The sequence below is a fragment of the Kitasatospora sp. NPDC004531 genome (genome assembly GCF_053602195.1).
The window spans coordinates 1-57,058 of the sequence record NZ_JBSGDD010000033.1; the positions used below are offsets into that span (position 1 = coordinate 1).

47 protein-coding genes (1 of these 47 cut by a window edge) are annotated in these 57,058 nt (G+C 74.2%); 25 read left to right on the forward strand and 22 right to left on the reverse strand.

What is annotated here, in order from left to right; translation table 11 throughout:
* Window positions 1-29: 29 nt before the first annotated feature.
* Complete coding sequence (locus ACWEMJ_RS15945; protein WP_452137636.1) at window positions 30-812, forward strand: VOC family protein; 783 nt, start codon at window positions 30-32, stop codon at window positions 810-812.
* Window positions 813-840: 28 nt separating this feature from the next.
* Here ACWEMJ_RS15945 and hisF read toward each other — a convergent pair whose 3' ends face one another.
* The 8 genes from hisF to hisD are packed head-to-tail and all read right to left on the reverse strand — an operon-like array spanning window position 841 to window position 6,643.
* Complete coding sequence (gene hisF, locus ACWEMJ_RS15950; protein WP_452137637.1) at window positions 841-1,611, reverse strand: imidazole glycerol phosphate synthase subunit HisF; 771 nt, start codon at window positions 1,609-1,611, stop codon at window positions 841-843.
* Window positions 1,608-2,042 carry a Rid family hydrolase gene (locus tag ACWEMJ_RS15955; protein WP_452137638.1) on the reverse strand — a complete coding sequence of 145 codons (435 nt, stop codon included), beginning with the start codon at window positions 2,040-2,042 and terminating at the stop codon, window positions 1,608-1,610. The genes hisF and ACWEMJ_RS15955 overlap by 4 nt, the downstream gene beginning before the upstream one ends.
* Window positions 2,039-2,767 (reverse strand): bifunctional 1-(5-phosphoribosyl)-5-((5-phosphoribosylamino)methylideneamino)imidazole-4-carboxamide isomerase/phosphoribosylanthranilate isomerase PriA, encoded by a 729-nt coding sequence (priA, locus tag ACWEMJ_RS15960; protein ID WP_035861549.1) that lies wholly within the window; start codon window positions 2,765-2,767, stop codon window positions 2,039-2,041. Before priA ends, ACWEMJ_RS15955 begins: the two co-directional genes overlap by 4 nt.
* Window positions 2,768-2,796: 29 nt before the next feature.
* Window positions 2,797-3,432 carry an imidazole glycerol phosphate synthase subunit HisH gene (gene hisH / locus ACWEMJ_RS15965; RefSeq protein ID WP_452137639.1) on the reverse strand — a complete coding sequence of 212 codons (636 nt, stop codon included), beginning with the start codon at window positions 3,430-3,432 and terminating at the stop codon, window positions 2,797-2,799.
* A 12-nt stretch (window positions 3,433-3,444) separates the two neighbouring features.
* Window positions 3,445-3,588: a hypothetical protein gene (locus ACWEMJ_RS15970; RefSeq protein ID WP_035861557.1), complete on the reverse strand. Its 144-nt coding sequence runs from the start codon at window positions 3,586-3,588 to the stop codon at window positions 3,445-3,447.
* Window positions 3,588-4,181, reverse strand: a complete 594-nt coding sequence (gene hisB / locus ACWEMJ_RS15975; protein WP_073813681.1) for an imidazoleglycerol-phosphate dehydratase HisB — start codon at window positions 4,179-4,181, stop codon at window positions 3,588-3,590. Before hisB ends, ACWEMJ_RS15970 begins: the two co-directional genes overlap by 1 nt.
* A gap of 6 nt (window positions 4,182-4,187) precedes the next feature.
* The gene (locus tag ACWEMJ_RS15980; RefSeq protein WP_452137640.1) at window positions 4,188-5,339 is read right to left on the reverse strand and encodes a histidinol-phosphate transaminase; all 1,152 of its coding nucleotides are present in this window, start codon (window positions 5,337-5,339) and stop codon (window positions 4,188-4,190) included.
* The gene (gene hisD / locus ACWEMJ_RS15985; protein WP_452137641.1) at window positions 5,336-6,643 is read right to left on the reverse strand and encodes a histidinol dehydrogenase; all 1,308 of its coding nucleotides are present in this window, start codon (window positions 6,641-6,643) and stop codon (window positions 5,336-5,338) included. Before hisD ends, ACWEMJ_RS15980 begins: the two co-directional genes overlap by 4 nt.
* A 94-nt stretch (window positions 6,644-6,737) precedes the next feature.
* Between hisD and ACWEMJ_RS15990 the strand changes: the two genes are divergently transcribed.
* The 3 genes from ACWEMJ_RS15990 to ybaK all read left to right on the forward strand — a co-directional run bounded on the left by ACWEMJ_RS15990 (window position 6,738) and on the right by ybaK (window position 9,719).
* Window positions 6,738-8,381, forward strand: a complete 1,644-nt coding sequence (locus tag ACWEMJ_RS15990; RefSeq protein WP_452137642.1) for an oxidoreductase — start codon at window positions 6,738-6,740, stop codon at window positions 8,379-8,381.
* 61 nt (window positions 8,382-8,442) lie between these two features.
* Window positions 8,443-9,171, forward strand: a complete 729-nt coding sequence (locus ACWEMJ_RS15995; RefSeq protein WP_452137643.1) for an LON peptidase substrate-binding domain-containing protein — start codon at window positions 8,443-8,445, stop codon at window positions 9,169-9,171.
* A gap of 14 nt (window positions 9,172-9,185) precedes the next feature.
* On the forward strand, window positions 9,186-9,719 hold the full coding sequence (ybaK, locus tag ACWEMJ_RS16000) for a Cys-tRNA(Pro) deacylase (protein ID WP_452137644.1): 534 nt from the start codon (window positions 9,186-9,188) through the stop codon (window positions 9,717-9,719).
* Between the two features lie 134 nt (window positions 9,720-9,853).
* Here the strand turns inward: ybaK and ACWEMJ_RS16005 are convergent, their stop codons facing one another.
* From ACWEMJ_RS16005 to ACWEMJ_RS16020, 4 genes are all read right to left on the reverse strand, one after another.
* A complete protein-coding gene (locus ACWEMJ_RS16005) occupies window positions 9,854-10,474 on the reverse strand; it encodes a hypothetical protein (protein WP_452137645.1) in 621 nt (206 codons plus the stop codon).
* Between the two features lie 73 nt (window positions 10,475-10,547).
* The gene (locus ACWEMJ_RS16010) at window positions 10,548-11,348 is read right to left on the reverse strand and encodes an ABC transporter permease (protein ID WP_452137646.1); all 801 of its coding nucleotides are present in this window, start codon (window positions 11,346-11,348) and stop codon (window positions 10,548-10,550) included.
* Entirely contained in the window at window positions 11,345-12,310 is a 966-nt protein-coding gene (locus ACWEMJ_RS16015) for an ABC transporter ATP-binding protein (RefSeq protein ID WP_452137647.1), read from the reverse strand. The genes ACWEMJ_RS16010 and ACWEMJ_RS16015 overlap by 4 nt, the downstream gene beginning before the upstream one ends.
* 53 nt (window positions 12,311-12,363) lie before the next feature.
* Window positions 12,364-13,518 carry an NYN domain-containing protein gene (locus ACWEMJ_RS16020; RefSeq protein ID WP_452137648.1) on the reverse strand — a complete coding sequence of 385 codons (1,155 nt, stop codon included), beginning with the start codon at window positions 13,516-13,518 and terminating at the stop codon, window positions 12,364-12,366.
* Between the two features lie 144 nt (window positions 13,519-13,662).
* Here ACWEMJ_RS16020 and ACWEMJ_RS16025 point away from each other — a divergent pair, with 144 nt between their 5' ends.
* Window positions 13,663-14,439, forward strand: coding sequence for a hypothetical protein (locus tag ACWEMJ_RS16025; RefSeq protein WP_452137649.1), 777 nt, complete (start codon window positions 13,663-13,665; stop codon window positions 14,437-14,439).
* 93 nt (window positions 14,440-14,532) lie between these two features.
* Here the strand turns inward: ACWEMJ_RS16025 and ACWEMJ_RS16030 are convergent, their stop codons facing one another.
* Together ACWEMJ_RS16030 and ACWEMJ_RS16035 are read right to left on the reverse strand one after the other, a co-directional pair.
* The gene (locus ACWEMJ_RS16030; RefSeq protein ID WP_452137650.1) at window positions 14,533-15,561 is read right to left on the reverse strand and encodes an aspartate-semialdehyde dehydrogenase; all 1,029 of its coding nucleotides are present in this window, start codon (window positions 15,559-15,561) and stop codon (window positions 14,533-14,535) included.
* Window positions 15,562-15,711: 150 nt separating this feature from the next.
* Complete coding sequence (locus ACWEMJ_RS16035; RefSeq protein ID WP_452137651.1) at window positions 15,712-16,539, reverse strand: dihydrodipicolinate synthase family protein; 828 nt, start codon at window positions 16,537-16,539, stop codon at window positions 15,712-15,714.
* 71 nt (window positions 16,540-16,610) lie between these two features.
* On the opposite strand from ACWEMJ_RS16035, the gene ACWEMJ_RS16040 reads away from it, so the two are divergent.
* Window positions 16,611-17,495 (forward strand): LysR family transcriptional regulator, encoded by an 885-nt coding sequence (locus tag ACWEMJ_RS16040; RefSeq protein WP_452137652.1) that lies wholly within the window; start codon window positions 16,611-16,613, stop codon window positions 17,493-17,495.
* A gap of 7 nt (window positions 17,496-17,502) precedes the next feature.
* On the opposite strand, the gene ACWEMJ_RS16045 is transcribed toward ACWEMJ_RS16040, so the two are convergent.
* Window positions 17,503-18,357, reverse strand: coding sequence for an alpha/beta fold hydrolase (locus tag ACWEMJ_RS16045; protein WP_452137653.1), 855 nt, complete (start codon window positions 18,355-18,357; stop codon window positions 17,503-17,505).
* A 59-nt stretch (window positions 18,358-18,416) separates the two neighbouring features.
* Between ACWEMJ_RS16045 and ACWEMJ_RS16050 the strand changes: the two genes are divergently transcribed.
* The 3 genes from ACWEMJ_RS16050 to ACWEMJ_RS16060 all read left to right on the forward strand — a co-directional run bounded on the left by ACWEMJ_RS16050 (window position 18,417) and on the right by ACWEMJ_RS16060 (window position 20,093).
* A complete protein-coding gene (locus ACWEMJ_RS16050; RefSeq protein ID WP_452137654.1) occupies window positions 18,417-18,872 on the forward strand; it encodes a MarR family winged helix-turn-helix transcriptional regulator in 456 nt (151 codons plus the stop codon).
* 9 nt (window positions 18,873-18,881) lie between these two features.
* The gene (locus ACWEMJ_RS16055; protein ID WP_452137655.1) at window positions 18,882-19,331 is read left to right on the forward strand and encodes a type II toxin-antitoxin system PemK/MazF family toxin; all 450 of its coding nucleotides are present in this window, start codon (window positions 18,882-18,884) and stop codon (window positions 19,329-19,331) included.
* Window positions 19,332-19,421: 90 nt separating this feature from the next.
* Window positions 19,422-20,093 (forward strand): RDD family protein, encoded by a 672-nt coding sequence (locus tag ACWEMJ_RS16060; RefSeq protein ID WP_452137656.1) that lies wholly within the window; start codon window positions 19,422-19,424, stop codon window positions 20,091-20,093.
* A gap of 47 nt (window positions 20,094-20,140) precedes the next feature.
* Here the strand turns inward: ACWEMJ_RS16060 and dnaE are convergent, their stop codons facing one another.
* From dnaE to ACWEMJ_RS16075, 3 genes are all read right to left on the reverse strand, one after another.
* The gene (gene dnaE, locus ACWEMJ_RS16065) at window positions 20,141-23,674 is read right to left on the reverse strand and encodes a DNA polymerase III subunit alpha (protein ID WP_452137657.1); all 3,534 of its coding nucleotides are present in this window, start codon (window positions 23,672-23,674) and stop codon (window positions 20,141-20,143) included.
* Between the two features lie 300 nt (window positions 23,675-23,974).
* Window positions 23,975-25,033: a polyprenyl synthetase family protein gene (locus ACWEMJ_RS16070; RefSeq protein ID WP_452137658.1), complete on the reverse strand. Its 1,059-nt coding sequence runs from the start codon at window positions 25,031-25,033 to the stop codon at window positions 23,975-23,977.
* Window positions 25,034-25,091: 58 nt separating this feature from the next.
* Entirely contained in the window at window positions 25,092-26,597 is a 1,506-nt protein-coding gene (locus ACWEMJ_RS16075; RefSeq protein ID WP_452137659.1) for an MFS transporter, read from the reverse strand.
* A gap of 141 nt (window positions 26,598-26,738) precedes the next feature.
* Here ACWEMJ_RS16075 and ACWEMJ_RS16080 point away from each other — a divergent pair, with 141 nt between their 5' ends.
* From ACWEMJ_RS16080 to ACWEMJ_RS16090, 3 genes are all read left to right on the forward strand, one after another.
* Complete coding sequence (locus ACWEMJ_RS16080) at window positions 26,739-27,692, forward strand: LysR family transcriptional regulator (RefSeq protein WP_452137660.1); 954 nt, start codon at window positions 26,739-26,741, stop codon at window positions 27,690-27,692.
* 133 nt (window positions 27,693-27,825) lie between these two features.
* Window positions 27,826-31,737 carry a non-ribosomal peptide synthetase gene (locus ACWEMJ_RS16085; protein WP_452137661.1) on the forward strand — a complete coding sequence of 1,304 codons (3,912 nt, stop codon included), beginning with the start codon at window positions 27,826-27,828 and terminating at the stop codon, window positions 31,735-31,737.
* 104 nt (window positions 31,738-31,841) lie between these two features.
* The gene (locus ACWEMJ_RS16090; RefSeq protein ID WP_452137662.1) at window positions 31,842-32,936 is read left to right on the forward strand and encodes a winged helix DNA-binding domain-containing protein; all 1,095 of its coding nucleotides are present in this window, start codon (window positions 31,842-31,844) and stop codon (window positions 32,934-32,936) included.
* Between the two features lie 61 nt (window positions 32,937-32,997).
* On the opposite strand, the gene ACWEMJ_RS16095 is transcribed toward ACWEMJ_RS16090, so the two are convergent.
* Window positions 32,998-34,527 (reverse strand): condensation domain-containing protein, encoded by a 1,530-nt coding sequence (locus ACWEMJ_RS16095; RefSeq protein WP_452137663.1) that lies wholly within the window; start codon window positions 34,525-34,527, stop codon window positions 32,998-33,000.
* Between the two features lie 213 nt (window positions 34,528-34,740).
* On the opposite strand from ACWEMJ_RS16095, the gene ACWEMJ_RS16100 reads away from it, so the two are divergent.
* From ACWEMJ_RS16100 to aroF, 5 genes are read left to right on the forward strand one after another with little or no spacing between them, the layout of a single operon-like run.
* Window positions 34,741-36,183, forward strand: coding sequence for a phenylacetate--CoA ligase family protein (locus tag ACWEMJ_RS16100; RefSeq protein ID WP_452137664.1), 1,443 nt, complete (start codon window positions 34,741-34,743; stop codon window positions 36,181-36,183).
* Window positions 36,184-36,211: 28 nt separating this feature from the next.
* Window positions 36,212-37,696 carry an anthranilate synthase component I family protein gene (locus ACWEMJ_RS16105; protein WP_452137665.1) on the forward strand — a complete coding sequence of 495 codons (1,485 nt, stop codon included), beginning with the start codon at window positions 36,212-36,214 and terminating at the stop codon, window positions 37,694-37,696.
* The gene (locus ACWEMJ_RS16110; protein WP_452137666.1) at window positions 37,693-38,268 is read left to right on the forward strand and encodes an anthranilate synthase component II; all 576 of its coding nucleotides are present in this window, start codon (window positions 37,693-37,695) and stop codon (window positions 38,266-38,268) included. Before ACWEMJ_RS16105 ends, ACWEMJ_RS16110 begins: the two co-directional genes overlap by 4 nt.
* Window positions 38,265-41,150: an amino acid adenylation domain-containing protein gene (locus ACWEMJ_RS16115; protein ID WP_452137667.1), complete on the forward strand. Its 2,886-nt coding sequence runs from the start codon at window positions 38,265-38,267 to the stop codon at window positions 41,148-41,150. The genes ACWEMJ_RS16110 and ACWEMJ_RS16115 overlap by 4 nt, the downstream gene beginning before the upstream one ends.
* Before the next feature lie 9 nt (window positions 41,151-41,159).
* Window positions 41,160-42,203, forward strand: a complete 1,044-nt coding sequence (aroF, locus tag ACWEMJ_RS16120) for a 3-deoxy-7-phosphoheptulonate synthase (protein ID WP_452137668.1) — start codon at window positions 41,160-41,162, stop codon at window positions 42,201-42,203.
* 35 nt (window positions 42,204-42,238) lie between these two features.
* Here the strand turns inward: aroF and ACWEMJ_RS16125 are convergent, their stop codons facing one another.
* Together ACWEMJ_RS16125 and ACWEMJ_RS16130 are read right to left on the reverse strand one after the other, a co-directional pair.
* Entirely contained in the window at window positions 42,239-42,937 is a 699-nt protein-coding gene (locus ACWEMJ_RS16125; protein WP_452137669.1) for a response regulator, read from the reverse strand.
* The gene (locus ACWEMJ_RS16130) at window positions 42,934-43,947 is read right to left on the reverse strand and encodes a sensor histidine kinase (RefSeq protein WP_452137670.1); all 1,014 of its coding nucleotides are present in this window, start codon (window positions 43,945-43,947) and stop codon (window positions 42,934-42,936) included. Before ACWEMJ_RS16130 ends, ACWEMJ_RS16125 begins: the two co-directional genes overlap by 4 nt.
* Window positions 43,948-44,293: 346 nt before the next feature.
* Here ACWEMJ_RS16130 and ACWEMJ_RS16135 point away from each other — a divergent pair, with 346 nt between their 5' ends.
* From ACWEMJ_RS16135 to ACWEMJ_RS16170, 8 genes are all read left to right on the forward strand, one after another.
* Entirely contained in the window at window positions 44,294-45,181 is an 888-nt protein-coding gene (locus tag ACWEMJ_RS16135) for an AfsR/SARP family transcriptional regulator (protein ID WP_452137671.1), read from the forward strand.
* Entirely contained in the window at window positions 45,178-45,837 is a 660-nt protein-coding gene (locus tag ACWEMJ_RS16140) for a flavodoxin family protein (RefSeq protein ID WP_452137672.1), read from the forward strand. The genes ACWEMJ_RS16135 and ACWEMJ_RS16140 overlap by 4 nt, the downstream gene beginning before the upstream one ends.
* Window positions 45,838-45,915: 78 nt before the next feature.
* A complete protein-coding gene (locus ACWEMJ_RS16145; RefSeq protein WP_452137673.1) occupies window positions 45,916-46,353 on the forward strand; it encodes a cobalamin B12-binding domain-containing protein in 438 nt (145 codons plus the stop codon).
* Entirely contained in the window at window positions 46,350-49,613 is a 3,264-nt protein-coding gene (locus ACWEMJ_RS16150; protein WP_452137674.1) for an FAD/NAD(P)-binding protein, read from the forward strand. Before ACWEMJ_RS16145 ends, ACWEMJ_RS16150 begins: the two co-directional genes overlap by 4 nt.
* A 100-nt stretch (window positions 49,614-49,713) precedes the next feature.
* Window positions 49,714-49,890, forward strand: a complete 177-nt coding sequence (locus tag ACWEMJ_RS16155; RefSeq protein WP_452137675.1) for a hypothetical protein — start codon at window positions 49,714-49,716, stop codon at window positions 49,888-49,890.
* Window positions 49,887-51,530: an AMP-binding protein gene (locus ACWEMJ_RS16160; protein WP_452137676.1), complete on the forward strand. Its 1,644-nt coding sequence runs from the start codon at window positions 49,887-49,889 to the stop codon at window positions 51,528-51,530. Before ACWEMJ_RS16155 ends, ACWEMJ_RS16160 begins: the two co-directional genes overlap by 4 nt.
* Window positions 51,527-51,913, forward strand: a complete 387-nt coding sequence (locus ACWEMJ_RS16165; protein WP_452137677.1) for a cupin domain-containing protein — start codon at window positions 51,527-51,529, stop codon at window positions 51,911-51,913. The genes ACWEMJ_RS16160 and ACWEMJ_RS16165 overlap by 4 nt, the downstream gene beginning before the upstream one ends.
* A gap of 25 nt (window positions 51,914-51,938) precedes the next feature.
* Window positions 51,939-52,322, forward strand: a complete 384-nt coding sequence (locus ACWEMJ_RS16170; RefSeq protein ID WP_452137678.1) for a tautomerase family protein — start codon at window positions 51,939-51,941, stop codon at window positions 52,320-52,322.
* A gap of 254 nt (window positions 52,323-52,576) precedes the next feature.
* On the opposite strand, the gene ACWEMJ_RS16175 is transcribed toward ACWEMJ_RS16170, so the two are convergent.
* A protein-coding gene (locus ACWEMJ_RS16175) for an amino acid adenylation domain-containing protein (protein WP_452137679.1) crosses the window boundary here: on the reverse strand, window positions 52,577-57,058 show its 3' portion. Its footprint extends 909 nt past the window's final position; 4,482 of the gene's 5,391 nt are visible here — the last part of the coding sequence; its start codon lies off the right edge, out of view; it ends in the stop codon at window positions 52,577-52,579.

Sequence of the window (57,058 nt, forward strand, 5' to 3'; positions counted from 1 at the left end):
CCGCCCACCCGCCCTCACCTGGAGCGCCCATGCCCGTCAGCACCGACTTCCGCACCGGTTCGCCGACCTGGATCGACCTCGGCAGCCCGGACCTCGCCGAGTCCGAGCTGTTCTACGGCGCGGTGTTCGGCTGGACCTTCGAGTCGGGCGGCCCCGACGCGGGCGGCTACGGCTTCTTCCGCAGCGAGGGCCGCACGGTCGCCGCCGCCGGGCCGCTGACCGAGGCGGAGGCGCTGCCCGCCTGGACGGTGTACTTCCGCACCGAGGACGCCGACGCCACGGCGCGGGCCGTCACCGACGCGGGCGGCACGGTGCGGGTGCCGCCGTCGGACGTGATGGCGGAGGGCCGCTTCGCGCAGTTCACCGACCCGACCGGCGGCGCCTTCGCGGTCTGGCAGCCCGGCCGGACTGTCGGCCTGGAGGCGGCCGGGCAACCGAACGCGCTGTGCTGGGCCGAGCTGCACACCTCCGACCTCCCGAAGGCGCTGCGCTTCTACCGGGCCGTGTTCGGCTGGCGGACCCGCACCAGCGAGGTGCCGGGCGTCGACTACACGGTGCTGTCCACCGCCGAGGGCGACGACCCGTTCAAGGCCTCCTTCGGGGGCGCGGCGGGCGTCCACCCGCGGGTGAACGTCGGCTGGCTGCCGCACTTCGCCGTCGCGGACGCGCTGTTGACCACCGATCAGGTGCGCAAGGCGGGCGGCGGCATCGTGATCCCGCCGGAGCAGGTGCCGACGGTGGGCCGGATCGCGGTGCTGGCGGACCCGTTCGGCGCGCAGTTCGCGCTGCTGGAGCCGGAGCCCCGCCGGTAGGACGCACCGGCGGGGGCGTGGCGGAGCGTCAGCGGACGGGGTGCCCGGCGGTCCGGAGTTCGTCCTTGACCTGGCCGATCGTCAGGTCGCCAAAGTGGAAGACGCTGGCGGCGAGCACCGCGTCGGCGCCGGCGTCGACGGCGGGCGCGAAGTCGGCGAGCCGGCCGGCGCCGCCGGAGGCGATGACGGGCAGCGAGACGGCCTTGCGGGCGGCCCGGATCATCTCCAGGTCGTAGCCGTCCTTGGTGCCGTCGGCGTCCATCGAGTTCAGCAGGATCTCGCCGGCGCCGAGTTCGGCGGCCCGCACGGCCCATTCGACGGCGTCCAGGCCGGTGCCCTGCCGCCCGCCGTGGGTGGTGACCTCGAAGCCGGAGGCGGTCTCGGTGCCCTCGGGGCAGCGCCGGGCGTCCACCGACAGCACCAGCACCTGGCGGCCGAAGCGCCGGGCGATCTCGCGGATCAGCTCGGGGCGGGCGATGGCGGCGGTGTTCACGCCGACCTTGTCCGCGCCGGCCCGCAGCAGCTTGTCGACGTCCTCGACGGTGCGGACGCCGCCGCCGACGGTGAGCGGGATGAACACCTGCTCGGCGGTGCGGCGGACCACGTCGTAGGTGGTCTCCCGGGAGCCGGACGAGGCGGTGATGTCGAGGAAGGTCAACTCGTCGGCGCCCTGGGCGTCGTAGAGCTTGGCGAGTTCGACCGGGTCGCCGGCGTCGCGCAGGTTCTGGAAGTTGACGCCCTTGACGACCCGCCCGGCGTCCACGTCGAGACAGGGGATCACGCGTACTGCGAGGGTCACTGCTGTGTGCCTTCCAAAGTGCGGGCCAGGCCGGGGCGGTGGGCCTCCAGCTCGACCTCGACCATCATCCGGGAGTCGCTCAGGCCCTGCACGACCACCATGGTGGTGACCGGCCGGACCTGGTCGAAGAGTTCCTTGTGCGCGCGGCCGACCTCGTCGCAGTCCCGCACGTGGGTGAGGTACATCCGGGTGCGGACCACGTCGGCGGCGGTCAGTCCGTAGCGGCCGAGCGCGCCGAGGGCCGCCCGGAAGGCGGCGATCGTCTGCTCGTACGGGTCGCCCTCGACCGCGGCTTCCCCGTCGTCGAACGCCGTGCAGCCCCCGACCAGGACGAAGTCCCCGGCCGGCACCGCCCGGGCGTGCCCGTACGCGTCCTCCCGGGAGGGCGCTTCGGACGGTCGGGCGGCGGCGGCCGGGGTCTCGTCGGTCATCGGGAAACCGCCTCCAGGGCCTCTTCGAGGGTGAACTTCTGCTCGTAGAGGGCCTTGCCGACGATCGAGCCCTCGACGCCCTCCGGGACCAGGGTGGCGATCGCGCGCAGGTCGTCGAGCGACGACACGCCGCCGGAGGCGACCACGGGGCGGTCGGTGGCGGCGCAGACGTCGCGCAGCAGCTGGAGGTTGGGGCCGGTCAGGGTGCCGTCGCGGTTGACGTCGGTGACCACGTAGCGGGCGCAGCCCTCGGAGTCGAGGCGGGCCAGCACGTCGAACAGCTGGCCGCCGTCGCGGGTCCAGCCGCGGCCGCGCAGGGTGGTGCCGACCACGTCCAGGCCGACGGCGATCTTGTCGCCGTGCTCGGCGATCACCTTGGCGACCCACTCGGGGCTCTCCAGCGCGGCGGTGCCGAGGTTGACCCGGGTGCAGCCGGTGGCGAGCGCGGCGGCCAGCGACTCGTCGTCGCGGATGCCGCCGGACAGCTCGACCTTGATGTCGAGGCGGCCGGTGACCTCGCGCAGCAGGTCGCGGTTGCTGCCGGTGCCGAACGCGGCGTCCAGGTCGACCAGGTGCAGCCACTCGGCGCCGGCGTTCTGCCAGGCCAGGGCGGCGGCGAGCGGCTCGCCGAAGGAGGTCTCGGTGCCGGAGGCGCCCTTGACCAGGCGGACGGCCTGCCCGTCGCGGACGTCGACGGCGGGCAGCAGTTCGAGGCGGTTGGTCATGATCCGTTGGTCTCCCAAGTCGGAGGGCGTCAGAGGGTGTCGACCCAGTTGGTCAGCAGGGCGGCGCCGGCGTCGCCGGACTTCTCGGGGTGGAACTGGGTGGCCCACAGCGGGCCGTTCTCCACCGCGGCGACGAACGGCTGCCCGTGGGTGGTCCAGGCCACCTTGGGGGCGCGGATCTTCTCCGAGTGGGTCTCCAGCACCCAGTGCCGCACGCCGTAGGAGTGCACGAAGTAGAACCGGGTGTCGGCGTCCATCCCGGCGAACATCCGGGTGCCCTCGGGGGCGTCCACGGTGTTCCAGCCCATGTGCGGGACGACCGGCGCGTCCAGCGGCTCGACCACGCCGGGCCACTCGTCGCAGCCGTCGGTCTCGACGCCGTGCTCGACGCCCTTCTCGAACAGGATCTGCATGCCGACGCAGATCCCCAGCACCGGGCGGCCGCCGGCCAGCCGGCGGCCGATGATCTGCTCGCCGCGCACCGCCTTCAGGCCGCGCATGCACGCCTCGAAGGCGCCGACGCCGGGCACCAGCAGGCCGTCGGCGTCCATCGCCTGCTGGAAGTTCGAGGTGACGGTGACGTTCGCGCCGGTCCGCTCCACCGCGCGCTGCGCGGAGCGCAGGTTGCCGGAGCCGTAGTCCAGCACCACCACGTTCTTGGTCATGTCGGGGAGCTCCTAGAAGCGCAGGATGCCCGCGGCCAGGCACATGGCCGAGGCGAAGGCGAGGACGAGGATCACGCTCTTCGGCTTGTCCTGCTTCCAGAACGACCAGACGCCGGTGGCGAAGAAGATGCCGAGGAAGATCAGTACCGTCGCCATCAGAGGGCGCCCTTCGTGGACGGGAGGATGCCCTCGGCGCGCGGGTCGCGCTCCGAGGCGTAGCGCAGGGCCCGGGCCAGCGCCTTGAACTGGCACTCCACGATGTGGTGCGCGTTGCGGCCGTACGGCACGTGCACGTGCAGGGCGATCTGGGCCTGCGCGACGAAGGACTCCAGGATGTGCCGGGTCATCGTGGTGTCGTACGAGCCGATCATCGGGGCGATGCCCTCGGGCTCGCTGTGCACCAGGTACGGGCGGCCCGACAGGTCGACGGTGACCTGCGCCAACGACTCGTCCAGCGGGACGGTGCAGTTGCCGAAGCGGTAGATGCCGACCTTGTCGCCGAGCGCCTGCTTGAAGGCGGCGCCGAGGGCGAGCGCGGTGTCCTCGATGGTGTGGTGGGTGTCGATGTGCAGGTCGCCGTCGGTCTTCACGGTGAGGTCGAAGAGGCCGTGGCGGCCGAGCTGGTCGAGCATGTGGTCGTAGAACCCGACGCCCGTGGAGACGTCCGTCCTGCCGGTGCCGTCGAGGTCGATCTCGACCAGGACGGAGGTCTCCTTGGTGGTGCGTTCGACGCGGCCGATACGGGACATGCGGGGTTACAGCTCCTGACTGGCAGCGCGCGCGGAGCGCGCACGATCAAGGGTGGGGGTGGGCGACGGGAGGGCGTTGGCGACGGCGCCGAGGAAGGCGTCGTTCTCGGCGGGGGTGCCGGCGGTGACGCGCAGCCACCCGGGCACGCCGTTGTCGCGGACCAGCACGCCCTGGTCGAGGATCGCCTGCCACACCGCGTGGGTGTCGGCGAAGCGGCCGAACTGGATGAAGTTGGCGTCCGAGTCGGTCACGTCCAGGCCCAGCTCGCGCAGGGCGGTCACCACCCGGTCGCGCTCGGACTTCAGCTGCTCGACGTAGCCGAGCAGCGTGTCGGTGTGCTCCAGGCAGGCCAGCGCGGTGGCCTGGGTGACGGCCGACAGGTGGTAGGGCAGCCGGACCAGCTGCACCGCGTCCACCACGGCCGGGTCGGCGGCCAGGTAGCCGAGCCGCAGCCCGGCCGCGCCGAACGCCTTGGACATGGTGCGCGAGACCACCAGGTTGGGGCGGCCCGCCAGCAGCGGCAGCAGCGAGGCGCGGTGCGAGAACTCGACGTACGCCTCGTCCACCACCACCAGGCTGGGCCGGGCGGCCTGCGCGGCCTCGTACAGCGCGAGGACGGTGTCGGCCTCGACGGCGGTGCCGGTCGGGTTGTTCGGCGAGCAGACGAACACCACGTGCGGGCGCAGCTCGGCGATCGCCGAGCGGGCGGCGTCCAGGTCGATGGTGAAGTCGGCGTTGCGCGGGCCGGAGACCCAGCCGGTGCCGGTGCCGCGGGCGATCAGCGCGTGCATCGAGTACGAGGGCTCGAAGCCGATCGCGGTGCGGCCGGGCCCGCCGAAGGTCTGCAGCAGCTGCTGGAGCACCTCGTTGGAGCCGTTGGCGGCCCACACCTGGTCCTTGGTCACGGCGTGGCCGGTGGTGTCGGTCAGGTAGCCGGCCAGCGCGGTGCGCAGCTCCACCGCGTCCCGGTCGGGGTAGCGGTTGAGCTGCCGGGCGGCGTCCGCGACCCGCTCGGCGATCCGGGCCACCAGCGGCTCGGGCAGCGGGTACGGGTTCTCGTTGGTGTTCAGCTGGACGGGGACGTCCAACTGCGGTGCGCCGTAAGGGGACTGGCCGCGCAGCTCGTCCCGGACGGGGAGGTCGTCGATCTTCGTCACGAGCCGGGAACCGTCCAGTCGAATCGGGCCTTCACGGCGTCTCCGTGACCGGGCAGGTCCTCGGCCTCGGAGAGGTTGACCACGTGCGCGGCGATGTCGGCCAGCGCCTGCCGGTCGTACTCGACGACCTGGACGCCGCGCAGGAAGGTCTGCACGGACAGGCCCGAGGAGTGGCAGGCGCAGCCGCCGGTGGGCAGCACGTGGTTGGAGCCGGCCGCGTAGTCGCCCAGCGAGACCGGGGTGTAGCGGCCGAGGAAGATCGCGCCGGCGTTGCGCACCCGCTCGGAGACGGCGTGCGGGTCGGCGGTCTGGATCTCCAGGTGCTCGGCGGCGTACGCGTTGACCACGGCCAGGCCTTGGTCGAGGCCGTCGACCAGGATGATGCCGGACTGCGGGCCGCCGAGCGCCTCGGCCACCCGCGCGGAGTGCCGGGTGCGGGCGACCTGGGTCTTCAGCTCGGCCTCCACCGCGTCGGCCAGCTCCACCGAGGCGGTGACCAGCACCGAACCGGAGGTCGGGCCGTGCTCGGCCTGGCTGATCAGGTCGGCGGCGACCTCGGCGGCGTCCGCCGTGTCGTCCGCGAGCACCATGATCTCGGTCGGGCCGGCCTCCGAGTCGATGCCGATCCGGCCGGCGAACAGCCGCTTGGCGGCCGCGACGTAGATGTTGCCGGGGCCGGTGACCAGGTTGACGGGCGCGCACTCCTCGGTGCCGAGCGCGAACATCGCCACCGCCTGGGCGCCGCCCACCGCGTACACCTCGTCCACGCCGAGCAGCGCGCAGGCCGCCAGGATGGTCGGGTGCACCCGGCCGCCGAACGCCTTCTGCGGCGGCGAGGTGACGGCGATGCCGCGCACCCCGGCCTCCTGCGCGGGCACCACGTTCATCACCACGGAGGACGGGTACACCGCCAGCCCGCCCGGCACGTACAGGCCGACCCGGTCCACCGGCACCCACCGCTGGGTGACGGTGCCGCCGGGCACCACCTGCGTGGTGTGCCCGGTGCGCCGCTGGTCGCCGTGGACGGCGCGGGCCCGGCGGATCGACTCCTCCAGCGCGGCGCGCACCTTCGGGTCGAGCTGCTCCAGGGCCTCGGCGATCTGCTCGGCCGGGACGCGGGTGGACGTCAGCCGCACCCCGTCGAAACGCTCGGTGATCTCTATCAACGCCGCCACGCCGCGATGGCGTACGTCCTCCGCGATCGGCCGCACCTTCTCAAGGGCGGCCTCCACGTCGAACTCGGCACGGGGCAGCACGTCGCGCGGGTCCTGGTCGGAGCCGCGGAGGTCGATTCGAGAGATCACAGAGCCAAGTGTAAGGAGTGACGAAAAACGACATCCGGGCATTTCAGTCCGTGATACGAAGGGTGAGACGTCGACAAGATCATCGGGGGACGCGGTGGAGCAGGCACCGGACGACTGGACCGACATCGAACGCGGCCTGTGGGAGGCGTTCCGCCACGGCGAGGTGTACGACCTGCGCACCGGCCCCGCCGACCTGGTGCTGCCCGCCCCCGCCGGCGAGAGCGTCCGCCCGGACGGCGAGGGCTTCGGCCCGGACGACCCGTTCACCGCCGAGGAGTGGGGCCCCGGGCGCACCGTCCGCGCCGAGGTGATCGCCCGGCTGCTGCTGCACGGACCCGAGCCCGTCCCCGGCCGGGTCACCTCGCTCAAACTCACCGGCGCCCGGATCACCGGCGAGCTCCGGCTGGCCGGCGGCACGATCACCGCCTACGTCGAGTTCCAGCAGTGCCGCTTCGACCGCAAACTGCTGATCTCCGAGGCCGCCGCCGGCACCCTGCGGCTGGTCTCCTGCCTGCTCCCCCGGCTGGAGGCCTCCCGGCTCGCCACCGAGGGCGACGTGCACCTCGCCCGCTGCGGCATACCCGGCGGCATCCGCCTCACCGACGCCCGGATCGGCACCGACCTGCTGCTCAACCAGGCCGCCGTCGGCCCCGACAGCTTCGGGCGCGCGGTGTCCGCCGACGGCCTCGCGGTCAACCAGGACTGCGAGGCCGAACGCCTCGCCCTGCTCGGCGAACTCAGCCTCCGCTCGGCCCGGATCGGCGGCCGCCTCTCGCTGCGCGGCGCCGCCCTGCGGGCCGCCCCCGACAACCCGAACGCGTTCAACGCCCCGCGGATCACCATCGGCCACACCCTGTACCTGTCCGGCTCCGACGACAGCACCTGGACCGGCTCGCGCACCGTCTACGGCTCCGGCTACGGCGAGTCCGGCGACGCCCTCGACTACCGCGCCACCCGCAGCACCCCGTTCCGCGCCTGGGGGCGGGTCCGGCTCTCCGACGCCCGCTTCGACAACGCCTGCCTGATCACCGCCGCCGAGTTCCACCTCGGCCCCCGCCAGGAACTCTCCCTCAACCGGATCCAGACCCCCGAACTGCGCTTCACCTGCGAGACCCCGCCCACCGGCACCGTCAGCCTCAACCGCGCCCGGATCGGCAACCTGGTCGACTCCCCCGGCGCCTGGCCCACCGACCAGCACGTCTCGCTCACCGGCTTCAGCTACGAATCGCTGCGCCCCGCCGAACCGTTCCCGCTGGAGCGCCGCATCGCCTGGGTCGAGTCCGGCGCCGAGTTCCGCCCCGAGGCCTACGAGCAGCTGGCCGCCGCGCTGCGCCGCGACGGCGCCGACGAGGACGCCCGCACCGTCCTGCTCGCCAAACAGCGCCGCCGCCGCGCCACCCTGCCGCTGCCCGGCCGGCTCTGGGGCCACCTGCAGGACGCCGCCGTCGGCTACGGCTACCGCCCCGGCCGGGCCGCCGCCTGGCTGGTCCTCGCCTGGGCGCTCGGCACCGCCTACTTCCAGGGCCACCCGCCCGCACCCGTCAAGGCCGACGAGCACGTGGAGTGGAACCCCGCCCTGTACGCGGCCGGCAAGGTCCTCCCGCTGATCGACCTCGGCCAGGCCGGCTGGAACCCCGACCGCCCCGGCCAGTGGGTCGCCACCGCCCTGATCATCACCGGCTGGGTCCTCGCCACCACCGCCGTGGCCGGCGCCACCCGGCTCCTCCAGCGCGGCTGACGGACCGGCGCGGCGGTAAGTCCGGAGCGGCGGCGGCCCCACGGGAACTACGCTGTCCGCCGTGACTGATCGGCTCCCGCTCTTCCCGTTGAACACGGTCCTGTACCCAGGTCTGGTGCTGCCCCTGCACGTCTTCGAGGAGCGCTACCGCCGCCTGGTCGCCGACCTGCAGAAGCTGCCCGAGGACGAACCGCGCCGCTTCGGCGTGATCGCCCTGCGGGACGGCCTGGAAGTCGCGCCGGTCCGCGAGAGCGACGAGCCCGCAGGCCCGCTGGACGGCATCGGCGCACCCGGCGGCGACCCGCTGGACGCCCTCCACCCGGTGGGCTGCGTCGCCGACGTCGCCTCCGTCCGCGACCAGCCCGAGGGCCGCTACGAACTCCTCGTCACCGGCACCACCCGCTTCCGGCTGCGCGCGATCGACGCCACCGGCCCCTACCTGGTCGGCGAGGTCTCCGTCCTGCCCGAACAGCCCGGCGAAGGCTCCGGCGCGCTCGCCTCCGGCGTCGAACGGGCCTTCCGCACCTACCAGAAGCGCCTGGCCGGCGCCCGCGAGGCCACCCTCAACGGCGAACCCGACCTGCCCGACGACCCGCAGGTGCTGTCCTACCTGGTCGCCGCCGCGACCACCCTGCCGGTGGCCGTCAAGCAGGAGCTGCTCGCCTGCCCCGACACCGCGCAGCGCCTCACCCGCGAACTCGAACTGCTCCGCCACGAGAGCGCGGTCATCGCCAAGCTTCCGTCCCTGCCCGCCGCCGACCTCACCCGCAAGGCGTTCAGCCCGAACTGAGGACCTCCCCGCCCATGCCGAAGAAGAAGACCGCCGGCGGCACCCCCGCCACCGTCGCCCTCGACACCGCCGCCGTCCCGTTCACCGTCCATGAGTACGCGCACGACCCGGCCGCGAGCTCCTACGGCGCGGAGGCCGCCGAAGTCCTCGGCGTTCCGCCGGGGCGCGTCTTCAAGACCCTCCTCGCCGAGACCGACGGCGCCCTCGCCGTCGCCGTCGTCCCCGTCTCCGGCCAGCTCGACCTCAAGGCGCTCGCCGCGGCGCTCGGCACCAAACGCGCCGCCATGGCCGACCCCACCGCCGCCGAACGCTCCACCGGCTACGTCCTCGGCGGCATCTCCCCCCTCGGCCAACGCAAGAAGCTCCGCACCGTCATCGACACCACGGCCCTGAGCCACCCCACGATCTACGTCTCCGCCGGCAAACGCGGCATGGAAATCGAACTCGCCCCGTCGGACCTCGTGCGGCTCACGAACGCGGTCACCTGGGCGATCGGGCGAAACCAGGGGCGCGGGGAACTGCGCGAAGGGGAACGCACCACGTCCTGAGGATCGCGACGCAGGGCAATAACTTGCACTTGATCGCGACCTTACGGACGTGGTTGGCGCTTGTCGCGCAGTTCCCCGCGCCCCCGGTTTCGCACCCTCCCGCTCTCGTGCCCTCCCGGTTTCGCACCCGCCCCCTATTGCTGGGCCCAGTACGGCGGGCGGTCGGGCTCACGCTTGCCGAACGTCGCCGAGAGGGCGAGGAGGACGACCGTCGCCGTCATCGGCCAGACCAGGAGCGCGCCGTGGGCGGTGAGTTCCAGCGGGCCGTCGAAGGTGCCCCCGTTGCCGACCGCGAGGGCGTGCGCGCGCAGGTCGGTGGTGGGGCCGAGGCGGGTGCCGAGCTGCCAGCCGATGACGGAGCCGAGGAGGCCGCCGGTGGTGAGGCCGACGGCGACGGCGATGCCGCCGCCGCGGGCGCGGGTCCAGAGGAAGGCGGCGAGGGCGGTGGCGATGCCGAGGGCAAGGCCGAGGAGGGAGAAGACGCCGACGGCGGCGATCTGGGCCTCGCCTTCGGGGTCGCGGTAGAGGATCCGGTTGTCCTGCACCTCGAAGCCGATCCGCGGCGAGAGCCAGAGCCACAGCAGGCCGAGGACGATGCCGAGGACCGCTCCGGCGACCGTGATGATCGCGCCGATCCGCAGCTCGGGGCCGACCGGCGGCCGCTCGGCGGGGGCGGGCGACGGGTGCGGGTGGGGCGGGGCGAACGGGTCCGCCCCGGGCGGCGTGTCACCCGCAGGTGTGTTCGGTACGGTCACGCCCCCATCGTTTCATGGTCGCCCCCGCAGCTGTCGATCTCCGGGCGGTGCGGGTTCTCCGCGAACGGCGGGGTCAGTGCGCGGCGCGCCGGTACGCCCAGGTGGCCAGTGTCAGCGAGGCGAGGCCGACGGCGCCGCAGACGCCGAGGTCGAGCAGGACGCGGGCCCAGTCGGGGTGGGGGGCGAAGGTGAGGGCGAAGGCGTCGACGCCGTAGCTGGAGGGCAGCAGGTCGCGCAGCCACTGCACGGGGACGGGCAGTCGGGAGGCCGGCAGGACGCCCAGCAGCAGCGCGGCGGACATGCCCAACTGCCCGGCGAGGGTGGCGAGTTCCTGGCGCGGCGCGAGCAGTCCGAGGGCCGCGCCGAGGCCGGCCAGGGCCGCTCCGGCCAGCGGGATCACCGCGAGCAGGATCCACAGCCGGCCCATCGGCAGGCCGAACATCCAGCTGCCGGCGGCGGCGGTGACGAAGACCCCGGGCACGGTGAAGGAGGCGTACGCGGCGGCGGTGCCGAGCACCACGGAGGCGGGCGGGACGGGCAGCGTCGCGTAGTGGTCGAGGCCGCCGGTGTGGCGGAGCCGGCCGAAGTACTGGGCGAGCAGGTTGAGCGCGACGAAGGCGACCACCAGCACGGCGGAGCCGGCCACCACGGCGTGCGCGGAGGGGTTGTCGCCGGGGTCGACGACGCCGCGCATCATCACCAGGATGCCGATGGACTGGAAGGTGGCGACGAACAGCAGCGGGATCCGGGAGACCTTGGCGCGGGCCAGCTGGGCGCGGTAGACGGCGGCGAGCGCCGGCAGCAGCCGGGCGGCGGGGGCCAGCGGGGCGGCCGTCCCGGTCGCGGTCGCGGCGGGGGCGTCGAGCAGGGTCATCGGGCGAGTCCTCCGTGCCGGCCGCCGAGTCGGAGGTAGGCGTCCTCCAGGGTGGGGGTGGCGAGGGTGAAGTCGTCGAGGGCGGCGAAGGCGGGGCCGGTGGTGACGGCGGCGACCAGTTCGCGGGCTTCGTCGGGGGTGGTGCGCAGCGTCCAGCGGCGGCCGGTGCGTTCGGCGCGTTCGGCGAGGTCGGCGACGGCGGGGACGCCGGTGGGGGCCTCGTCCCGCCAGACCAGGTCGAGCCGGACGTGGCCGTCGACCAGGGCCTTGAGGCCGCCGGGGGTGTCGCAGGCGATGACCTTGCCGGCGTCGACGACGGCGACCCGGTCGAGGACGGTCTCGGCCTCGATGACGTTGTGGGTGACGAGCAGCACGGTGGTGCCGCGTTCGGCGCGGCGGCGGTCGACGGCGCTCCAGACGGCGCGGCGGGCGACCGGGTCCATGCCGGTGGTGGGTTCGTCCAGGACCAGCAGGGGGCGCTCGCCGACCAGGGTGGCGGCGAAGCAGGCGAGGCGGCGCTGGCCGCCGGAGAGTTTGGCGAGCGGCCGGTGGGCGAGCGGCTCCAGGCCGAGTTCGGTGATCACGTCGGCGGTCTCGGCACGGGCGGCGGCGCGGCCGAGGCCGCGCAGCCGGCCGGTGGTCTCGGCGGCGAGGGCGACGGTGAGCTCGTCGAGGGCGGTGGATTCCTGGCCGAGGTAGCCGAGCAGCCGGGCGGCCCGTTCGGGGTGGCGGACCAGGTCGTGGCCGAGCAGGTCGATGGTGCCGGCGTCGGGGCGGAGCAGGCCGGTGAGCTGGCGGACCAGGGTGGACTTGCCGGCGCCGTTGGGGCCGAGCAGCCCGAAGATCTCGCCGCGTTCGACGGCGAGGTCGATGCCGTCGTTGGCCCGGACCTCGGTGCCGCCCGCCCGGTAGGTCTTGACCAGGCCGCTGATGGTGCAGCAGCTCTGAGGTGCCTTGCTCACGACGGAAGACTCTACGCGCCGTTCGGGACGTTCCGGGCACGCGGGTCGGGTGCTCAGCTGTCCTCCAGGGCCTCCGCGGGGCGGCGGGCGTCGGGGACGCGGGCGGCGAGTTCCTTCCAGAAGCCTTCCCGGATGGCGTACCTGTCCTGCTCGTCGATCTGGTCCTCCTTGTGGGCGAGCAGGCCGAAGCGGGCGGCGTAGCGCAGCAGTTCGCCGTCGAGGCGGTGCGGGATGCGCGGATGGTCGGTCCACAGCAGGGCGGGGCGGTCGGCGGGGGCGAGGCGGTCGAGCCAGCGGCGGGCGAAGACCTGGCCGACCTCCTGGGGGTCGCCGCCGATGCTGGTGATGTCCTCCTCGCGGTCGGCCCAGCGCTGGGCGGCGGTGGTGAGGCGGTCCAGGGTGGGCAGGGCGTCGGCGGCGGTGGCGGTGTCGGTGCGCTCCAGCCAGCCCCGGTCGGAGGACCAGCGCAGCACGGGGCCGCCGGGGGCGGTGGGCGACGGGGTGGGGGCGGGGGTGCGTCCGGCCAGGTCCTTGGGGGTGGGGACGACCCGTAACGGGGCGGGCAGGGCGGCGGCCACCGCGGTCGCGGCGGCGGGGCGGGGCCGGGGCGGGGCGGGCAGCACGGCGACGGGCAGGGCGGCGGTGACGGGGGCGGCGGGTTCGCGCGGGCGGGCCCAGCGTTCGATCCAGGCGCGGTCGAGCACCCGGCGTTCGTCGGCCTCGCCGACGAGTTCCTCGGACTGGTTGAAGTCGCCGTCGGCGGCTTCCAGCGCCCACAGGTGGACGGCCACGCCGTGCTCCTTGGCGGAGGCGACGCCGGGCAGCAGGTCGCCGTCCCCGGTGACCAGCACCACGTCGGCGCAGGCGTGGTTGCGGGCGAGTTCGCTGAGTTCGGCGTGCATGGCGGCGTCGACGCCCTTCTGCACCCAGCGGCCCTCGGCGCGGGTGAGGGCGCCGAGCCGGACGGTGACCCGGGGCAGCACTCTGAGCCGGCGGTGTTCGGGCGCGGGTCTGCGGTCGACGGCGGCGTCGAACCAGTAGATCCGCAGCAGCGGCAGGCCGGTCTCCTCCTCGGCGCGTTCGCGCAGGGCGCCGATCAGCACCGGGTGGTCGACGGCGATCCGCGACCGGCCGGGTTCTCCGGCGAGCAGGCTGGCGGCGGCGCCCAGCAGGTAGCCGGCGTCGACCAGGACGACGCAGCGGTCCATCTCGGCACCTCTTCCTCGGCCCCGGAGGCGCGGCGGTGGGGACGCCGCGCGGTGCTCCGGCCACCGTTGCGCACACCTTTACCCGGCGTTCGCCCGGTGAACCGTGCCCGGGGTCCGGCCCACGACCCTGGATACTGGGACACCGTGCGGAAGAGTGCAGTGGCCTTGTGCGCGGTGGCGGCGATCGGCGCCGTCGCGCTCGTCCTGGTGCCCGCGACCGTTCCGGAGACCTCGCAGGGCGACACCGGGCTGGTGTCGGTGGTGGTCAACGGCGGCCGCACGGTCGAGCTGGGCCCGACCGAGACCAGGACCGTCCCGGTGGAGGTGACGGCCACCGACCGCTCGGGCATCCGCGCGGTCGACCCGATCGGCCTGTGGGGCCCGAACTACGCGACGCTCAAGGTCGGCCCGATGAGCTGCGTCCCGCTCGACGCCACCGGCACGGTGAGCCGCTGCACCGGCGAGGCGACGATCGCGGCGACCTCCCGGGTGCTGTTCGACGACCAGGCCGGGACGTGGTTCGTGGACCTGCGGATCCGCGCCAACGACGGCGACCGCTACGTCTCCAAGTCGGCCGGCGGCTTCTCGCTCAAGCGCACCGCCCTGATCGACGAGTCCGCCTGCCCGGCCACCGCCTCCCGCAGCCAGAAGATCGAGCTGCGCGGCCGCCTGCAGCGCGCCATGTGGGACCAGCACGGGTACATCCCGCAGCAGGGCACCACCGTCTACCTGCAGTTCCGTCCGACCGGCTCGGACACCTGGTACACCCTGACCGCCGTCAACTCCGACCGCGAGGGCCGGTTCTCGCTGGAGCTCCAGGCCAGCGCCTCGGGCACGTACCAGTGGTACGCCCCGGGCGACAAGTGGACCGGCGCGGCGACCTCCCCGGAACTGCCGATCACAGTCGGCGCCGGGCAGTGAGGCGCCGGACAGCGAGGCACCGGAAGTGAGACGCCGGGCAGCGAACAGGGGCGCCGGGGAGGATCCCCGGCGCCCCTGGCACGAACCGGCCGGTCAGCCGCGCAGTTCGGCGGCGACCAGTTCGGCGATCTGCACCGCGTTCAGCGCGGCGCCCTTGCGCAGGTTGTCGTTGGACAGGAAGAGCGACAGGCCGTGGTCGACGGTCTCGTCGGCGCGGATGCGGCCGACGTAGCTCGGGTCCTGGCCGGCGGCCTGGAGCGGGGTGGGGATGTCGGTGAGGACGACGCCGGGGGCGCCGGTGAGCAGCTCGGTGGCGCGCTCGGGGCTGAGCGGGCGGGCGAAGCGGGCGTTGACCTGGAGCGAGTGGCCGGTGAAGACCGGGACGCGCACGCAGGTGCCGGAGACCTTCAGCCCGGGGATGCCGAGGATCTTGCGGCTCTCGTGGCGGAGCTTCTGCTCCTCGTCGGTCTCGTTGCTGCCGTCGTCCACCAGCGCGCCCGCGAACGGCAGCACGTTGAACGCGATCGGGCGCTTGTAGACGCCGGGCTCGGGGAACTCGACGGCCGCGCCGTCGTGCACCAGCGCGGTGGCGTCCTCGACCACCTTGCGGGCCTGCTCGTGCAGCTCGGAGACGCCGGCCAGGCCGGAGCCGGAGACCGCCTGGTAGGTAGAGACCACCAGGGAGACCAGCTCGGACTCGGCGTGCAGCGGGCGCAGCACCGGCATCGCGGCCATGGTGGTGCAGTTCGGGTTGGCGATGATGCCCTTGGGGCGCTCGGCGATCGCCTCGGGGTTGACCTCGGCGACGACCAGCGGGACGTCCGGGTCGCGGCGCCAGGCGGAGGAGTTGTCGACGACGACGGCTCCGGCCTCGGCGACCTTCGGGGCGAGGGCCTTGGAGGTGGACCCGCCGGCGGAGAAGATCACGATGTCGAGGCCGCGGTAGTCGGCCGTGGCGGCGTCCTCGACGGTGACCTCGGTGTCCTTCCAGGGCAGGGTGCGCCCGGCCGAGCGGGCCGAGGCGAACAGCCGCAGCTCCTGAACAGGGAAGTTCCGCTCCGCCAGGATCTCGCGGACCACGCCGCCGACCTGCCCGGTGGCCCCTACGATGCCGACCTTCATCCGTCTCCTCCTCCTACGTGTTTCCCAGCCATCATGCCTTGTCAGAGGGGGTGCGCGCGGTGCCGTCCCAAGGCGTGAACTTCTGCCGTCCAGCGCGGCAATCCCTCCGGTCCGGCCGCTTCGGGGCCGGAAATTCTCCCGTCGGGCGGGTCAGTGGTGCGCGAGCAGCGGCAGCCGCACCTCGGGGGTGGGGATGCGGCCGGCGCGGTGCAGCAGGGCCTTGAGCGCGGTCGGGTTGGGTCCGGCGAACGCGGCCCGGGAGACCTCGGCCAGTTCGGCGCCGAGCTTGCGGGCGAGTGGCACGTCGCCGTCGGCCCAGGCGCGGTGCAGGGCGACGAAGCGGGCGGTCTCCAGGTGGGCGGAGGCCAGGATGCCGCCGGCGGCGCCGAGCGCGAGCAGCGGGGACAGCAGCAGGTCGTCGCCGGCCAGCACGCCGCGCGGTTCGGCGGCGAGCAGGGCGACGGCCTGCTCGTCGAGGGCGCCGGGGGCGTACTTGAGGCCGGCGACCTGCGGCAGGGCGAGCAGTTCCAGCAGGGTGGCGGCGCTCAGCGGCTGCCCGGTGCGGTACGGGATGTGGTAGATCACCAGCGGCACGGGACTGGTGGCGGCAAGCTCCCGGAAGTGGGCGAGCACCCCGGCCTCGCCGGGGCGGACGAACGCCGGGACGGCGACCAGCGCGGCGTCGGCCCGGCCGGCCAGCCGGCCGAGCGCCTCGGCGGTGCGCGCGGTGCCGCCGTGCCCGGCGCCGACGGTGAGCACCGCGCCGTACTCGGCGGTGACGCGGCGGCAGAGCGCGACGACCGCGTCCTGTTCGGCGTCGGTGAGCGAACCGGGCTCGCCGGTGGTGCCGAGGGCGACCAGTCCGGCGGCGCCGGCGTCCAGGCTGTCACGGGCCAGCTGCTCCAGGGCGTCGAGGGCGAGCTCGCCCTCGGCGGTGAAGGGTGTGACCAGCGGGACGTGGATGCCGTGGAGTTCCATGGGGGAAGCGTGCCGGGGGCCGACCGTGCGGGTCCAGTTCACATTTCCGATGGTTCTCGTAAGCTGGGCCGATGCTCGATGTGCGACGACTGCGGCTGCTGCGCGAACTGGCCCACCTGGGGACGATCGCGGCGGTGGCCGAGGCGCTGGCGTTCAGTCCTTCGGCGGTGTCCCAGCAGTTGTCGGTGCTGGAGCGGGAGGCGGGGGTGCCGCTGCTGGAGCGGACCGGGCGACGGGTGGCGCTGACCCCGGCCGGGCGGAACCTGGTGCGGCACACCGAGGCGGTGCTGGAGCTGCTGGAGCGGGCGGACGCCGAGCTGGCGCACGCCCGCCGCGGCCTGGCCGGCCCGCTGCGGATCGGCGCCTACCCGTCCGCGGTGCGCGCCCTGGTGCCCGCCGCGCTGGCCGAACTCGCCTCCCGGCACCCGGAGTTGGAGGCGATGGTGAGCGAGGTGGACCCGGCGGCGGTGGCGGCGGCGCTGCGCGCGGGCGAACTCGACCTGGCGCTGGTGCACGAGTACGACCTGGTGCCGGGCGAGCCGGCCGAGGGCGTCGCGCTGACCGGCCCGGTGTTCGCCGAGCCGATGTACCTGGCGGCCCGCGCCGCCGGCACGCTCGCCGACCACCGGGGCAGCCCGTGGATCACCGCGCCGGAGGGCACGCTCTGCCACGAGCTGACCCAACGCGCCTGCCAGGCCGCCGGGTTCGCCCCCCGGGTGCGGCACCGGGTGGACGACTTCGCCGCCCAACTGGCCCTGGTGGCGGCCGGCCAGGGGGTGGCGCTGGTGCCGCACCTGGGCACCGGCCACTGCCCGCCGAACGTGGTGCTCACCCGCCTGCCGATCCACCGCCGCACCCGCACCGCCTTCCGCGCGGGCGCGGCCGCCCACCCGGCGGTGGCGGCGTTCGCGGCGGCCCTGCACACCGCCGTCCCGGCCGAGCTGCGCCCGTCCTGACGTCCGCTCAGCAGCCCGCGAACTCCCGCAGCGCGCGCCAGACCTCGGCGGGCCGCTCCTCCTGCATGAAGTGCCCGCCGCCGTCGATCAGCCCGGTGCTGAGCGCCCGCACCCCGGCCTCCCGCAGCCCGGCGGCGTAGGCGTCGAGGTCGACGGGTTCGCGGGTGCCGCGCAGGTACAGCAGCGGGGTGTCGACGGGCCCTGCGGCGGCGGCCTCGGCGTTGTCCCGGGCGTCCTCGGCGAGCGCCCGGTAGAGGTCGAACCCGGCGGTGAGCTGCGGCAGTTGACGGTAGGCCGCGGCCTGTTCGGCGCGGGACTCGGCGGTGATCAGGTCGGGGTCGGCGGACAGCACCCGGTAGAAGTACCCGAAGTAGGCCTGCTGCCGCCCGTCCACCAGGGTCTCCGGCAGCTCGGGGACGGCGTGCAGGCCGAAGTGCCAGATGTACGGGTTGCGCAGCACCTGCTCCCAGGGGGCGACGCCGGGCAGCACGGTGTTCATCACCACCACCCGGCCGACGGCGTGGTGGCGGCGCAGGTAGGCGTAGGCGGCCATGCCGCCGGCGTCGTGGCCGACCAGGGTCGCCCCGGTGAGGCCGAGCCTGCCGATCAGGGCGTCCACGGCGGCGGCGATCCGGCGCTTGGAGCCGCCGACGCCGCCAGTGGAGCGGCCGATGCCGGGCAGGTCGACGGCCAGCAGCCGGGCGTCCCGGCCCGCGGCGGCCATCACGCCCTGCCAGGTGCGGGAGGACTCGGGCCAGCCGTGCAGCAGCAGGAAGGGCGGGCCGTCGGGGTCGCCGGATTCGACGACGTGCAGGGAGAGTTCACCGATGGGCACCTGACGGCGCCTCAGTTCGATCGACATGCGACATGTCTATCAAAAGACATGCTTCATGTCGATCACCGGTCGTCTAGGCTGGCCCCATGAACGACGACCGCCCGGGCTGGGAACGCGGCACCGGCTTCCTGCTGGCCCGGCTCGGCTCGCTCGCCGCCCGCTCCTGGACGGCCTTCCTCGGCGAGCACCGGCTGACCCAGGCCCAGTACGGCGTGCTGGTGGCGCTCGGGCAGCACGGCCCGGTCGGCCAGCGCCGGCTGGCCGACCTGGTGGCGGTGGACGCCCGCAACCTGGTCGCGGTGCTGGACGGCCTGGCGGACCGCCGGCTGCTGGAGCGCCGCCCGCACGACACCGACGGCCGCCGCCGGGTGGTCGCGCTGACCGACGCCGGGCGCGCCCTGGTGGACGGCCTGGCCGCCGACGCCGCCGCCCAGCAGGACGGCTTCCTGTCCGCCCTGCCCACCGCCGACCGGACCCGGCTGAACCGGCTGCTGCAACGCCTGTACGACGCCCACCTGCCGGACGCCCCGGAGGGCCGATAGCCTTCCGCCATGCGTGAGTTGAACGAGCAGACCGAGCAGCCCGGCCGGTTCGGCCCCGGCGCGACGGTGGAGGTGGCGGCCGAGCGGATCGGTTCGGTGCGCACCGCGTACGCCCCGGCCCCGGACGGCGACCCGGACCCGGGCGAGATCGTCTGGACCTGGGTGCCGTTCGAGGAGAACGACGGCCGGGGCAAGGACCGCCCGGTGCTGGTGGTGGCCCGGGAGCGGGCGGGCACCCTGCTGACGGTGATGCTGTCCAGCAAGGGCCACGACCACGACCCGGACTGGGTGCCGCTCGGCGCCGGCCCGTGGGACCGCACCGGCCGGGACTCCTGGGTGGCGCTGGACCGGGTGTTCCGGGTGCACGACGGCGGGATGCGGCGCGAGGCCTGCGCGCTGGACCGGGCCCGTTTCCAGCTGGTGGTCGACTCGTTGAGGCACCGTTACGGCTGGCACTGAGTAACGATTGTCAGATCGTCATACACAGCTTGCTCTCAACCGGGTACAACGGCTCCAGCACCTCCCAACAGTTGACCTGGAGTCGGACGCATGAGCAGCAACACTCCTCCTGGCTACGGGCCGCAGGACCCGTACGGCCAGAACCCGTACGGTCAGCAGCAGCCGCCGGCCGGCGGCGGCTACGGCGCCCCGCCGCCCGCGCCCGGCTACGGCGAGCAGCCCGGGTACGGCCAGCAGCCGGGCTACGGCGGCCAGCCCGGCTACGGCCCGCAGCCGGGCTACGGCGCCCCGCAGGCCCAGTGGCCGGCCTGGCTCGGCCAGACCCCGCCGCCCGGTGTGCCGCCGACCCCGGGCGTCCGGACCCTGGCGACCTTCGCCGACCGTTTCGTGGCCCGCCTGATCGACTGGGCGATCCTGCTGATCCCGGTCTACATCGTGATGCTGATCATGCCGCCGCTGCTGGCCTTCGTGGTGATCGCCGCGGCCTACGCCGCCTACGACGCGGCGCTGATGCTCACCCAGCACGGCCAGACCGTCGGCAAGAAGGTCATGAAGCTCCGGGTGGTCAGCTTCGCCCACGGCGGCCGTCCGACCGACAACGAGCTGTGGACCCGGGCCGGCGTCTGGGGCGGCCCGTTCATCGTGCCGTACGTCGGCGGGCTGCTCGGCCTGGCCAACGGCCTGTCGCAGCTGTGGGACAAGCCGTTCCAGCAGACCTTCCACGACAAGGCCGCCAAGACCGTGGTGGTCAAGGAGGGCTGAGCCTCCGCCGGTTCGTGAAAGCCCCCGCCGCGGCGGGGGCTTTCACGTCAGTTCGCCAGGCAGCTCGGGCCGAGCAGCTGCTTGAGGTCGCCGAACAGCGCGGGGTCGGACTTCACCCGGTGCCGGTCCAGGCGCAGCACCACGGTCCTGGTCCGCCCGCGCAGGTGCACGTGGACCTCGGTGGAGCCGCGGTGGCTGCCCAGCACCTCGCCGAGCCGGCCGACGATCGGCGGGGTGAGCTTGTTCTCCGGCACGGTGATCACGATGGGCAGCTGGGTGCCGACGTTGGACAGGTCCGGCACCGAGAGCTCCATGCCCATCAGCCGCGGCACGTCCTCCCGCTTGTCGAGCTTGCCGCGCACGAACACCACGGCGTCCTCGACGAGTTGGGAGGAGACCAGCTGGTAGCTGGCGGGGAAGAACATGCAGTCGATGGAGCCGGCCAGGTCCTCGACGGTGGCGATGGCCCAGGCGTTGCCCTGCTTGGTCATCTTGCGCTGGAGGCCGGAGATGATGCCGCCGATGGTGACGATGGCGCCGTCGGGGCGCTCCGCCAGGTCGGCGACCGCGCAGTCTGCCTTGTCGGCGAGCACGTGCTCGATGCCGTGCAGCGGGTGCGAGGAGACGTACAGGCCGAGCATCTCGCGCTCCTGGGTGAGCAGGAAGGACTTCTCCCACTCCTCCTCGGAGAACACCACGTCCAGTCCGAAGCTGGGCTCGTCGGAGACGCTGTCGCCCCCGAACAGGTCGAACTGGCCCTCGGCCTCCTTGCGCTTGATCGACACCACGTTGTCGATCATCGGCTCGAACTGGGCGGACAGACCCTTGCGGGTGTGCCCGAGCGAGTCGAAGGAGCCGGCCTTGATCAGGGATTCCACGGTGCGCTTGTTGCAGACCACCGCCTCGACCTTCTCCAGGAAGTCCGGGAAGGAGGCGTACTTCCCCTTGGCCCTGCGGGTGCGGATCATCGACTCCACCACCGGCCCGCCGACGTTGCGGATGGCGGTCAGGCCGAACCGGACGGTGTCGCTGCCGTGCGGGGTGAAGTCGGCGTCGGACTCGTTGACGTCCGGCGGGAGCACCTGGATGCCCATCTTGCGGCACTCGTTGAGGTAGACCGCGGACTTGTCCTTGTCGTCCTTGACCGAGGTGAGCAGGCCGGACATGTACTCGGCCGGGTAGTTGGCCTTCAGGTACGCCGTCCAGTAGGAGACCAGCCCGTAGCCGGCGGTGTGGGCCTTGTTGAAGGCGTAGCCGGAGAACGGGACCAGGACGTCCCAGACGGCCTGGATCGCCGCGTCCGAGTAGCCGCGTTCGCGGCAGCCCCGCTGGAAGGGCACGAACTCGGCCTCCAGGATCTCCTTCTTCTTCTTGCCCATCGCGCGGCGCAGCAGGTCGGCCTGGCCGAGCGAGTAGCCGGCCAGGATCTGCGCGGCCTTCTGCACCTGCTCCTGGTAGACGATCAGGCCGTAGGTGGGCTCCAGGATCTCCTTGAGCGGCTCCTCCAGCTCGGGGTGGATCGGGGTGATCTCCTGCTGGCCGTTCTTGCGCAGCGCGTAGTTGGTGTGCGAGTTGACGCCCATCGGGCCCGGTCGGTACAGCGCCAGGACGGCGGAGATGTCCTCGAAGTTGTCGGGCTTCATCAGGCGCAGCAGCGAGCGCATCGGGCCGCCGTCGAGCTGGAAGACGCCCAGCGTGTCGCCGCGGGCGAGGAGTTCGTAGGTGGGCTTGTCGTCGAGCGGCAGCTTGAGCAGCTCGATCTTCTCGCCCTTGTTCTTCTCGATCGCCTTGACGGCGTCGTCCATGATCGTCAGGTTACGCAGGCCGAGGAAGTCCATCTTGAGAAGGCCGAGGCCCTCGCAGGTGGGGTAGTCGAACTGCGTGATGGTGACGCCGTCGGTGTGCCGGGTCCAGACCGGGATGTGGTCGGTGAGCGGCTCGGCGGACATGATGACGCCGGCGGCGTGCACGCCGGGCTGGCGGATCAGGCCCTCGATGCCGCGCGCGGTGTCGATGACCTTCTTGACGTCCGGGTCGTTCTCGTACAGGCCGCGGATCTCGCCGGCCTCGCTGTAGCGCGGGTGCGAGGAGTCGGTGATGCCGGACAGCGGGATGCCCTTGCCCATGACGTCCGGCGGCATCGCCTTGGTGATCCGGTCGCCCATCGCGTACGGGTAGCCCAGGACGCGCGAGGAGTCCTTGATGGCGGCCTTCGCCTTGATGGTGCCGTACGTGACGATCATGGCGACCTTGTCGGAGCCCCACTTCTCCGTCACGTAGCGGATCACGTCGCCGCGCCGGCGCTCGTCGAAGTCGATGTCGACGTCGGGCATGGAGATGCGCTCGGGGTTGAGGAAGCGCTCGAAGATCAGGCCGTGCGGGATCGGGTCGAGGTCGGTGATGCCCATCGCGTAGGCGACCAGCGAGCCGGCCGCGGAGCCTCGGCCGGGGCCGACGGCGATGCCCTGGCTCTTGGCCCACATGATGAAGTCGGCGACCACCAGGAAGTACGCCGGGAACCCCATCTGGATGATGGTGTCCATCTCGTACTCGGCGAGCTTCTTGTGCTCCTCGTCGTAGCCCTCGGGGAAGCGCCAGTCCATGCCCTCCCAGACCTTGGACTTGAAGAAGTCCGCCTCGGACTCGAAGCCCTCCGGGATCGGGAAGCGCGGCATCAGGTTCTTGAACTCGAACATGCCGGCGGTGTCGACCCGCTCGGCGACCAGCAGCTGGCTGTTGCGGCAGCCCTCCTGCCAGGCGTCGGAGGAGTCCAGGGCGTACATCTCGGCGGCGGACTTGATGTAGTAGCCGGTGCCGTCGAAGCGGAAGCGGTCCGGGTCGGAGAGGTTCTTGCCGGTCTGGACGCACAGCAGCAGGTCGTGGGCGCCGGCGTCGGCCTCGGTGGTGTAGTGCGAGTCGTTGGTGACCACCGGCGGGATGCCGAGCCTGCGGGAGATCTCCAGCAGGCCGTCGCGGACCCGCTGCTCGATCTCCAGGCCGTGGTCCATCAGCTCCAGGAAGTAGTTCTCCCTGCCGAAGATGTCCTGGTAGTCGGCGGCGGACCTGAGCGCCTCGTCGAACTGGCCGAGCCGCAGCCGGGTCTGCACCTCGCCGGACGGGCAGCCGGTGGTGGCCATCAGGCCGGCCGCGTGCTCGGCGATGATCTCCTTGTCCATCCGGGGCCACTTCACCAGCCAGCCCTCCGCGTAGGAGCGGGAGGTCAGCTTGAAGAGGTTGTGCAGGCCCTGCTTGTCGCGGGCCCAGATGGTCTTGTGGGTGTAGGCGCCGGACGCCGAGACGTCGTCCTTCTTCTGGTGCGGCTGGCCCCACAGGATGCGCTTGGTGTTGGAGCGGGACTCCGGCGCCACGTACGCCTCGATGCCGATCACCGGGGTGATGCCGGCGGCGGTGGCCTGCTTGTGGAACTCGGCGGCGCCGTACATGTTGCCGTGGTCGGTCATCGCGACGTGGGTCTGGCCCAGCCGCTCGACCTCCTTGAACAGCTGCTTCAGCCGGGCGGCACCGTCCAGCATCGAGTACTCGGTGTGGACGTGCAGGTGCGCGTACGGCTGGTCGCTCAAGGCGGGGCCTCCGGGGTCCTGAGGGGGGCTGAAACACGTAAGGCCCGAGCCACCACCAGGGCTCGGACCACGGCTTCCGGGGTTCGCGGACCCGAGTCTAGCCCCACCCGGGGGCCGGTCGCGTCCGCGCCGGAGCGGCCTCAAGATCACGGAAAACGGAGGTCCGGGCCCTCTCGTCAGAGGGTCCGGACCTCGTCGTGTGCGCGACCCCTTCGGGGGGTGGGGCCGGGCACATCGGGGGCCGCCGGCGCGACGGGGGTGCGCGCCGGCGGCCTGCTCGGGGAGGCGTCGCCGCCCTGGTCAGTGGGCGACCAGGCCGCCCAGGCCCTGGTAGCCGCGGTCGGCGGCCAGCGCCGCCAGTTCGCGCAGCTGGCCGGAGGTGACCGGGTCGAGGTCGGCGAGGCTCTCCAGGGCGCGGGCCCGCTGCCGGGCGGCGGCCTGCTCGACCCAGCGGACGCCGCCGGCCCGTTCGACCAGCTGGGCGACCTCGCGGGTCTCGGTGACGTCGAGCGGCTCGGGCCGGTGGTAGAAGCCGCCGAGCCGCCGGCCGGCCCGGGTGTAGCTGGTGAGCGCGGCGACCACCAGCATGGAGCGCTTGCGCAGCCGCGCGCCGGCCCGGACGGGCGCGTCGGCGGCGGCCCGCATGGCCTGCAGGTCGTCGGCGAGCTGGGCGGCGAGGCCGATGTGGTGGCCGAACTGGCGGAACAGGTCGACCCGGGCGGGCCCGGCGCCGGCGCTCATCGCGCCGAGGGCGCAGGCGCCGCCGAACAGGGCGGCGGCCCGGCCGACCGTCATCTCCAGGCGCTCGGCGAGGTCGGCGTCGGGCCGCTCCTCGAAGGCGTGGTCGGCGCCGGCGGCGGCGACCATCTCCAGCAGCGCGGCGCTGAGCTCGGCGGCGGGGGCGTCCGCGCCGGCGGCCCGGCCGGTGAGCTGGTCGAGGCCGAGGACCAGCAGGGCGTCGCCGGCCAGGATGGCCTGGGTGCGGCCGAAGACGCTCCAGGCGGTGGGGCGGCCGCTGCGGGTGAGGTTCCCCTCCAGGACGTCCTCGTGCAGCATGGCGAAGTTGTGGACGAGTTCGACGGCGGTGGCGGCGGCCACGGCCTGTCCGGGGCGGGCCCCGGCGGCCCGGGCGGCGGCCAGCACCAGGGCCGCGCAGATGTCCTCGCGGGCCTCGGTGCGGGTGGGGCGGGCGTCGCGGTCCCACCAGCCGAAGTGGTAGCCGGCGACGGTCCGGGTGGGTTCGATCAGCCGGGCGACGGCCCGGGCGATCCCGGGGCCGGTCAGCTCTCCGGCGCTGCGGAGAGCCGTCCGGGCCCCGTCCGTCCCGACGTGCAGTGGCGTGTCCTGAAGCACTGTCATGGTGCACCTCCGGCGTCGTCGGGATCGGATCGGGGATTCCTGCGGGTCTGACTGGGCGCTAGCTGCGGCTGGCGGCGAGGTCGCCGTCGTTCTGCGCCTGCCCGTCCTGGCCTTCCTGCCCTTCCTGGCCGGCGGCCTGCTGGGCGGCGGCCATCTGCGCCGGGCCGGGCAGGCCGCGGAGCAGGAAGAGGACGGCGAGCGCGCCGACCGCCAGGACGATCGCGCCGACCTGGAAGGCGGTGGTGTAGCCGGAGACGGCGGCGGTGGCCGCGTCGGCGCCGGCCGCCGCGCTGTGCTCCTGGTCGCGCAGCGACAGGGTGACGAAGACCGCGAGGCCGAGGGCGCCGCTGAGCTGGAGCAGGGTGGTCAGGACGCCGGAGCCGAGGCCCGCGTCGCTCTCCGAGACGTCGTGCATGGAGGCCTGCTGCATGGCCGGGTTGGTCATGCCGAAGCCGATCGCGACCAGCACGGTGGCGGGCAGCAGGTCGGTGACGAAGGAGCCGTGCACGGGCAGTCGGGTGAGCAGGAAGAGGCCGCCGGAGGCGATCAGCAGGCCCAGCGACATCGCGGCCCGGGGCCCGAACCGCATGATGATCTGCATGGAGCCGAACAGGCCGCCCATGAAGGCCACGCAGAACGGCAGCCAGGACAGGCCGCTCTGCAGCGGCGTGTAGTGCAGGACGTCCTGGACGTACAGCACCACCAGGAAGAACACCGCGGCCGAGACGCCGCCGATGACCACGGTGACGGCGTTGGCGGTGAGCCGGATGCGGTTGCCGAAGAAGCCCAGCGGCACCAGCGGCTCGGCGGTGTTGGCCTCGACGATCAGCGCGATCAGCAGCAGGGCGACGCCGCCGAGCAGCGGCAGCAGCACCTCGCCGGAGCCCCAGGCGTTGCGGGTGGCGGCGAGCAGGCCGTAGATGACGGCGAACAGGCCGCCGGTGATCAGCACGGCGCCCGGCCAGTCGGGGCGCTTGCCGGTGGACGGCGCGCGGCTCTCGTCGACCAGCTTGTGCAGGGTGAGCAGCGGGACCAGCGCCAGCGGGATGTTGATCAGGAAGATCAGCCGCCAGGTGAGCAGGTCGGTGAAGACGCCGGAGATCAGCACGCCGGCGGAGGCGCCGAGGCCGGACAGGCCGGCCCAGATGCCGAAGGCCTTGGCCCGCTCCTTGGGGTCGGTGAACAACAGCGCGATCAGGGCCAGGCCGGCCGGGGCGGCGAGCGCCTCGGCGACGCCCTGGATGACGCGGCCGGTGAGCAGCATGCCGGGGCTGTTGGCGAGGCCGGCGATCAACGAGGCGACCGCGAAGGCGGCGGAGCCGATCACGAAGACCTTGCGCCGGCCGAGCAGGTCGGCGAGGCGTCCGCCGAGCAGCAGCAGGCCGCCGGCGGCGGTGAGGTAGCAGGAGACGATCCAGATCAGGCCGCTCTCGGAGAAGCCGAGGTCGTGGCGGATCGTGGGCAGCGCGACGTTCACGATGGTGGCGTCGACGTAGATGATGAACTGCACCAGGGCGAGGACGGTGAGGGCCCTCCACCGCAGTGGTGACGGCGAAGCGGACATGGCGGGGCTCCATCGGGGCAGAGTCAGGGGAATCGACGGTGCGGGCTGGGGTGCCTCGATCACCGGATGGCTCCATTCAAGTCCCGGCGCACTCGGGGGGTCCAACAACTCCTCGGCATCATTGACAACCGTTGTTTGTCAATGAAGGATGGTGCGATCGACCTCGACATGTCCTTGGTGCGGGCCTTCGTCGCCACCGCCGAGGAACTCCACTTCGGCCGCGCCGCCGAGCGCCTGACGCTCAGCCAACAGGCGCTGTCCAAGCGTGTGCGCCGCCTGGAGGACGAGCTCGGCGTCCCGCTGTTCGACCGCTCCACCCGCTCGGTGCGCCCCACCGACGCCGGCCGCCGCCTGCTCGGCCCGGCCCGGGACGCGCTGGCCGCCGCGGACGCCGTGGTCGCCGCCGCCCAGGGCGCCTCCCGGGCGCTGCGCGCGGACGTGCTGCACGAACGCCTCGCCCCGGCGCTGATGATGCGCCGCCTGAGCGAGCTGAACCCGACCATCCCGGTGGAGCTGAGCTCCCGCCGCTCGCTGGCGATGGCCGTGCCCGCGCTGCTGCGCGGCGAGGTCGACCTGACCTTCGGCCGCCTGTCGGGGCCGCGCCCGCGCACCCTGGCGCACCGGGTGGTCCGGCTGGAGCCGCTGGTGGTGCTGGTCGGCGCCGGCCACCCGCTGGCCGGGCAGCGGGCGGTGCGGCCCGCCGACCTGGCCGCGTACGGGGTGTGGACGCCGACGCCGGGCAGCGCCTCCGAATGGAGCGGCTACGTCGACCAGTTCGCCCGGACCTTCGACTTCGAGCTGCGCCACCCCCGGGTCGACAACGTCACCTCCGAGGAGGTGCTGGAGCGCTCCTCGGGCGGCGGCCCGGTGTTCCTCAGCGCGGCCGACGTGGACAACCCGGTGGACCCGCAGCTGCGGCTGCTGCCGCTGGTCGACCCGGTGCCGCTGTACCCGTGGTCGCTGGTGTGGCGCACCGCCGAGCGGCACCCGCTGGTGCTGCGCGCGGTGGCGGCGCTGTCCGAGCTGAGCGCCGACGAGGGCTGGTGCACGCCGGTGGACGGGCTGCGCTGGCTGCCGTCCGACACCACCGTGTGAAACCGGGGACGTAACCGCCCGGGGACGTAACCGCCGCCGAACCGGCCCTTCCTAGCCTGCCGGGGCCCATGGTTCACAAGCACCCAGCCCTCCTCCGGACGGAGAGCGGCGGCGCGAAGGAGACAGCTGCAGCATGGCGAATCGCACTCCTGACTCGACGGACTCCCTCCCCACCTCCTCCGGCCAGCGCAGAATGTGGCTGCTGGACCGCCTGGAGACCGGTCGGGCCGTGTACAACGTGGTACTGCCGATCCGACTCGGCGGCGCCCTCGACCCCGTCGCCCTGGCGGGCGCGCTCACCGACCTGACCGAGCGCCAGCACGTCCTGCGCACCACCTACCGCTCCGAGGACAGCGAGCTGTTCGCGGTGCTGCGGCCGACCGCGCCGGTGCCGCTGCCGGTGACCGACCTGTCGGCGCTGGAGCGCGCCGAGCGCGGCGCGGCCGTCCGCGAGGCGTACGCGGCGGCCGAGGCCGAGCCCTTCGACCTGGTCGAGGGGCCGGTGCTGCGGGCCCGCCTGCTGCGGCTGGCCGAGACCGAGCACGTGCTGCTGGTGACGGCCCACCACATCGTGATGGACGCGCACTCCCGCAAGGTGCTGCTCGCCGAGCTCGCCGCCGGCTACAACGCGCGGCGCGCCGGCGACCACCCCCAGCTGCCCGAACTCGCCGTCCAGTACGCGGACTTCGCGGCCCGGCAGGCCGCCGGACCGGACAGCCCCGAGCAGGCCGCGCAGCTCGCGCACTGGCGCCGCCGGCTGGACGGGCTGCCGGTGCTCGACCTGCCGACCGACCGGCCGGCCCCCGAAATGCCCTCCGGCGAGGGCGGTTTCGTCAGCCTGCCGCTGGACGACGAGCTGCTGACGGCGCTGCAGGAGCTCGCCGACCAGGAGGGCGCCTCGCTGTTCGCGGTGTTCCTGGCCGCCGTGCAGACCCTGCTGTTCCGCTACACCGGGCAGTCGGACTTCGGCCTCGGCACCCTCGCCGAGGGCCGCGACCGGCCCGAACTCAAGCAGCTGGTCGGCTACTTCGCCAACACCGTGGTGCTCCGCGCCGACCTGGCGGGCGAGCCCGGCTTCCGCGCCCTGGTGCGCCGCGCCGAGGACTCGCTGCGGGAGGCCGCCGACCACGCCGCGATCCCGTTCGACACCCTGGTGCAGGAGCTCGCCCCGGAGCGCACCACCGGCGGCCGCTCCCCGTTCTTCCGGGTGTACACCGGCGCCTACGACTCCACCGACGAGGTGCTGGACTTCGACGGGCTGACCGCCGAGGCGATGCCCTCCGACTTCTCCACCGCCCGCTTCGACCTGGGCGTGGTCATCAACACCTCGCCGGACGGCACCAGCCTGGACTGCTCCTACGACGCCGACCTGTTCGACCACGCCACCGCCGAGCGCCTGGTCGGCCACCTGTACACCCTGCTGGCCTCCGGCTCCGCCGCGCCCGACCGCCCGGTGGCCGAACTGCGGCTGCTCACCGAGGCCGAGATGCACGACGCGCTGGTCGGCTGGAACGACACCGCCGAGCCCTTCGACGAACTCGCCACCCTGCACGGCCTGTTCGAGCGCTCGGCGGCCGCACACGGCGCCAACACCGCCGTGGTCTGCGGCGAACAGGCCTACAGCTACGCCGAGTTGGACGCCCGGGCGAACCGCCTGGCGCACCTGCTGCGGCGCGAGGGCGTCGGCCGGGGCAGCGTGGTCGCGGTCTGCATGCCGCGCTCGGTGGAGCAGGCGGTGGGCGCGCTGGCCGCGCTGAAGGCCGGCGGCGCGTTCCTGCCGATCGACCCCGGCTACCCGGCCGACCGGGTGGCGATGATGATCGAGGACTCCGAGGCCTGGGGCGTGCTCACGCTCTCCACGGCGGAGCGCGAGTGGCCGGTGCGCACCCTGCACCTGGACACCGTGGACCTGTCCGCCGAGAGCCCCGAGCCGCCCGCCGTGGACGCCGGCTCCGGCGACCTCGCCTTCGTGATGTTCACCTCCGGCTCCACCGGCCGCCCCAAGGGCATCGCGCTGCGCCACCAGGGCGCCGTCAACAACTACACCGACTTCAACCGCCGCCTGGGCGTGGGCCCCGGCGACGCGGTGCTCGGCGTCTCCTCCCCCAGCTTCGACATGTCCGTCTACGACATGTTCGGCCTGTTCGCGGCCGGCGGCACCCTGGTGCTGCCCGAGCAGGACGCCGTCAAGGAGCCCGCCCGCTGGGCCGAGCTGATGGTCCGCCACCACATCACCGTCTGGCACTCCGCGCCCGCCCTGCTGGAGCTGCTGGTGGAGAAGCTGAACGCGGACGGCGCCACCCTGCCGCTGCTGCGCCTGGCGCTGCTGTCCGGCGACTGGATCGCGGTCGGCCTGCCCGACCGGGTCCGCAAGGTCGCGCCGGTGCGGGTGATCGCGCTCGGCGGCGCCACCGAGGCCTCCATGGACTCGGTGATCTACCCGGTCGGCGAGGTCGACCCCGCCTGGACGTCCATCCCGTACGGCTCGCCGATGGCCAACCAGACCGCGTACGTCCTCGACCCGGGCGGGCAGCCGCAGCCGGTCGGCATCCCCGGCGAGCTGTACCTCGGCGGCGTCGGCCTGGCGCTCGGCTACCTCAACCGGCCCGAGCTGACCGCCGAGCGCTTCGTCGAGCGGACCCTGCCGGACGGGCGCGAGGTGCGGCTGTACCGCACCGGCGACCTGGCCCGGTACCGGCCCGACGGGGTGCTGGAGCTGCTCGGCCGGATGGACTTCCAGGTCAAGGTGCACGGCCTGCGGATCGAACTCGGCGAGATCGAGGCCGCGCTGCGCCGCCACCCGGAGGTCGCCGAGGCGGTGGTGGTCGCCCAGGGCGAGCGCGGCAACCACACCCTGGCGGGCTTCGTGGTGACCGCCGAGCCCGGCGAGCGGCTGGTGCGCGAGCTGCGCGAGCAGCTGCCCGCCGTCCTGCCCAACCACATGGTGCCGCCGGTGCTGGTCGCCCTGGAGGCGCTGCCCACCACGCCCAACGGCAAGATCGACCGCAAGGCGCTGCAGACCTGGGAGAGCGCCGCCACCGCCTCCGGGCAGGGGCCTCGCAACCCGCTGGAGGCCCGGATCGCCGGCGCCTGGGCGCAGATCCTCGGCCGCACCGGTTTCGGCATCGACGACGACTTCTTCCGGCTCGGCGGCGACTCCTTCGCCGCGGTGCGGGCGATGCTCGCCGTGGACTCCCGGGTGCCCGTCATCGAGCTGTTCAAGAACCCCACCGTCCGCTCGCTGGCGGCCCGGCTGCGGGACGAGGTGGCGGACGCCGAGCAGCTGCTGCACCGCCTCACGCCGGCCGGCCGGGACGCCGAGGTGACGCTGGTCTGCCTGCCGTACGGCGGCGGCAACGCGATCGCCTACCAGCCGCTGGCCGACGCGCTGCCCGACGGCGTGGCGCTGTGGGCGCTCAGCCAGCCCGGCTACGACCCGTCCGGCTCGCCCGAGCAGTTCCGGCCGTTCGAGGAGATCGTGGAGCGGGTCGCCGAGGAGGTCCGGGAGCGGATCGCCGGCCCTGTGGTGGTGTACGGGCACTGCGCCGGCACCGCGATGGCCGCCGCCCTGTCGCCCGAACTGGAGGCGCGCGGCGTCGAGTTGAAGGCCGTGTACCTGGCGGCCTCGCTGCCCGAGCCGGACCCGGCGCGGGCCCTGGAGATCGAACGGGCCACCGGCAACGAGGCCTGGGCGGCGTACCTGCAGAGCCTCGGCGGCCTGGACGGCGCCCTGGAGTGGGCCACCATCGACCACATCATGGTGGCGGGCCGGCAGGACCACGAGGGCGCCATGGAGTTCCACCTGCGCAGCCGCGCCAACCGGCCGGAGCCGATCAACGCGCCGATCCGCTGCGTGTTCGGCGACGCCGACCCGGCCACCGAGGGCTGGCAGCAGCGGTACCTCGACTGGAAGCTGTTCGGCACCGTGGAGGGCGCGGAGGTGATCGAAGGCGGCGGCCACTACTTCGTCCGCGACCACGCCCAGCGGCTCGCCGAACTGATCGCCGCTCAGCTGATCGGCGCGCAGACCGCCGCCGCCCGCTGAGCCTTCCGGGAATCCCCCGGACGCGCCTCTTCGGATTGTTAGGGTGGGCCGCGCGTCGGCCCACCCTGCCGAGAGCGCCGACGGGGACGAGAGGAATACCGGCGATGTCCGCCGTTCGCACACTGTCCGCCCGGGAGCTCACCGCCTCCTACTTCGAGCGCCAACTGCTGCACCGCGAAAGGTCGTTGACGGCCGATCAGGCGGTGCGGCAGTTGGCCGCGCTGCAGGCCCAGTACTCGCCGTCGCCGTACATCGCGCTGTGGTCGCGGCTGCCCGGCTTCGACCGGGCCGAGCTGGAGGCGGCGCTGCTCGACGGCGCCGTCGTCAAGTCCACGCTGATGCGCGGCACCCTGCACCTGGTGCACGGCGAGGACTACGGGCACATGGCCTCCGCGTGGAGCCGCCAGTGGCTGACCGAGCTGCGCGGCCGCCACAAGAACGCCGGCCTGGACGAGGCCGCGCTGGAGGCCGGGCTGCGGAAGTTCGCGGCCGTCCCGCGCAGCGCGCAGGAGCTGCGCGAGCACGTCGCCGGGGCCTCCGGCGGGAAGGTCCGCAGCGGCGACCTGGTGCACTACCCGCGGGCGCTGGTCCCGATGGTGCACGTCGCCCCGTCCGGCCACTGGCGGGCCCACGGCAAGCCCCAGATGGTGGTCTGGGACGGCGAGCCGGTGCCGGAGCCGGAGGCCACCGCGCTGCTGGTGCGCCGCTACCTGGCCGCCTACGGGCCGGCCTCGCGCGCCGACATCGCGCACTTCACCTACCTCAAGCTCCGCCAGATCGACCCGGCCCTCGCCACCCTGGGCGAGCTGGTGCGCTACCGCGCCGAGGACGGCCGGGAGCTGCTCGACCTGCCGGACGCGCCGGACGCCGCCGGCGGCGACGACCGCGAGCTGCCGGTCCGCTTCCTGGCCAAGTGGGACGCGGCGCTGCTCTCGCACGCCGACCGGACCCGGATGCTGCCTGCCGACCTGCACAAGCAGGTCTACCGGGCGATCAACGGCGAGCTGCTGGCCTCCTACCTGGTGGACGGCCGGGTGGTCGGCACCTGGACCCACGAGTGCAAGCGCGGCGCGGCCGTCCTCACCCTCGACCCGCTCGCCCCGCACACCCGGCGGCGGGAGCTGAAGGCGGAGGGCGAGCGGCTGCTGGCGTTCCTGGAGCCGGACGCGAAGAGCCTGGACGTGGTGTTCGCGTCCTGAGCCCCGCTCGTGCGAAAGGCCCGCCCTCACCAGGGCGGGCCTTTCGCACGAGCCGGGCCCCTCAGAGCCGGTCGAACCAGTCCGCGCCGGCCCGCGAGCGCCTGGTCGGGGCCGGCGCCGCCGGGCGGGCCGGGGTGCGCGGGGCGAGCGGCGCGGTGCGCGGCGCGACCGGCAGGGTGCGCACCGGCGCGGCCGGGTCGGCGGCGACGGCGGCCAGCACGGCCTGCAGTTCGGCGACCAACTGCCGTGCGGTGTCCGGCCGGTAGAGCGCGGTGTTGTACTCCAGCCGGCCGCTCAGCGCGCCCCCGGCCTGCTCCATGGTGAGTTCCAGGTCCATCCGCACCGTGCCGTTGGGGTGCGCGTCCGGCCGCAGCCGCACGCCGGGGGCGAGGTCGCCGCCGTCGGCCCGGCCCGGCAGGTTGCCCAGGTTGAACAGCACCTGGAAGACCGGGTTGCGGCTGGGGTCGCGGCCCTCGACGAGCTGCTCGACCAGTCGGCCGAACGGCACGTCCTGGTCCTCCAGCGCGTCCAGCACGGCGCCGTTGACCTCGCGCAGCAGCTCCTCGAACGGGGTGTCGGGGGCGGGGCGGCCGCGCACCGGCAGGGTGTTGGCCAACGGGCCGACCACGGACTCGAGTTCGGGCCGGCCGCGGCCGGACAGCGGGACGCCGACCACCAGGTCGGCGGCGCCGGCGGTGCGCGCCACCAGGGCCTGCCAGCCGGCCAGCAGCACGGCGAACAGCGTGGTGCCGGTGCGTTCGGCGAGCGCGCCCAGGGCGGTGGCGACCGGCGGCGGCACCACGAAGCGCTCCAGCGCCCCGGCGAAGGTCTGCGCGGCGGGGCGCGGCAGGTCGGTGGGCACCGTCACCTGCGGGACGCCCGCGAGCCGGCCGCGCCAGCGCTCCACCGCGGCGGTGTACTCGCCGGCGGCCTCGCGCTCGCGCTGCCAGGCCGCCACGTCCGGGTACAGCGGGCGGGTCGCGTCGACGGGCAGCACGCCGCCGTCCAGGGCGGCCCGGTAGCCGGCCGTCAGCTCGTCCAGCAGCAGGCCGAAGGACCAGCCGTCGACCACCGTGTGGTGGGCGATCCACACCAGCAGGTGGTCCTCGGGGCCGAGGGCGAGCAGCGCGGTGCGGCTGACCGGGCCGGTGCCGAGGTCGAAGGGCTCGCGGGACATCCGGGCGACCTCCGCGGCCGCCGCGGCCTCGTCGGCGACCTGCTGCTCGACGAGCAACGGCACGACTCCGTCCGGGAGTTGGCGCAGCGTGCCGTCGTCGAGGACGAGCCGGGCGCGCAGCACGGGGTGGCGTTCGAGCACGCCGGCCAGCGCGGTGCGCAGGGCGTCGCGGCGCAGCGGGCCGAGCAGCCGGAAGGAGAAGGAGACGTTGTAGGCGGGCTGGTCGGGGGCGAGCTGGTGCAGGAACCACAGCTGCTGCTGGACGAACGAGGCCGGCGGGCGCGGGTCGTCGCGCCGCTCCAGGCGGGCGCCGGGGCGTTCGGCGACGCCGGTGGCCCTGCGCAGCTTGCCCATCAGCTTGGCCCGTTCGGGTCCGGACAGCGCCGCGAGCCGGCGCATCATCTCGGCGTCCATGGTGTCTACCTCCGTCGCAGGGGAGCTCCGTCGGGGGCGGCCGGGACTGCCCCGCCGCTCGCGCTCGCATCCGGGCCCGGATTCTGGCGGGCCGCAGTTAGCGGCCGGTTACTCGCCGGGCCTGCGCATAACCGGGCGTGAACTGGCCCCGTTTAGCGTCGCCGGGCAAGAGCGGCCACGACTCACTGGCGGCACCGATTCCTCGGAGCGACCATGCCCGCTGACCTCGCGCACGCCGACCCGACCGGCATCGACCGGTTCAGGTCCGCCTACACCGACCTCCTGGAGCGCTACCACGCAGGCGCGTCGACCGATGCGGACTGGACGGCGTGGTACGCCGAGCGCCTGCCCGCGATCCTGTCGTACGTGACGGCCCGGTCGCCGTTCTACGCCCGGCACCTGGCCGGCGTGGACCCGGCGGCCGTCACGCCGCAGGGGCTGGCGGCGCTGCCGTTCACCACCAAGGCGGACCTGCGCCGGGAGATGCACGACGTGCTGTCCGGCCCGATGTCGGAGGCCGCCGTCTACTACGAGACGACGGGCACCACCGGCCCGTCCACGCCGTGCCCGCGCGGCCCGCTGGACATCTTCACCAGCGACTCGCACGTCGAGGAGGCGTGGCGGCGGCTGTTCGCCGAGCACTTCGGCGACCGGATGCCGGTGGTGGGCCTGATGGGCCCGTCGGAGCTGTACGCGTTCGGCGACACCTTCGGCGAGGTGGCCCGCCGGCTGGGCACCGCGCACGCCAAGATCTGGCCCGAGTCGCCGCGGGTCGGGTTCGCGAAGGCGCTGCGGCTGATGAAGGAGCTGGGCGTGGAGGTGCTGGTCTGCGCGCCGGCGCTGGCGCTCAGCCTGGCGAAGGCCGCCGAGCACCACGGCTACGACCTGGCGCGGGACTTCAAGGTGAAGCTGTTCCTGGTGCTGGGCGAGATCTGCACCCCGGCGTTCGCGGCGAACGTGACGGCGATCTGGCCGGGTTCGTCGATCGTGCCGGTGCTGTACGGCTCGCAGGAGGCGCTGGCCATCGCGACCGGCTGCCACCTGGGCCGGATGCACGTGTCCCGGCCGAACTACCTGGTGGAGATCCTCGACCCGGACACCGGCGAGGTGCGCGGCTCCACCGGCACCGGCGAGCTGTGCCTGACCATGCTCGCGCCCGGCATCAAGCCGCTGATCCGCTACCGCACCGGCGACCTGGTCACCGTCACCGACGACGGGGCGTGCCCGTGCGGGCGCCCCGGGCAGCTGGTGGAGGTGCTGGGCCGGGCCGCCGACCGGGTCGACGTCGGCACCGGCTCGTTCCGGGCCGCCGAGATCGAGACCGCGGTGCTGGGCGCCGTCCGGGGCGCGCTCGGCTACCAGGTGGTGATCGACCGGGAGGCGGACGGCGCCGAGCGGCTGACCGTCCACCTGGAGCTGCTGTCGGGCGGCGGCGCCGACCCGGAGCAGGTCCGCGCGGACGTCGCCGCCGAGCTGCGGCTGCGCCTGGGCGTGGACGCCGAGGTCGTCGTCACCAAGGAGCTCGACCCGATCACCGCCACCGGGTCCTTCGTCAGCTGGAAGGCCGCCCGGATCCTCGACAACCGCCTCGACACGCCCGACACCGACCGGGAGGCGGCCCGGGCGGCCGCCGTCCGGCAGGTCGTCACCAGCTGACGCGGCAACACCCTCTGGGAGGAGCACCATGAATCCGCCGCTCGCGGCCGTCGCCGAAGTGACCGCCGTCCGTACCGACCACGTGCCGCTGGGCCGTCTCGACCCGCTCACCGCGTACACCGCGCTCGCCGCCCGGTACGGCCGCGAGCAGGTGTACCTGCTGGAGTCGGTCTCCGGGCCCGCCGACGACACCCGGGAGTCGTTCGTCGGCTTCCGCGAGCTGCTCACCGTCCAGGTGACCCGCGGTGTCGTGCGGATCGCCGGCCACCCCGTGCTGATGGCCGCCGTCGCCGACCGCATCGGCAGCCAACTCGACTACGACCAGGGGCAGTTGGTGCTGCCCGAACCGTCCCGGCTGTGGCAGGTGCTGCGTGCCGTGGAGTCCTGCTTCGACGCCGAGCGCTCCGCCGAGCGGTTCTCGTTCGGCTTCCTGGCCTTCCTCGGCTACGACGCGGCCCGCTACATCGAGGACCTGCCGTACCTGATCGAGCAGGACGCCGACCTGCCGGACGTCGCCCTGGTGCTGCACCAGGCGCAGCTGCGGATCGGCCGCGACGGCGAGGCCGAGCTGACGGTGCACCACGCGGACGGCTGGCCGGCCCCGCCGACCGCCGAGGAGGTCGCCGCGCTGCTGGCCGCCGCGCCCGCGCCGGACGCCGAACTGCCCGCCGCGCAGGCGCTGGAGGTGCGCGACTCCACCACGCCCGAGCGGTACGCGGACAGCGTGGAGCGCTGCCTGGAGCACATCGCGGCCGGCGACATCTACCAGGTGCAGATCGGCCACGAGCTGGCCGTCCGCTCCCCCGCCGACCCGGTGGACGTCTACCGGCGGCTGCGCACCCGCAACCCGTCGCCGTACATGTACCTGGCCCCGCTGGCCGGGCAGTTGGTGGTCGGCGCCAGCCCGGAGCTGTTCGCCCGGGTGGAGGACGGCCTGGTCACCATGCGGCCGATCGCCGGGACGCTGCCGGGCGGCGCCGACGAGGCGGAGAACCTGGCGCTGGCGGCGCGGCTGCGCGAGGACCCCAAGGAGATCGCCGAGCACGTGATGCTGGTCGACCTGTGCCGCAACGACATCGGCCGGATCTGCCGCCCCGGCAGCCTCGCGGTGCCCCGGATGCTGGTGGTGGAGCGGTACGCGCGGCTGCTGCACCTGGTCTCCACCGTCACCGGGGAGGTCGCCCCCGGCATGGACTCCTTCGACGTGATCACCGCGCTGTTCCCGGCCGGCACCATGACCGGCGCGCCGAAGATCCGCGCCATGGAGATCATCGAGGCCACCGAGACCAGCCGGCGCGGCATGTACGCGGGCGCGCTGGGCCTGATCGGCCTCGGCGGCTACCTCAACCTGGCGCTGTGCATCCGCACCCTGGTCCACGGCGACGGCGTGTACCGGGCCCGCGCCTCCGCGGGCGTGGTCGCCGACTCGCGGCCCGAGCGGGAGTGGAACGAGACCCTCGCCAAGCTCGGCGGGGCCCGCTGGGCGGCCACCGGCGAGGAGGGATCGGCATGAGGGTCCTGGTCGTCGACGCCTTCGACAGCTTCGTCCACATCATCGTCCAGTACCTGCACGGCGCGGGCGCCCAGCCCGTGGTGGTGCGCTCCAACCAGCTCACCCACGACGACGTGCGGGAGATCGCCCCGGACGCGCTGCTGCTCGGCCCCGGCCCCGGCCACCCGGTGGAGTCCGGGCACGTCGAGCTGGTCCGCGAGTTCGGCGAGCGGCTGCCGGTGCTCGGCGTCTGCCTCGGGCACCAGGCGATCGGCGCCGCGTTCGGCGGCAAGGTCGCCCGGGCGAGCCACCTGATGCACGGCAAGACCAGCAAGGTCGTGCACGACGGCCGGGGCCTGTTCGACGGCATGCCCGACCCGTTCGAGGCGACCCGCTACCACTCGCTGATCGTCGAGGAGACCGACCTCCCGCCGGAGCTGGAGGTCACCGCCCGCTCCGCCGACGACGGCTACGTGATGGGCCTGCGGCACCGCACGCTGCCCATCGAGTCCGTCCAGTTCCACCCCGAGAGCATCTGCACCCAGCAGGGCCTGCGGCTGTTCACCAACTTCCTTCGAAGGGGATCCGCGTGAGCGACACCGCCCTGACCGGCGGCCTGCCGGACGGCTGGTTCCACCACCTGGTGGCGGACGTCGCCGCCCGCCGGCCCGACGCCGTCGCGGCGACCTGCCGCGGCACGGCCGTCACCTACGGCGCCCTCGACGAGGACGCCAACCGCCTCGCCCAGCACCTGCTGACCCTCGGCGCCGGCCCCGGCGCCCGGGTCGGCGTCTGCCTGGAGCGCTCCATCGAGTCGCTGCTGGTGCAGCTCGCCGTCTTCAAGACCGGCTCCGCCGCCGTGCTGCTCGACCCCGAGTACCCGCAGGAGCGGCTGCGGTTCATGCTGGCCGACTCGGGTGCCGTCGCCGTCGCCACCCGCGGCTCGCTGACCGCCCGGATCGACGACGGCGCCCGCCCGGTGCTGCTGGTGGACGCCCCGGACGCCGCCTGGCGCTCCGCCGAGCCGATCGACCCGAAGGCCGACATCGCCGCCCCGACGGTCTGCCACATCGCCTACACCTCCGGCTCCACCGGCGTCCCCAAGGCCGTGCTGCTGCGCCACGGGCCGATGCGCAACACCGGCCTGGTGCTGCGCCAGGAGTGCGGCATCGACGAGAACACGCAGGGCAGTTGGCTGTGCTCGCCGGGCTTCGGCCTGGTCGAGGTGGACTGCTTCCCGGTGCTCGCCGCCGGCGGCACCGTGCACATCCCCGACCCGGCGGTGGCCTCCGACCCGGCCCGGCTGCGGGACTGGCTGGTGCGCGAGCGCATCACCCAGTCGCTGGTGCTGACCGCGATGGCCGAACGCCTGTGGGGCCTGGACTGGCCCGCCTCCACCCCGCTGCGGATCATGCGGATCGCCGGCGAGCGGGTGCGCAGCTGGCCGCCGCAGCACCTGCCGTTCCACGTGCTCAACGTATACGGCTCCGCCGAGGCCACCGTCGTCGCCACCTGCGACCTCACCGAGCTCGGCGGCCGGCTGGGCGTCGAGCGCACCGCCGAGCTGCTGCCGCCGGTCGGCACCGCCGTCGCCAACGTCCGCATCCACGTGCTGGACCAGGACCTGGAGCCCTGCCCGCCGGGCGTGGACGGCGAGCTGTACATCTCCGGCGCGAGCCTGTCCGAGGGCTACCTGAACCGGCCCGATGCCAACAGCAGCAAGTTCCTGCCCAACCCGGTGCCCGGCGACCCGTACCCGGTGCTGTACCGCAGCGGCGACATCGCCCGCACCTGGGAGGACGGCACCCTGGAGATCGTCGGACGCACCGACGACCAGGTGAAGATCCGCGGCTACCTGGTGCACCTCGGCGAGGTGGAGAGCGCGCTCGCCGCCCTGCCCGGCGTCCACCAGTGCGCGGTGCTGGCGCGCGAGGACACCCCGGGCGAACGCCGCCTGGTCGCCTACGTGGAGCCCTCGCCCGCCCCGGCCGCGCCGCCGTCGGTGCCCGCGCTGCGCCGCGCCATGGTCGAGCGGCTGCCCGGCCACATGGTGCCCGCCGTGTTCGTCGTCGGCGACCTGCCCACCAGCGTCAACGGCAAGATCGACCGCGCCAAACTTCCCGCCCCGCCGCGCAGCCGCCCCGAGCTCGACGTCCCCTACCGGGAGCCGGCGAGCGACCTGGAGCGGCGCATCGCCCGGGTCTGGGCGGACGTCCTCGACCTGGACGACCTCGGCGCGGACGACAGCTTCTTCGAGCTCGGCGGCGACTCGCTGCGCGCCACCCGCCTGCTCGCCACCCTGCGCACCGCGCTCGGCCTCGACCTGTCGATGGCCGACCTGTTCGCCGAGCCGACCGTCGCCGCCGTCGCCCGCCGGTCGGGCGCCGCCGACGGCCCGGCGCTCGCCCCGCTCGCCGCCGACCCGGCCGCCCGGCACCTGCCGTTCCCGCTCACCCCGGCGCAGCGCCGGCAGCTCGCCGACGGCTGGGACCACCTGGCCTGGGACCGCGACTGGCTGGACACCGACCAGTTCCTGGACGCCTGGGACGCCCTGACGGACCGCCACGACGCGCTGCGCACCGTGCTGGTGGACGACTCCACCCAGCAGGTCCGCCCGTCCGGCCCGGAGGCCGTGACCGTCACCGACCTGGGCGCGCAGACCCCGTCCTGCGCGGCCGCGAACGCGGAGGCGCTGTGGGCCGAGCAGCTCGCCGCCGACGCGCCCGCACCCGGCGAGCCGCTGCACCGGCTGCACCTGGTGCTGCTGCCCGGCAAGGCCGTACGGATCCAGCTCGCCGTGCACCGCGCCGCCCTCGACGCGGACAGCCTGCACCGCCTGCTGCTGCCCGAACTCGCCGACCTGTACGAGGACGTGGACACCCCGCGGGCCCGCCCCGGCGCGTCCTTCCGGGACTGGGCGCTGCCCCCGGCGGCCGCCGCCGAGCTGCCCGCCGCACCGCCCGCGACGCCGCTGCCGGAGCACCGCGCCACCGTGCTGGAGGCCTGGCAGTGGACGGCGCTGAACGCCGCCGCCGAACAGGCCGGCACCACCGCGGCGCAGGCCGTGCTGACGGTGCTCGCGCAGACCGTCGCCGCGCACGGCGGCCTCACCCTGCGCGCCACCGGCGCCGCCCGCGACGCCGTGCACCCCGAACTCGACCGGGTGGCCGGGCCGTTCGCCGAGCCCGCCGCCGTGGACGGGCCGGCGCTGGTGGTGACCAGCCTGCTGGACCGCCCCGGCGCCGCCGCCTCGTTCGGGCCGGAGAGCCGGGCCCGGTTCGGCGCCCCCGGGGCCGCCGCGCACCTGCTGGTCCGCGTGCTCGACGGCCGGCTCCGGCTCGACTGGGACCTGCCGCCGGCCGACCTGCCGATCGGCGGCCTGCCCGCCGGATCGGTCCACCGCCTGGCCCGGGCCTGCGATTCGGGTGTCGGGCTCCTCACCGCCAGCCACTCCCCCGCCAGCGAAGACAGGTAGGTAGCAGGCATGACCGTCGTCATCGTCATCGAGGAACACACCGACCGGGGCCGGGCCCAGCGGATCGCCGATCTCGCCGCCGCCGCCGGATCCGATCTGCGCGTCCACCACCGCACCCTGCTGTCGCTCAGCGGCGACCGGGCCCGGATCGCGGCCGCGCTGGCCGCCGAGCCGGAGGTCCGGCGGATCGCCGAGGTGTCCGTGCCGTACCCGCTGGCCTCGCTGCAGGCCGGCGGCGGCGAGCCGGGCACGGTGCGGCTGGGCGACGTCGAGATCGGCCCGGGCGGCTTCACCGTGATCGCCGGGCCGTGCTCGGTGGAGAGCCCCGAGCAGATGCTGGAGATCGCCGACGCGGTCCGCGAGGCGGGCTGCCACGCGCTGCGCGGCGGCGCGTTCAAGCCGCGCAGCTCCCCGTACGCCTTCCAGGGCCTCGGCCGGGAGGGGCTGGAGCTGCTGGCGAAGGCCCGCGCGGAGACCGGCCTGCCGGTGGTCACCGAGATCCTGGACGCCCGGGACGTCGACCTGGTCGCCGACCACGTGGACATGCTCCAGGTCGGCGCCCGCAACATGCAGAACTTCACCCTGCTGCGCGAACTCGGGCGGCTGCGCCGGCCGGTGCTGCTCAAGCGCGGCCTGTCGGCGACCGTCGAGGAGACCCTGCTGGCCGCCGAGTACGTGCTCGCCGGCGGCAACGACCAGGTGGTGCTCTGCGAGCGCGGCATCCGCACCTTCGAGACCGGCTACCGCTTCACCCTGGACCTGGGCGCGGTGACGCTGTTCAAGGAGCGCAGCCACCTGCCGGTGATCGTCGACCCGAGCCACGCCGCCGGGGAGACCCACCGGGTGGTGCCGCTGGCCCTGGCGGCGGCCGCCGTCGGCGCCGACGGCATCATCGTCGAGTCGCACCACGACCCGGCGTCGGCGCTGTGCGACGGCAAGCAGGCGCTGCCGGTCGGCGAACTGGCCGACCTGATGGAGCGCCTGGGGTACGCGACCACCGCCGCCGGGCGCACCCTGGTGCCCGCGGGGGTGCGGGTGCCCGCCGGCGTCTGACCGGGCGTTCGGGGCGCACACCGGCCGGGGGGAGCTCAGCTCTCCTCGGCCGGTCCGTGTCCGGGCCCCTCCAGGCCGTCCAGCAGCCCGGCGAAGGTGGCCCGGCGGATCGCGTCCATCCGGGAGACCGCGCCGAGCTTGGCGTACACGTGGGTGAGGTGCCGCTTCACGGTGGCCTCGGCGATGTACAGCCGGGCCGCGATCTGGGCGTTGGTCATGGCGGCCGCGGCCAGCCGCAGCACCTCGTGCTCGCGCTCCGACAGCAGCGCCTGGTCGGGGCGGCCCCGGCCGAGCTGGTCGATGGTCTCGCGGGAGACCGACAGCGTGACGTTGCCGCCCGGCCGGCGGATCGAGTGCAGTGCGGCGAGCAGCTCGATCCGGGCGATCGACTTCAGCAGGTACGCCGCCGCGCCGCGGTCCAGCAGCTCGGCGAGGAGCGCGGCGTCGTCGTGCATGGTCAGGATGGCGATCCTGGTCTCGGGGTGGCGGCGGTCGATCTCGGAGACCACCGCGCGGGCGCCGGGCCCGGGCATCTCGATGTCCAGGATGACGATGTCGGGGCGCAGCCGGCCGACCAGCTCGATCGCCTCGGGGCCGCTGCCGGCCTCGCCGACCACCACGAACTCCCGGTCGGTGGAGATGATTTCGACCAGGCCCTGGCGGAACAGGGTGTGGTCGTCGGCCACCACGATGCGGGTGCGGGTGTCGGGGGCGGGGTGTCGGTCGTGGTTCACAGGACGTTTCTCAGCAGGGGGATCCAGGCCTCCACGGTGGTGCCGTCACCGGGGGCGCTGCGCAGCCGGAAGCTGCCGCCGAGCATCTCGACGCGCTCGCGCATGGAGGTCAGGCCCATGCCGCCGCGGCGTCTGGGCCCGACGCTGGTGTCGAAGCCGCAGCCGTCGTCGCGGACCTGCGCGGTCAGCAGGGTGTCGGTGACCCGCAGCGTGACGGTGAGCCGGCTCGGGCAGCTGTGCCGCACCGAGTTGTGCACGGCCTCGCGCATCACCAGGTACAGCTGCTCGCCGATCTCGGGCGGCACCGGCGCCGCCTCGGCGAGCGTGAACTCGACCTTCACGGTGGCGGGGACGTGGTCGCGCAGGTACTCGGCCATGGCGGCGCCGAGGCCGCCGCCGCCGGTCATCTCGCGCAGTTCGGCGGACATCTGGCGGATGTCGGACAGCGCGTCGCGCAGCATCGACCGCCCGTCCTCCAGCTTGGCGCGGGCCCGCTGCGGGTTGTCCAGGGCGTACACCTCGTGCAGTTCGAGGTTCTGCAGCGCGATGCTGACGGTGTGGCTGATCCGGTCGTGCAGGTCGCGGGCGGCCTGCTGGCGCTGTTCGAGGTGCGCGCGGTTGGTGCGGTGCAGCAGCGAGGCGATGTACCGGTCGATGTCGCGGGCGGCCCGCTCGGTGATCACCCGGTGCAGGACGAGCGCCAAGGTGGTGGCCAGTTCGGGTTCGCCGTCGGCCAGTTCACGGGTCAGTACGGGTAAGGCGGCCCGGTGCAGCGCGGTCGCGGCCCGCCGCACCTCGGCGGGGTGGACCACCTCGCGCCCCGAGAGCGTCCCCGCGGGGCCGGCCGGAACGGTGCGGTCCGGGTCCTCGCCGCGGGTCGCCTCGGCCACCACTTCGGCGATCAACTCGGCCGCGCGGGACAGGAATTGGGCGACCGCCACGCCGCCGTAGGAGAACTCCGCGCCGTCCCGGGCCATCAACTGCTCGTAGCTGTCGAGGATCTCCCGCACGGCGGGATCACCGAGTCTGACACCGGACTTCGAAGTGCGGCCCCCCACGACGCATCCCCCTATTGCCTGGTCGTCCCCCTAAGGACCGTCCGCAGCCTAGTTGACGTCAAAGCGCACTGTCGAGGTTCCTCCGTGCCCGCCCGAACCGTGGGACGGGCCGGTGGTGGTACGCGCGGTGGTACCCCCGGTCGTACGACCCGGTACCACCTTCGGCTCGCCCGGGGCGGTTCGGGCCGGTGCCACCTTGAGCGGGGCTCCAGCGAATTCCTAGCGTGACTCATGTCCGACGCGGCCGGCGGACGCAGCGCGACCGACGAACCCGACGCGACCGACGAAGGAGCCTCGAATGCCGATTGCGACAGCCGAGACCATGCCCCTGCCGCTCTCCGTCGCGGCGGACGGTGCGGAGCGACCGGCGGTGGAAGTGCAGTGCATGGGCGGTTTCTCGCTCACCATCGACGGCTGGCCGGTCCGGCGCTGGCACGCCGGCAAGGCCCGCAACCTCTTCCAGTACCTGCTGGTCAACCGCGAGCGCGTGGTGCTGCGCGACACCCTGTACGAGGTGCTCTGGCCCGAGCAGGTGTGGTCGCCGGGCTCCAGCTCGCTGAAGGTCGCGGCGCACGCGCTGCGCCGGATGCTCGCCACCCAGCCGCTGGTCGAGGGCCGCGCGCCGATCCGCATCGAGCACCGCGACTTCGGCTACGTCCTGCACGCCGACGGCATCCTGGTGGACGCCGAGCGCCTGCAGGCCGCGTTCTCCGCGGGCCGCACCGCCGAACTGCGCGGCGACCACGCCGAGGCGTCCCGGCACTACCGGGAGGTGACCGCCCTGTACCGGGGCGACTACCTGGCCGGCGAGAGCGCCGACTGGATCCTCGAACAGCGCGAGTGGTACCGCTCGCTGGCGCTCGGCGCGCTCGCCCACCTGCGCGAGGGCGCGCTCGCCGCCGGCGACCACCTGGAGGCCATCCGCTGGTCCCGCCAGGCCCTCGCCATCGACCGCTACCACGAGGAGAGCTACCAGACGCTGATGATCGCCCACGGGCGGCTCGGCGAACTGGACCTGGTGCGCGGCTGGCACGAGCTGTGCGCCCGCCGCCTCGCCGACGAACTCGACCTCGACCCCAGTCCGGAGACCGACGCGATCCTCGCCCAGGCGATGCGCGGCCGGCTGCGGACCGCCACCACCAGCCGGACCATCCGACAGACACGGACCCAAAGGAGCATGTCGTGACCGAGCACGGTGCCGCCGCCCCCATCCGGATCCTCGCGATCAACGGTTCGGAGCGCAAGGACGGCAACAACACCCTGATCCTGGACCACGCCCGCCAGCTGCTCGCCCCGCGCGGCGTGGAGATCGACGTGGTCCGGCTGTGGGACCTGGAGATGACCCCGTGCGGCCCGTGCGGCGACTGCAACTTCCGCACCACCCCGTGCGAGGTCCGCGACGACGTCGCCGGCGTCGTCGACAGAATGGCCGAGGCCGACGGCATCCTCTACACCACCCCGATCCACGGCTACACGGCCGCGCCGCTGATGCCCGCCTTCATCGAGCGCTCCGGCACCGGCTACCTGCGCTTCGACCGCCGCCTCACCAACAAGGTGGCCGGCGTCATCGTCACCGGCCGCCGCTACGGCCACGTCGAGACCTACGCCAACCTGATCACCAACGTGCTGCTCAACCGCATGATCGTGGCCGGTTTCGGCTTCCCCTCGGTGCTGTTCGGCAACGAGCGCGGCGAGGTCCTCCAGGACGAGGAGGGCATGGAGATGACCAACCGCATGCTGCACCGGATGGTCGACCTGATCACCGTGCTGCGCGAGCACCGCGAGCTGACCGGCCGCGACGGCCTCGCCGTGGAGATCGCCTCCGAGCGCGCCCGCGCCTGACCCCTCCCACGCTCCACCAGCAACGCCGTCCGATCCCCGCCTCCGAAAGCCCCTGAACACTCAGAGGAGCCCCCCGCGATGGCCACAGTCGACCGGGCCGCGCCCCGCGTCCTGCTCTCCACGGTGTCGTCCGACGCCCACACCTGGAACCTGGTGTTCCTCCAACTCCTGCTGGAGGAACACGGGTTCCAGGTGGTGAACCTCGGCCCCTGCGTCCCCGACGAGCTGCTGCTCGACTCGGTCCGCGAGCACCGGCCCGACCTGGTGGTGATCAGCACCGTCAACGGGCACGGGAAACTCGACGGCGGCCGGGTGATCCGGCTGCTGCGCGCCCAACCCGACCTGGCCGACGTGCCGGTGGTGATCGGCGGCAAGCTCGGCATCGCCGGCGCCGACGACGCGGGCAGCCGCGAACTCGTCGAGGCCGGGTTCACCGCCGTGTTCACCGACGCCGTGGACGCGGCCGCCCTGCCCGGCCGGCTCGGCCGGCTGCTCCCCGCCGGGGCGTCCGCATGAACGCGCCGCCGCCCCGCCTGCCCGCGCCCGCCGCCCTGCCCGACCTCCAGGCGTACGTCGAACGGGCCGCCCGCGAAGGCGAGTTGGTCGTCCAGCCGCGGATGGGCATGGCCGGCGTCGAGGCCATGCGCTCCGGCCTGCGGGCCGTCGCCACCGCGCAGGCCCGCACCGTCGGCACCCTGACCATCGACAGCTACACCCGGGTCGGCGACCACGCCGCGGCCCGCCGCGCGCTCGCCGCCGGGCACGAGCTCAACGGCTTCCCGCTGGTCGCGCACGGCGGCCCCGCCACCGCCGCGATGCTGGCCGGGGCGCCGCTCGGCATCCCGGTGCAGGTGCGGCACGGCTCGGCCGCGCCGCGCGAGATCTTCCGCACCGCCGTCCGGGCCGGCCTGACCGCCAGCGAGGGCGGCCCGGTCTCCTACTGCCTGCCCTACGGGCGCGTCCCGCTCGCCGAATCGGTCCGCAACTGGGACGCCGCCACCGCCGAACTCGCCGACGGCGCACGGCGGATCGGCGCCCGCGCCCACCTGGAGACGTTCGGCGGCTGCCTGCTCGGCCAGCTCTGCCCGCCCTCGCTGCTGATCGCCGTCAGCGCCCTGGAGGCGCTGTACTTCGCCCGGCTCGGCATCCCCACCGTCTCCCTCAGCTACGCCCAGCAGACCGACCCCGTGCAGGACCTGGAGGCGCTCGCGGCACTGCGCCTGCTCGCCGCCGAACTGCTGCCGCCCGAGGTCGAGCGCCACCTGGTGCTGTACACCTACATGGGCGTCTACCCCGGCACCCCGGAGGGCGCCCGCGCCCTGCTGGAGGCCTCCGCCGAACTCGCCGTGCGCGGCGGCGCGGAACGCCTGATCGCCAAGACCGTCGCCGAGGCGGTGCGCATCCCCACCGTCGCCGAGAACGTCTCCGCGCTGGAGCTCGCCGCCCGCACCGCCCGGCGCGCCGCCCGCCGCCGCGACGCCCTGCCGGACGCCTCCCGGGTGGACTGCTCCCAGGTGCTGGAGGAGGCCCGCGCCCTGGTCGCCGCCGTCCTGGACGGCCCCGAGGACATCGGCCGGGCACTGCAGCGCGCCTTCGCCACCGGCGTCCTCGACGTGCCGTTCTGCCTGCACCGCGACAACGCCGGCCTCACCCGCGGCCGGATCGCCGACAACGGGCGCCTGGAGTGGGCCGACACCGGCCGCCTCCCGCTGCCCGGCGGCCGCCGCACCGGCCGGCCGGTCCGCTCCCACCAGCTGATCGACATGCTCTGGCACACCGCGACCGGCTGGGACCGCGCCGCCCTCGAACGCGCCGCCGCCGAAGCCGAGTTGGAGTCCGCGCTGATGCCAGCCACCGACCGCGGGCTCGACCGCCCGGCCCTCGCCCCGTACCGGATCGCCGTGGTCGGCAGCGGCCCGCGCGGCCTCGCCGTACTGGAACGGCTGGCCGCGCGGCTGGCCGCCGAACCGCCCGCGCAGCCCGTGGAGATCCACCTCTACGACCCAGTGCAGATCGGCTGCGGCCGGATCTGGCGCACCGACCAGCCGTCCTGGTACCTGATGAACACCGTGGCCGGCGAGGTCACCATGTTCTCCGGCCCCGCCGACGCCGGCCCCGCCCGCCCCGGCGCGGGCCCCACCCTCGCCCAGTGGTGGGCCTCCGTCGACCCCGACTGCCCCGGCCCGGACGGCTACGCGCCGCGCCCGCTGTACGGCCGCTACCTGTCCTACCTGTGCGACACCGCCGAGGCCGCGCTGCCGCCCGGCACCACCCTGCACCGCCACCCCGTCGAGGTCCTCGACCTGCGCCCGCGGGCCGGCCGCTACCTGCTGGAGTGCGCCGACGGCAGCCGGCTGACCGCCGACCGGGTGGTGCTGACCACCGGCCACCCCCGGCCCGACCTCGACCCCGCCCAGCAGCGCCTGGCCGACTTCGCCGCCCAGCACCCGGACGCCCACTACGTCCCCGGCGACTCCGCCTCCGACATGCCCCTGGACGACCTGCGCGCGGGCTCCACCGTCGGCGTGCTCGGCCTCGGACTCTCCTTCTACGACGTCCTGGTGGCCCTCACCATCGGCCGCGGCGGAACGTTCGCCGAACTCCCGGGCGGCGCCCTGGAGTACCGCCCCAGCGGCCGCGAACCCCTGCTGGTGGCCGGCTCCCGCAGCGGCGTGCCGATCCCCGCCCGGGGCCGCAACCAGAAGTCCTCCGACCACACCTACCGTCCCCGCCTGCTCACCGCCGACCGCATCGCCGACCTGCGCCGCCGACGCCGCCTCGACTTCCGGCGCGACGTCCTGCCGCTGCTGCTCGGCGAGATGGAACTCGTCTACTACGGCACCGCCGTCCGCGCCCGGTTCGGCGCCGACACCGCCGAACGCTTCGTCCAGCAGGCCCTCGCCGCCTGCAGCGACCGCGCCCCCGGCCGCGCGATCCGGCTGCTCGCCGCCCACTTCGGCGCCGGCGCCCTCCCCCCGCTCGACCTCGACGCGCTCACCCGCCCGTTCGCCGGACGCACCTTCGCCGACCCCGACGAGTACCACCGGGCACTGTTCGACGTACTCGACGAGGACCTGCGGCACGCCCGGCTCGGCAACCTGCACGGCCCGCTGAAGGCCTCCTTCGACGTGCTGCGCGACACCCGGGGCATCCTGCGCACCGCCGTCGACTTCTCCGGCCTCACCCCCGACTCGCACCGCAAGGACTTCCTGGCCTGGTTCACCCCCGTCTCCTCCTTCCTCGCCGCCGGCCCGCCGCTGGACCGGCTGCGCCAGACCCGCGCCCTGCTGGACGCCGGCGTGCTGCGCGTCGTCGGCCCCTCCGTCTGCTTCGACACCGACCCCGCCGCCGGCCGCTTCACCGTGCACTCCGCGCAGGTCGGCGGCGACCCCGTCCCGCTCGACGCCCTGGTCGACGCCCGCATCCCCACCCCCGACCTGCACCGCGACCGGGCGCCGCTGGTGTCCCGGCTGCGCGAGGCCGGACTGTGGAGCGGCTACCGCAACACCGACGGCAGCGAGGAGTTCGACACCGGCGGCGTCGCCGTCACCGGCGCGCCCTACCACCCGATCCGCGCCGACGGACAGGCCGAACGCGGCCTGTACGTGCTCGGCATCCCCACCGAGCACACCCGCTGGTTCACCCAGGTCGGCTCCGGACGCCCCGGCGCCTGGCCCGAGTTCACCCGCGACGCCGACGCCATCGCCGCCGACCTCCAGGCCGGCGCCGCCGCCCTGGCCCCCCGCCCCACCGCCCCGGCGGGAGGCACCCGATGACCCCCGCCCGCGACCTCCTCCCCACCCACCGCACCGACCACGACACGGCCTACGCGAGCTTCCGCCTGCCCCGCCCCACCACCCCCGCCGGAGGCACCCCATGAGCCACTGGCAGCACCGCCGCACCCCCGCCCACACCACCTTCCGCACCACCCGCGACCTCCTCCTCACCCACCGCACCGACCACGACACCGCCTACGCGAGCTTCCGCCGGCCCCGGCCGACCCACTTCCACCACACTCCTCACCCCACCACCCCCGCCGGAGGCACCCCATGAGCCACTGGCAGCACCGCCACACCCCCGCCCACACCACCTTCCGCACCGCCCGCGACCTCCTCCTCACCCACCGCACCGACCACGACACCGCCTACGCGAGCTTCCGCTGGCCCCGGCCGACCCACTTCAACTGGGCCCTGGAGTGGTTCGACGTCATCGCCGCCGACAACCCCGACCCCGCGCTGGTCCTGCTGGACGCGGCCGGCGGCGGCTCCACCGTCTCCTTCGCCGAGCTGTCCGCCGCCTCCGACGCCCTCGCCGCCCACCTGCGCGACCACGGCGTGGCTCGCGGCGACCGCGTCCTGCTCGTCCTCGACCAGCGCCGCGAACTCTGGGAGACCCTGCTCGCCTGCCTGAAACTCGGCGCCGTCGTCATCCCCACCTACACCAGCCTCACCCCCGCCGAGGCCGCCGACCGCCTCGCCCGCGCCGCCGTCGCCCACGTGGTGTGCGAGCCACGCCTCACCGGCCTGTTCCCGCCGGGCGGCACCCTGCGCACCCGGCACACCCCGGCCCGCGAACCCGGCTGGCTGGACCTGCGCGAGGCCCGCCGCCGCCCCGCCGCGTTCGAGCCGGACGGGCCGACCCCCGCCGACGACGTCGCGTTCTGCTACTTCACGTCCGGCACCACCTCGGCGCCCAAGCTGGTCGCGCACACCCACACCAGCTACCCCGTCGGCCACCTGTCGGGCCTGTACTGGCAGGGCCTGCTCCCCGGCGACCGGCACCTCAACGTGTCCGCGCCCGGCTGGGCCAAGCACTCCTGGAGCAGCCTGTTCGTGCCGTGGAACGCCGAGGCCGCGATCGTCGCCCTGCCGCCCGGCCCGACCCGCGCCGACACCCTGCCGGCGCTGCTCGCCCGGCACGCCGTGACCACGTTCTGCGCCCCGCCGTCCACCTGGCGGGCCCTGCACCCGTACCTCGCCACCGCCCGGCCCGCCCTGCGCGAGGCCCTCTCGGCGGGCGAGCCGCTCGACCGGGCCGTCTCCGACGCCGTGCAGCTCGAATGGGGCGTGCGGGTGCGCGACGGCTACGGCCAGACCGAGACCACCGGCCTGATCGGCACCACCCCCGGCCTGCCGTCCCGCCCGGGCCGGCTCGGCAAGCCCCTGCCCGGCTACCGGATCACCCTGGTCGACCCGGCCACCGGGGTGGCCGGCGACCGGGGCGAGCTGTGCGTCGAACTCGACGACGCCCCGGCCGGGTTGATGCGCGGCTACCTCGCCGCCGACGGCTCCCTGCGGGCCCCGGGGCCGGACCGCTGGGCCACCGGCGACGTCGGCGAGCGCGACCCCGACGGGTATCTGCGCATCGAGGGCCGCTCGGACGACGTCTTCAAGTCCTTCGACCGCCGGATCTCCCCGTACGAGCTCGAAACCGTCCTGCGCACCCACCCCGCGGTCACCGACGCCGCCGTGGTCCCGCTCCCCCACCCCGTCGGCGGCGCCGTCCCGCACGCCGTGGTCGAGGCCCGCTCCGACCGGCCCGACCTGGCCACCGACCTGCTCGCCCACGTCGCCGCCCGGGTCGCCCCCGAACTGCGCGTCCACTCGATCGAGGTGCGCGAGCAGCTGCCGCGCACCGCCTCCGGAAAGGTCCGCCGGGCCGCCCTGGCCGCCGAACTCAAGGAACTCCGATGACCCGTCAGTTCACCCACCAGGTCCAGCAGCGCGACGTCCTGGTCGTGCCCGCCCTGCTCACCGAGCCCGGCCGCGACGCCGTCGACTGGCTGCTGTGGGAGCAGCCCGGCCGCGACGGCGTGCACATCCACCACCTGTACCGCACCGAGCACGGCGCGCACGCCTTCCTGGTCCGCTTCGGGCCCGGCGCCCACGGCGACCTGCACGAACACCCCGACCACGAGCTGATGCTGGTGCTGGCCGGCGAGCTGGTCAACGACAACGGCCAGCGCTACGGCGTCGGCGACCTGATCGTCGAGGCGCCCGGCAGCATCCACCGCGTCGACTCCCCCGGCGGGTGCACCCTGCTCGTCGTCCGCGAGGCCCCCACCCGTCCGCTCTGAACCCACTTCCAAGGAGCCCCGTTCCATGCCGCTGGTCCGCATCGACGTCCTCGACCACCACTCCGACGCGACGCTCGTCGCGCTCGCCGACGCCGTCCACCAGGCGCTCACCGAGACCATCGACGTCCCCAAGGACGACCGCTTCCAGATCCTCACCCGCCACGCCGCCGGCCTGCTGATCGCCGACCCGCAGTACCTGGGCATCGCGCGCGACGAGAACCGGGTCTTCATCTCCATCACCCTCAAGACCGGCCGCACCGTCGAGAAGAAGCGCGCGCTCTACCGCCGCATCACCGAACTCGCCGCCGCCGAGGCCGGCTTCGAGGCCCGCAACATCCTGATCACACTCACCGAGAACGACCTCGCCGACTGGTCCTTCGGCAACGGCGAGGCCCAACTCCTCCCCTGAGCCCTCCCCCACAGACCCCCCTCGCCCCCGGCGAGGGGGGTCTCCGCGTTCCCCTCCCCTTCCCCGCCTCCTCCCCCGACCCGCTCGCCGTCTCCCCCGCGCCGCCGCCTCTTCCCCCGACCCGCTCCGCGCCTCGTTCCCCACCCCCGTTTCCCCGACCCCCTCCCCCGGGCCGCGGCGCCGCAGCCGCCTGGCGGCACGCCGGGGCCCCGCCACCGAACCCTCCGGTGACGGGGCCCCGGGCCGGATCGTCCCTACTCCGCGTCGGTCAGCTCGGTCAGGTCCTCGGCCGTCAGCGACAGCAGCGCCTCCGCCATCGCCACCGACTGCTCGCCGTGCACCGGGTCCGCGGCCAGCGCGGCGCACATCCCCTCCAGCGTCGGCTCGGCGAACACCGTCCGCAACGACAGCTCCGCGCCCAGCAGTTCACGGATCCGCCCGACCAGCGCGGTGGCCTTCACCGAGTCGCCGCCCAGCTGGAAGAAGTGGTCGGTGCGCCCGACCCGCTCGGCCTGGAGCAGGTCCTGCCAGAGCCACCCGACGGCGGTCTCCAGCGCGGTGGCGGGCTCGACGAACCCGGTGTCCCGGGCGGGGCCGAGGTCCGAGGCCATCGCGGTCAGGGCCAGCCGGTCGACCTTGCCGTTGCCGGTCAGCGGCAGCGCCTCCAGCACGGTGAGCGCCGCGGGCACCATGTACGCGGGCAGCGTGCCGGCCGCGAAGCGCTGCACCTCCGCGGGGTCGATCACGGCGCCGGGCTGCGCGGTCAGGAAGCCGGCCAGCCGCCGCGAGTGCTTGTTCTTGCCGGCGGCCACCACCACGGCCCGGTCCACCTGCGGGTGGTCCGCCAACGCGGCCTCCACCTCGCCGAGTTCGATCCGGTAGCCCTGGATCTTCACCTGGAAGTCCTCGCGGCCCAGGATCTCGATGTTGCCGTCGGGCAGGTACCGCCCGAGGTCGCCGGAGGCGTACACCCGCTCGCCGGTGCCGGGCAGTTCGAAGAACTTGCCGGCCGTCCGCTCCTCGTCCCGCCAGTAGCCGCGGGCGAGGCCGACCGGGCTGGCGATGTGGATCTCGCCGGGCACCCAGGCGGGCCGGTGCCGCAGGCCGGCGTCGAGGATGTGGTAGCGCTGGTTGGTCATCGGCTTTCCGTACGGAATGCTCGCCCAGTCGGGGTCGACCTCGCCGATCGGGTACAGCACCGACCACACGCAGCTCTCGGTCGGCCCGCCGGAGCCGATCACGGCGGCGTTCGGCGCGAGCGCCCGCAGGCGGTCGGGCAGCGTGGTGGGGATCCAGTCGCCTGCCAGGATCACCAGCCGCAGCGCGGCCAGCGCCCCGTCCACGTCCTGGCCCGCCGTGCGCAGGCCCTCCAGGTGGTTGACCAGCACCTCGATCAGCGCGGGCACCGAGTTCCAGAAGGTGACGCCCTCGCGCCCGGCCAGTTCGGCCCACGCCGCCGGGTCGGGGATGTCGTAGGGGGCGGGGACGACGACGGTGCCGCCGGCCTCGATCATGCCGAAGACGTCGTACACCGACAGGTCGAAGTGCAGCCCGGAGACGGCCAGGCAGCTGTCCGCCGGGCCGACCCCGTACCGGCGGTTGATGTCCAGGATCGTGTTGGCGGCGCCGCTGTGCGCGACCATCACGCCCTTCGGCTTGCCCGTCGAGCCCGAGGTGTAGATGACGTACGCCAGGTCCGACGGCTGCTGCACGGGCTCCAGCGGCGAACCGTCGGCGTTCTCGAAGTCCCGTTCCACGCACAGCAGTTCGAGGAAGTCGGGCCACTCCAGGGTGGCTTCCAGGCGGGCCGAGGTGAGCACCGTCGCCACCTCGCCGTCCTCCAGCAGCGCCGCCAGCCGGCCGGCCGGCGCGGTGGGGTCGATCGGCAGGTAGGCGGCGCCGGACGCGAGCACGCCGTGCGCGGCGACGATCTGCTCCCAGCCCTTCTCCAGCACCACGGCCACCAGCTGGTCGGGCCGCGCGCCGCGCTCCCGCAGCACCCGCCCGACCTGGTTGACCCGCCGGTCCAACTCGGCGTACGTCAGCCGCCGTTCACCCGCGACGACGGCGAGCGCCTGCGGCCGTTCGGCGGCGTGCCGGGCGACGGAGGTGTGCAGCAGCAGCTCGGGCAGCGGACCGTCGGTGGCGTTGGCCTCCTCGCGGACGGCGAGCTGGTGCGCGGGCAGCAGGTCGAACCACTCGCGCTGCCAGGCCTCGGGTTCGGCGACCAGCCGTTCCAGCAGGCCGCAGTAGGCGCCGAACATGTCCTCCAGCAGGCCGGGCGGGAAGACCTCGTCCAGCGAGTCCCAGCTGAACTCCAGCCGGCCCTCCACCTCGGAGACCTGGAAGTCCAGGCTGACCTGCGGGGTCTGGGTGGAGGTGTGCACGGTGCGGCCGAGCGAGGTGGTGAAGTGGCGCGGCGGCTGGCCGAGCAGGCTGGTGACGACCACCGGGAACGCGGCGCGCACGGCCCCGTCGGTGCGCCGGGCCAGCTCGCGCATCACCCGGACGCCGCCGAAGTGCCGGTGTTCGAGGTCCTCCCACAGCTGCTGCTGCACCGAGCGGGCGCGCTCCTCGAAGGTGCCGTCGGTCTTCTCCACGGCCAGCAGCGAGGTGGTGGTGAAGTCGCCGATCAGGTCGTCGACCCTGGGGTGCAGCGGGAGGCGGTTGAACAGCGGGAAGTTGATGGTGAAGGTGTCGCCGCGGCTCCACGCCCGCAGCACCTCGGCGAACGCCGCCACCACGATGCCCGAGGGCGTCAACTGCGCCGCCTTCCCGCGCAGTTGGAGCGTCGACCAGTCCGCGGCGGACAGCGTGTGCTGGCGGCGGGTGAACAGTCCGGTGGACGGGGTGCCGGCGGGCGCGCGCGGCAGGTCGGGCGCGGCGGGCAGGCCGGCGTCCAGCCGGGCCAGCCAGTACGCCTTCGACCGCTGGTAGTCCTCGCTCTCCTCCAGCGCCTCGCCGGAGGTGGCGAGCACGTAGTCGCGGAAGGTCAGGTCCAGCGGGGTGAGCGCACCGGCGGCGCCGTCGGCCTCGTACGCGGCGACCAGGTCCGGCACCAGGATGTGGAAGTAGCTCCAGGCGTCGATGATCAGCAGGTCCAGGCCCAGGTGCAGGCGGACCCGGCCGTCGGGCAGCTGGGTGAGCCGGACGTCCCACAGCGGGAAGGTGTCGGCGGGCAGCACGTGGTGCGACAGCTCCTCGCGCAGCTCGGCCGCGCGGCGCTCCGCCTCCTCGGGGCTCGCGTCCCGCAGGTCCAGCACCGGGATCTCGTACGCGGGCGGCTCGGCCAGCACCCGCTGGGTGCCGTCGGGCGCGATCACCGCCCGCAGCATCTCGTGCTGCCGCAGCACGGCGTCCCACGCCCGGCGGAACCGCTCCACGTCCAGGCCCTCGGACTCCCACTCCCAGTACCCGTGGCAGCCGACGTTGCCCAGCTCGACGGCGTCGCTGCGGCCGATCCAGTACGCCTGCTGGGTGTCCGTCAGCACGAACGGCAGGTGCGCGTCCTGCGGGTGCGCGACGATCCGCGGCGCCCGGCGCGGCGCGAGCGCCAGCAACGCCCGCCGGTCCACCCGCCCGTCCGGCAGGCGCGGCAGCGCGGGCACCACGACGAGCTCCAGCTCCCCGGGCAGCGCGGGCAGCTCCGCGCCGGGCTCCACCGGCACCACGAACACCGTCGCCGGGTGCCCGACCACCGCGCTCTCCCGCCACAGCGGGCTGCCCGCGACCGCGGCGACCAGCTCCCCGTTCAGCTCCGGCCGGTCCACCACCCGCCCCAGCACCCGCACCACCCCGTCGGCCTCCACCACGGCCGCGTCCCCGCTCCGCCACAGCAGCCGGGCCGACTCCCCGACGACCCCGTGCCGGACGAACGCCCCCGCCGCCCGCACCGGGTCCCCCAGGTACCCCACCCCCTGCAGCCCCGCCACGAACACTTCCCCCACGCCCCCGGCCCCCACCGGCTTCCCGTCCCCGTCCAGCACATACACCCGCAACCCACCCACAGCCCCGAACACCACCGAGCCCACACCGAAGGCGGCCCCCCGGCCCGACGCCACTCCCTCGCCGAAGGCGGGGAGCACACCCTCGCGGGACACCTCACCCGAGCCCGAAGCCCCGCCGGATACGGCATCCCCGCCCGAGGCGAGTCCCCCGCCGGAGGCGGCCCCCCGGCCCGACGCCACTCCCTCGCCGAAGGCGGGGACCACACCCTCGCGGGACACCTCACCCGACCCCGAGGCCCCGCCGAAGGCGGCATCCCCGCCCGAGGCGAGTCCCCCGCCGGAGGCGGCCCCCCGGCCCGACGCAACTCCCTCGCCGAAGGCGGGGACCACACCCTCGCGGGACACCTCACCCGACCCCGAAGCCCCGCCGAAGGCGGCAACCCCGCCCGAGGCGAGTCCCCCGCCGGAGGCGGCAACCCCGCCCGACGCCACTCCCTCGCCGAAGGCGGGGACCACACCCTCGCCGGACACCTCACCCGACCCCGAAGCCCCGCCGAAGGCGGCGGCCGCGCCGGAGGCGGCACCCCGCCCCACCCCAACCCCCGTGCCAGCAGCAGGAATCACCCCCGGCTCCCCGCCGAAGGCGAGCCCCTCGCCGGAGGCAGGAATCGCACCTGCCCCCGAGGCCCCGCCGAAGGCGGCAACCCCGCCCCCCGCCGTTCGCGCCGCCGCGCCTTCCTGTCCCCCACCGCCGGAGGCGGCGACCGGCCCCGCCAGGTGGGTCAGCAG

Coding starts and splice junctions, on each gene's coding strand:
- ACWEMJ_RS16040 (WP_452137652.1), top strand. CDS start 16,611: ATGCTCGATGTGCGACGACTGCGGCTGCTGCGCGAACTGGCCCACCTG.
- ACWEMJ_RS16020 (WP_452137648.1), bottom strand. CDS start 13,518: ATGGACCGCTGCGTCGTCCTGGTCGACGCCGGCTACCTGCTGGGCGCC.
- ACWEMJ_RS16160 (WP_452137676.1), top strand. CDS start 49,887: ATGAGCCACTGGCAGCACCGCCACACCCCCGCCCACACCACCTTCCGC.
- hisB (WP_073813681.1), bottom strand. CDS start 4,181: ATGTCCCGTATCGGCCGCGTCGAACGCACCACCAAGGAGACCTCCGTC.
- ACWEMJ_RS16105 (WP_452137665.1), top strand. CDS start 36,212: ATGAATCCGCCGCTCGCGGCCGTCGCCGAAGTGACCGCCGTCCGTACC.
- ACWEMJ_RS16090 (WP_452137662.1), top strand. CDS start 31,842: ATGTCCGCCGTTCGCACACTGTCCGCCCGGGAGCTCACCGCCTCCTAC.
- ACWEMJ_RS16045 (WP_452137653.1), bottom strand. CDS start 18,357: ATGTCGATCGAACTGAGGCGCCGTCAGGTGCCCATCGGTGAACTCTCC.
- ACWEMJ_RS16150 (WP_452137674.1), top strand. CDS start 46,350: ATGAACGCGCCGCCGCCCCGCCTGCCCGCGCCCGCCGCCCTGCCCGAC.
- priA (WP_035861549.1), bottom strand. CDS start 2,767: ATGACCAACCGCCTCGAACTGCTGCCCGCCGTCGACGTCCGCGACGGG.
- ACWEMJ_RS16030 (WP_452137650.1), bottom strand. CDS start 15,561: ATGAAGGTCGGCATCGTAGGGGCCACCGGGCAGGTCGGCGGCGTGGTC.
- ACWEMJ_RS16050 (WP_452137654.1), top strand. CDS start 18,417: ATGAACGACGACCGCCCGGGCTGGGAACGCGGCACCGGCTTCCTGCTG.
- ACWEMJ_RS16170 (WP_452137678.1), top strand. CDS start 51,939: ATGCCGCTGGTCCGCATCGACGTCCTCGACCACCACTCCGACGCGACG.
- ACWEMJ_RS16075 (WP_452137659.1), bottom strand. CDS start 26,597: ATGTCCGCTTCGCCGTCACCACTGCGGTGGAGGGCCCTCACCGTCCTC.
- ACWEMJ_RS16095 (WP_452137663.1), bottom strand. CDS start 34,527: ATGGACGCCGAGATGATGCGCCGGCTCGCGGCGCTGTCCGGACCCGAA.
- ACWEMJ_RS16145 (WP_452137673.1), top strand. CDS start 45,916: ATGGCCACAGTCGACCGGGCCGCGCCCCGCGTCCTGCTCTCCACGGTG.
- aroF (WP_452137668.1), top strand. CDS start 41,160: ATGACCGTCGTCATCGTCATCGAGGAACACACCGACCGGGGCCGGGCC.
- ACWEMJ_RS16135 (WP_452137671.1), top strand. CDS start 44,294: ATGCCGATTGCGACAGCCGAGACCATGCCCCTGCCGCTCTCCGTCGCG.
- ACWEMJ_RS16100 (WP_452137664.1), top strand. CDS start 34,741: ATGCCCGCTGACCTCGCGCACGCCGACCCGACCGGCATCGACCGGTTC.
- ACWEMJ_RS15955 (WP_452137638.1), bottom strand. CDS start 2,042: ATGACCGACGAGACCCCGGCCGCCGCCGCCCGACCGTCCGAAGCGCCC.
- ACWEMJ_RS16110 (WP_452137666.1), top strand. CDS start 37,693: ATGAGGGTCCTGGTCGTCGACGCCTTCGACAGCTTCGTCCACATCATC.
- hisH (WP_452137639.1), bottom strand. CDS start 3,432: ATGACCAAGAACGTGGTGGTGCTGGACTACGGCTCCGGCAACCTGCGC.
- ACWEMJ_RS15970 (WP_035861557.1), bottom strand. CDS start 3,588: ATGGCGACGGTACTGATCTTCCTCGGCATCTTCTTCGCCACCGGCGTC.
- ACWEMJ_RS16035 (WP_452137651.1), bottom strand. CDS start 16,539: ATGGAACTCCACGGCATCCACGTCCCGCTGGTCACACCCTTCACCGCC.
- ACWEMJ_RS16165 (WP_452137677.1), top strand. CDS start 51,527: ATGACCCGTCAGTTCACCCACCAGGTCCAGCAGCGCGACGTCCTGGTC.
- ACWEMJ_RS16055 (WP_452137655.1), top strand. CDS start 18,882: ATGCGTGAGTTGAACGAGCAGACCGAGCAGCCCGGCCGGTTCGGCCCC.
- ybaK (WP_452137644.1), top strand. CDS start 9,186: ATGCCGAAGAAGAAGACCGCCGGCGGCACCCCCGCCACCGTCGCCCTC.
- ACWEMJ_RS15945 (WP_452137636.1), top strand. CDS start 30: ATGCCCGTCAGCACCGACTTCCGCACCGGTTCGCCGACCTGGATCGAC.
- ACWEMJ_RS16060 (WP_452137656.1), top strand. CDS start 19,422: ATGAGCAGCAACACTCCTCCTGGCTACGGGCCGCAGGACCCGTACGGC.
- ACWEMJ_RS16070 (WP_452137658.1), bottom strand. CDS start 25,033: ATGACAGTGCTTCAGGACACGCCACTGCACGTCGGGACGGACGGGGCC.
- ACWEMJ_RS16010 (WP_452137646.1), bottom strand. CDS start 11,348: ATGACCCTGCTCGACGCCCCCGCCGCGACCGCGACCGGGACGGCCGCC.
- ACWEMJ_RS16085 (WP_452137661.1), top strand. CDS start 27,826: ATGGCGAATCGCACTCCTGACTCGACGGACTCCCTCCCCACCTCCTCC.
- ACWEMJ_RS16155 (WP_452137675.1), top strand. CDS start 49,714: ATGAGCCACTGGCAGCACCGCCGCACCCCCGCCCACACCACCTTCCGC.
- ACWEMJ_RS16080 (WP_452137660.1), top strand. CDS start 26,739: ATGAAGGATGGTGCGATCGACCTCGACATGTCCTTGGTGCGGGCCTTC.